The organism is Archaeoglobaceae archaeon (assembly GCA_038734275.1).
Taxonomy (GTDB): Archaea; Halobacteriota; Archaeoglobi; order Archaeoglobales; family Archaeoglobaceae; genus WYZ-LMO2.
This window is the reverse complement of the sequence record JAVYOO010000001.1, coordinates 1-57108: the sequence shown is the minus strand read 5'-3', so window position 1 is coordinate 57108 and position 57108 is coordinate 1. Positions and strand designations below refer to the sequence as shown.

General features: G+C 41.2%; 62 protein-coding genes and 3 tRNA genes (1 of these 65 only partly in view). 26 read left to right on the top strand and 39 right to left on the bottom strand.

Annotation, left to right across the window (positions count from 1 at the left end; translation table 11 throughout):
* The 9 genes from QXI54_00325 to QXI54_00285 form a co-directional block, all read right to left on the bottom strand.
* Window positions 1-2280, bottom strand: partial view of a pectin acetylesterase-family hydrolase gene (locus QXI54_00325; GenBank protein ID MEM0301600.1) — the 5' portion only. 1464 nt of this gene lie to the left of the window's left edge; only the first 2280 of its 3744 coding nucleotides appear in the window; it begins with the start codon at window positions 2278-2280; its stop codon lies off the left edge, out of view.
* A gap of 10 nt (window positions 2281-2290) precedes the next feature.
* Window positions 2291-3196 carry an alpha/beta hydrolase gene (locus tag QXI54_00320; protein ID MEM0301599.1) on the bottom strand — a complete coding sequence of 302 codons (906 nt, stop codon included), beginning with the start codon at window positions 3194-3196 and terminating at the stop codon, window positions 2291-2293.
* Entirely contained in the window at window positions 3197-5968 is a 2772-nt protein-coding gene (locus QXI54_00315; protein MEM0301598.1) for a pectin acetylesterase-family hydrolase, read from the bottom strand. It lies immediately after the preceding gene.
* A 164-nt stretch (window positions 5969-6132) separates the two neighbouring features.
* Entirely contained in the window at window positions 6133-6651 is a 519-nt protein-coding gene (locus tag QXI54_00310; protein MEM0301597.1) for a CBS domain-containing protein, read from the bottom strand.
* Window positions 6652-6674: 23 nt separating this feature from the next.
* On the bottom strand, window positions 6675-6983 hold the full coding sequence (locus tag QXI54_00305) for a transcription factor S (GenBank protein ID MEM0301596.1): 309 nt from the start codon (window positions 6981-6983) through the stop codon (window positions 6675-6677).
* On the bottom strand, window positions 6961-7374 hold the full coding sequence (locus QXI54_00300) for an NUDIX hydrolase (GenBank protein ID MEM0301595.1): 414 nt from the start codon (window positions 7372-7374) through the stop codon (window positions 6961-6963). The genes QXI54_00305 and QXI54_00300 overlap by 23 nt, the downstream gene beginning before the upstream one ends.
* A complete protein-coding gene (locus tag QXI54_00295) occupies window positions 7371-7997 on the bottom strand; it encodes a PHP domain-containing protein (GenBank protein MEM0301594.1) in 627 nt (208 codons plus the stop codon). Before QXI54_00295 ends, QXI54_00300 begins: the two co-directional genes overlap by 4 nt.
* Window positions 7997-9007, bottom strand: a complete 1011-nt coding sequence (locus QXI54_00290) for an adenylosuccinate synthetase (GenBank protein MEM0301593.1) — start codon at window positions 9005-9007, stop codon at window positions 7997-7999. Before QXI54_00290 ends, QXI54_00295 begins: the two co-directional genes overlap by 1 nt.
* Before the next feature lie 55 nt (window positions 9008-9062).
* Window positions 9063-10715 (bottom strand): FAD-dependent oxidoreductase, encoded by a 1653-nt coding sequence (locus QXI54_00285; GenBank protein ID MEM0301592.1) that lies wholly within the window; start codon window positions 10713-10715, stop codon window positions 9063-9065.
* A gap of 103 nt (window positions 10716-10818) precedes the next feature.
* Here QXI54_00285 and thrC point away from each other — a divergent pair, with 103 nt between their 5' ends.
* Window positions 10819-12000, top strand: coding sequence for a threonine synthase (gene thrC, locus QXI54_00280; protein ID MEM0301591.1), 1182 nt, complete (start codon window positions 10819-10821; stop codon window positions 11998-12000).
* A 171-nt stretch (window positions 12001-12171) separates the two neighbouring features.
* On the opposite strand, the gene QXI54_00275 is transcribed toward thrC, so the two are convergent.
* On the bottom strand, window positions 12172-13464 hold the full coding sequence (locus tag QXI54_00275) for an NADP-dependent malic enzyme (protein MEM0301590.1): 1293 nt from the start codon (window positions 13462-13464) through the stop codon (window positions 12172-12174).
* Window positions 13465-13618: 154 nt separating this feature from the next.
* Between QXI54_00275 and QXI54_00270 the strand changes: the two genes are divergently transcribed.
* Complete coding sequence (locus tag QXI54_00270; GenBank protein ID MEM0301589.1) at window positions 13619-14596, top strand: tyrosine--tRNA ligase; 978 nt, start codon at window positions 13619-13621, stop codon at window positions 14594-14596.
* A 16-nt stretch (window positions 14597-14612) separates the two neighbouring features.
* Here the strand turns inward: QXI54_00270 and QXI54_00265 are convergent, their stop codons facing one another.
* Window positions 14613-15008 carry a universal stress protein gene (locus QXI54_00265; GenBank protein ID MEM0301588.1) on the bottom strand — a complete coding sequence of 132 codons (396 nt, stop codon included), beginning with the start codon at window positions 15006-15008 and terminating at the stop codon, window positions 14613-14615.
* A gap of 131 nt (window positions 15009-15139) precedes the next feature.
* Between QXI54_00265 and QXI54_00260 the strand changes: the two genes are divergently transcribed.
* Together QXI54_00260 and QXI54_00255 are read left to right on the top strand one after the other, a co-directional pair.
* The gene (locus QXI54_00260; protein ID MEM0301587.1) at window positions 15140-16558 is read left to right on the top strand and encodes an acetyl-CoA hydrolase/transferase C-terminal domain-containing protein; all 1419 of its coding nucleotides are present in this window, start codon (window positions 15140-15142) and stop codon (window positions 16556-16558) included.
* Window positions 16559-16697: 139 nt separating this feature from the next.
* Window positions 16698-16771: transfer RNA gene (locus QXI54_00255), tRNA-Lys, on the top strand.
* A 275-nt stretch (window positions 16772-17046) separates the two neighbouring features.
* Here QXI54_00255 and QXI54_00250 read toward each other — a convergent pair.
* Complete coding sequence (locus QXI54_00250; protein ID MEM0301586.1) at window positions 17047-18129, bottom strand: DNA topoisomerase IV subunit A; 1083 nt, start codon at window positions 18127-18129, stop codon at window positions 17047-17049.
* Window positions 18130-18202: 73 nt separating this feature from the next.
* Here QXI54_00250 and surE point away from each other — a divergent pair, with 73 nt between their 5' ends.
* From surE to QXI54_00235, 3 genes are read left to right on the top strand one after another with little or no spacing between them, the layout of a single operon-like run.
* The gene (surE, locus tag QXI54_00245) at window positions 18203-18973 is read left to right on the top strand and encodes a 5'/3'-nucleotidase SurE (protein ID MEM0301585.1); all 771 of its coding nucleotides are present in this window, start codon (window positions 18203-18205) and stop codon (window positions 18971-18973) included.
* Window positions 18957-19625 (top strand): ribose-5-phosphate isomerase RpiA, encoded by a 669-nt coding sequence (gene rpiA / locus QXI54_00240; protein ID MEM0301584.1) that lies wholly within the window; start codon window positions 18957-18959, stop codon window positions 19623-19625. Before surE ends, rpiA begins: the two co-directional genes overlap by 17 nt.
* Window positions 19626-19669: 44 nt before the next feature.
* Entirely contained in the window at window positions 19670-20035 is a 366-nt protein-coding gene (locus QXI54_00235; GenBank protein MEM0301583.1) for a response regulator, read from the top strand.
* Window positions 20036-20423: 388 nt separating this feature from the next.
* Here QXI54_00235 and QXI54_00230 read toward each other — a convergent pair.
* Window positions 20424-20494 (bottom strand) — tRNA-Gly (locus tag QXI54_00230).
* A 107-nt stretch (window positions 20495-20601) separates the two neighbouring features.
* On the opposite strand from QXI54_00230, the gene QXI54_00225 reads away from it, so the two are divergent.
* Complete coding sequence (locus QXI54_00225) at window positions 20602-20790, top strand: DUF2116 family Zn-ribbon domain-containing protein (GenBank protein ID MEM0301582.1); 189 nt, start codon at window positions 20602-20604, stop codon at window positions 20788-20790.
* Here the strand turns inward: QXI54_00225 and purF are convergent.
* The 3 genes from purF to QXI54_00210 are packed head-to-tail and all read right to left on the bottom strand — an operon-like array spanning window position 20779 to window position 22549.
* A complete protein-coding gene (gene purF / locus QXI54_00220; protein ID MEM0301581.1) occupies window positions 20779-22137 on the bottom strand; it encodes an amidophosphoribosyltransferase in 1359 nt (452 codons plus the stop codon). The genes QXI54_00225 and purF overlap by 12 nt on opposite strands.
* Window positions 22137-22316 carry a 50S ribosomal protein L37e gene (locus QXI54_00215; GenBank protein ID MEM0301580.1) on the bottom strand — a complete coding sequence of 60 codons (180 nt, stop codon included), beginning with the start codon at window positions 22314-22316 and terminating at the stop codon, window positions 22137-22139. Before QXI54_00215 ends, purF begins: the two co-directional genes overlap by 1 nt.
* Window positions 22316-22549, bottom strand: a complete 234-nt coding sequence (locus tag QXI54_00210; GenBank protein ID MEM0301579.1) for an LSm family protein — start codon at window positions 22547-22549, stop codon at window positions 22316-22318. Before QXI54_00210 ends, QXI54_00215 begins: the two co-directional genes overlap by 1 nt.
* A gap of 144 nt (window positions 22550-22693) precedes the next feature.
* Here QXI54_00210 and QXI54_00205 point away from each other — a divergent pair, with 144 nt between their 5' ends.
* Genes QXI54_00205 through QXI54_00185 form a run of 5 tightly spaced genes read left to right on the top strand, consistent with a single transcriptional unit; the run spans window position 22694 to window position 28710 of the window.
* Window positions 22694-23725, top strand: a complete 1032-nt coding sequence (locus tag QXI54_00205; protein ID MEM0301578.1) for an mRNA surveillance protein pelota — start codon at window positions 22694-22696, stop codon at window positions 23723-23725.
* Entirely contained in the window at window positions 23688-24923 is a 1236-nt protein-coding gene (locus QXI54_00200) for an MFS transporter (GenBank protein MEM0301577.1), read from the top strand. Before QXI54_00205 ends, QXI54_00200 begins: the two co-directional genes overlap by 38 nt.
* 52 nt (window positions 24924-24975) lie before the next feature.
* Complete coding sequence (locus QXI54_00195; protein MEM0301576.1) at window positions 24976-26478, top strand: type II/IV secretion system ATPase subunit; 1503 nt, start codon at window positions 24976-24978, stop codon at window positions 26476-26478.
* Window positions 26475-28313, top strand: a complete 1839-nt coding sequence (locus QXI54_00190) for a type II secretion system F family protein (GenBank protein ID MEM0301575.1) — start codon at window positions 26475-26477, stop codon at window positions 28311-28313. Before QXI54_00195 ends, QXI54_00190 begins: the two co-directional genes overlap by 4 nt.
* Window positions 28288-28710 carry a hypothetical protein gene (locus QXI54_00185; protein ID MEM0301574.1) on the top strand — a complete coding sequence of 141 codons (423 nt, stop codon included), beginning with the start codon at window positions 28288-28290 and terminating at the stop codon, window positions 28708-28710. The genes QXI54_00190 and QXI54_00185 overlap by 26 nt, the downstream gene beginning before the upstream one ends.
* On the opposite strand, the gene QXI54_00180 is transcribed toward QXI54_00185, so the two are convergent.
* The 14 genes from QXI54_00180 to QXI54_00115 form a co-directional block, all read right to left on the bottom strand.
* On the bottom strand, window positions 28697-29872 hold the full coding sequence (locus QXI54_00180; GenBank protein MEM0301573.1) for a TldD/PmbA family protein: 1176 nt from the start codon (window positions 29870-29872) through the stop codon (window positions 28697-28699). The genes QXI54_00185 and QXI54_00180 overlap by 14 nt on opposite strands.
* A complete protein-coding gene (locus tag QXI54_00175) occupies window positions 29872-31146 on the bottom strand; it encodes a TldD/PmbA family protein (GenBank protein ID MEM0301572.1) in 1275 nt (424 codons plus the stop codon). The genes QXI54_00180 and QXI54_00175 overlap by 1 nt, the downstream gene beginning before the upstream one ends.
* On the bottom strand, window positions 31139-32530 hold the full coding sequence (locus QXI54_00170; GenBank protein ID MEM0301571.1) for an NAD(P)/FAD-dependent oxidoreductase: 1392 nt from the start codon (window positions 32528-32530) through the stop codon (window positions 31139-31141). Before QXI54_00170 ends, QXI54_00175 begins: the two co-directional genes overlap by 8 nt.
* 74 nt (window positions 32531-32604) lie before the next feature.
* Window positions 32605-33282 carry a hypothetical protein gene (locus QXI54_00165; GenBank protein MEM0301570.1) on the bottom strand — a complete coding sequence of 226 codons (678 nt, stop codon included), beginning with the start codon at window positions 33280-33282 and terminating at the stop codon, window positions 32605-32607.
* A 148-nt stretch (window positions 33283-33430) separates the two neighbouring features.
* Window positions 33431-34426 carry an S-methyl-5-thioribose-1-phosphate isomerase gene (locus QXI54_00160; GenBank protein ID MEM0301569.1) on the bottom strand — a complete coding sequence of 332 codons (996 nt, stop codon included), beginning with the start codon at window positions 34424-34426 and terminating at the stop codon, window positions 33431-33433.
* Between the two features lie 35 nt (window positions 34427-34461).
* Complete coding sequence (locus QXI54_00155; protein MEM0301568.1) at window positions 34462-35310, bottom strand: cation diffusion facilitator family transporter; 849 nt, start codon at window positions 35308-35310, stop codon at window positions 34462-34464.
* Window positions 35307-36461 carry a phosphoserine phosphatase SerB gene (serB, locus tag QXI54_00150; protein MEM0301567.1) on the bottom strand — a complete coding sequence of 385 codons (1155 nt, stop codon included), beginning with the start codon at window positions 36459-36461 and terminating at the stop codon, window positions 35307-35309. The genes QXI54_00155 and serB overlap by 4 nt, the downstream gene beginning before the upstream one ends.
* A 7-nt stretch (window positions 36462-36468) precedes the next feature.
* Window positions 36469-37035, bottom strand: a complete 567-nt coding sequence (locus tag QXI54_00145; protein ID MEM0301566.1) for a hypothetical protein — start codon at window positions 37033-37035, stop codon at window positions 36469-36471.
* Window positions 36990-37109, bottom strand: a complete 120-nt coding sequence (locus QXI54_00140) for a 4Fe-4S binding protein (protein ID MEM0301565.1) — start codon at window positions 37107-37109, stop codon at window positions 36990-36992. Before QXI54_00140 ends, QXI54_00145 begins: the two co-directional genes overlap by 46 nt.
* A 31-nt stretch (window positions 37110-37140) precedes the next feature.
* The gene (locus tag QXI54_00135; protein ID MEM0301564.1) at window positions 37141-37509 is read right to left on the bottom strand and encodes a helix-turn-helix domain-containing protein; all 369 of its coding nucleotides are present in this window, start codon (window positions 37507-37509) and stop codon (window positions 37141-37143) included.
* Complete coding sequence (gene trxA / locus QXI54_00130) at window positions 37506-37826, bottom strand: thioredoxin (protein MEM0301563.1); 321 nt, start codon at window positions 37824-37826, stop codon at window positions 37506-37508. Before trxA ends, QXI54_00135 begins: the two co-directional genes overlap by 4 nt.
* 62 nt (window positions 37827-37888) lie before the next feature.
* Window positions 37889-38947 carry a GTP-binding protein gene (locus QXI54_00125; protein ID MEM0301562.1) on the bottom strand — a complete coding sequence of 353 codons (1059 nt, stop codon included), beginning with the start codon at window positions 38945-38947 and terminating at the stop codon, window positions 37889-37891.
* 37 nt (window positions 38948-38984) lie between these two features.
* Complete coding sequence (locus tag QXI54_00120) at window positions 38985-39347, bottom strand: hypothetical protein (protein ID MEM0301561.1); 363 nt, start codon at window positions 39345-39347, stop codon at window positions 38985-38987.
* A 50-nt stretch (window positions 39348-39397) separates the two neighbouring features.
* Window positions 39398-39559: a hypothetical protein gene (locus QXI54_00115; protein MEM0301560.1), complete on the bottom strand. Its 162-nt coding sequence runs from the start codon at window positions 39557-39559 to the stop codon at window positions 39398-39400.
* A 215-nt stretch (window positions 39560-39774) separates the two neighbouring features.
* Between QXI54_00115 and QXI54_00110 the strand changes: the two genes are divergently transcribed.
* The 6 genes from QXI54_00110 (at window position 39775) to QXI54_00085 (ending at window position 44473) form a co-directional block, all read left to right on the top strand.
* Entirely contained in the window at window positions 39775-41217 is a 1443-nt protein-coding gene (locus QXI54_00110; GenBank protein ID MEM0301559.1) for an RtcB family protein, read from the top strand.
* 87 nt (window positions 41218-41304) lie between these two features.
* Complete coding sequence (locus QXI54_00105; protein MEM0301558.1) at window positions 41305-42912, top strand: fatty acid--CoA ligase; 1608 nt, start codon at window positions 41305-41307, stop codon at window positions 42910-42912.
* A 216-nt stretch (window positions 42913-43128) separates the two neighbouring features.
* On the top strand, window positions 43129-43473 hold the full coding sequence (locus QXI54_00100; protein ID MEM0301557.1) for a hypothetical protein: 345 nt from the start codon (window positions 43129-43131) through the stop codon (window positions 43471-43473).
* Entirely contained in the window at window positions 43470-43775 is a 306-nt protein-coding gene (locus QXI54_00095) for a hypothetical protein (protein ID MEM0301556.1), read from the top strand. The genes QXI54_00100 and QXI54_00095 overlap by 4 nt, the downstream gene beginning before the upstream one ends.
* Before the next feature lie 74 nt (window positions 43776-43849).
* Complete coding sequence (locus QXI54_00090) at window positions 43850-44080, top strand: hypothetical protein (GenBank protein MEM0301555.1); 231 nt, start codon at window positions 43850-43852, stop codon at window positions 44078-44080.
* Window positions 44081-44296: 216 nt separating this feature from the next.
* A complete protein-coding gene (locus tag QXI54_00085) occupies window positions 44297-44473 on the top strand; it encodes a hypothetical protein (protein MEM0301554.1) in 177 nt (58 codons plus the stop codon).
* Window positions 44474-44550: 77 nt separating this feature from the next.
* Here the strand turns inward: QXI54_00085 and QXI54_00080 are convergent, their stop codons facing one another.
* The 4 genes from QXI54_00080 to QXI54_00065 form a co-directional block, all read right to left on the bottom strand.
* Window positions 44551-45000 carry a hypothetical protein gene (locus QXI54_00080; protein MEM0301553.1) on the bottom strand — a complete coding sequence of 150 codons (450 nt, stop codon included), beginning with the start codon at window positions 44998-45000 and terminating at the stop codon, window positions 44551-44553.
* A 7-nt stretch (window positions 45001-45007) separates the two neighbouring features.
* A complete protein-coding gene (locus QXI54_00075) occupies window positions 45008-45766 on the bottom strand; it encodes an N-glycosylase/DNA lyase (protein MEM0301552.1) in 759 nt (252 codons plus the stop codon).
* An 83-nt stretch (window positions 45767-45849) separates the two neighbouring features.
* Window positions 45850-46314 carry a TspO/MBR family protein gene (locus QXI54_00070; protein ID MEM0301551.1) on the bottom strand — a complete coding sequence of 155 codons (465 nt, stop codon included), beginning with the start codon at window positions 46312-46314 and terminating at the stop codon, window positions 45850-45852.
* Window positions 46315-46361: 47 nt separating this feature from the next.
* Complete coding sequence (locus QXI54_00065; GenBank protein ID MEM0301550.1) at window positions 46362-47432, bottom strand: glycosyltransferase family 4 protein; 1071 nt, start codon at window positions 47430-47432, stop codon at window positions 46362-46364.
* Between the two features lie 139 nt (window positions 47433-47571).
* On the opposite strand from QXI54_00065, the gene QXI54_00060 reads away from it, so the two are divergent.
* Window positions 47572-48570 (top strand): zinc metalloprotease HtpX, encoded by a 999-nt coding sequence (locus tag QXI54_00060; protein MEM0301549.1) that lies wholly within the window; start codon window positions 47572-47574, stop codon window positions 48568-48570.
* Here the strand turns inward: QXI54_00060 and QXI54_00055 are convergent.
* Window positions 48548-49066, bottom strand: coding sequence for a hypothetical protein (locus tag QXI54_00055; protein MEM0301548.1), 519 nt, complete (start codon window positions 49064-49066; stop codon window positions 48548-48550). The genes QXI54_00060 and QXI54_00055 overlap by 23 nt on opposite strands.
* 107 nt (window positions 49067-49173) lie before the next feature.
* Between QXI54_00055 and QXI54_00050 the strand changes: the two genes are divergently transcribed.
* Window positions 49174-51222 (top strand): acetate--CoA ligase family protein, encoded by a 2049-nt coding sequence (locus QXI54_00050; GenBank protein ID MEM0301547.1) that lies wholly within the window; start codon window positions 49174-49176, stop codon window positions 51220-51222.
* Complete coding sequence (locus tag QXI54_00045; protein ID MEM0301546.1) at window positions 51219-52256, top strand: DRTGG domain-containing protein; 1038 nt, start codon at window positions 51219-51221, stop codon at window positions 52254-52256. The genes QXI54_00050 and QXI54_00045 overlap by 4 nt, the downstream gene beginning before the upstream one ends.
* A gap of 2 nt (window positions 52257-52258) precedes the next feature.
* On the opposite strand, the gene QXI54_00040 is transcribed toward QXI54_00045, so the two are convergent.
* The 3 genes from QXI54_00040 to QXI54_00030 are packed head-to-tail and all read right to left on the bottom strand — an operon-like array spanning window position 52259 to window position 53327.
* Window positions 52259-52750: a GNAT family N-acetyltransferase gene (locus QXI54_00040; GenBank protein MEM0301545.1), complete on the bottom strand. Its 492-nt coding sequence runs from the start codon at window positions 52748-52750 to the stop codon at window positions 52259-52261.
* A gap of 3 nt (window positions 52751-52753) precedes the next feature.
* A complete protein-coding gene (locus QXI54_00035; GenBank protein ID MEM0301544.1) occupies window positions 52754-52957 on the bottom strand; it encodes a hypothetical protein in 204 nt (67 codons plus the stop codon).
* Window positions 52958-52961: 4 nt separating this feature from the next.
* On the bottom strand, window positions 52962-53327 hold the full coding sequence (locus QXI54_00030; GenBank protein ID MEM0301543.1) for a CBS domain-containing protein: 366 nt from the start codon (window positions 53325-53327) through the stop codon (window positions 52962-52964).
* A gap of 90 nt (window positions 53328-53417) precedes the next feature.
* On the opposite strand from QXI54_00030, the gene hjc reads away from it, so the two are divergent.
* A complete protein-coding gene (hjc, locus tag QXI54_00025) occupies window positions 53418-53816 on the top strand; it encodes a Holliday junction resolvase Hjc (GenBank protein ID MEM0301542.1) in 399 nt (132 codons plus the stop codon).
* Here hjc and QXI54_00020 read toward each other — a convergent pair.
* Window positions 53808-54347, bottom strand: a complete 540-nt coding sequence (locus QXI54_00020; GenBank protein MEM0301541.1) for a stage II sporulation protein M — start codon at window positions 54345-54347, stop codon at window positions 53808-53810. The two genes, hjc and QXI54_00020, sit on opposite strands and share 9 nt — an antisense overlap.
* A gap of 57 nt (window positions 54348-54404) precedes the next feature.
* Here QXI54_00020 and ccsA point away from each other — a divergent pair, with 57 nt between their 5' ends.
* The 3 genes from ccsA to QXI54_00005 all read left to right on the top strand — a co-directional run bounded on the left by ccsA (window position 54405) and on the right by QXI54_00005 (window position 56799).
* Window positions 54405-55022 carry a cytochrome c biogenesis protein CcsA gene (gene ccsA / locus QXI54_00015; GenBank protein ID MEM0301540.1) on the top strand — a complete coding sequence of 206 codons (618 nt, stop codon included), beginning with the start codon at window positions 54405-54407 and terminating at the stop codon, window positions 55020-55022.
* Window positions 55023-55049: 27 nt separating this feature from the next.
* Window positions 55050-55124 (top strand) — tRNA-Arg (locus tag QXI54_00010).
* Between the two features lie 187 nt (window positions 55125-55311).
* Window positions 55312-56799 (top strand): ABC transporter substrate-binding protein, encoded by a 1488-nt coding sequence (locus tag QXI54_00005; protein ID MEM0301539.1) that lies wholly within the window; start codon window positions 55312-55314, stop codon window positions 56797-56799.
* The last annotated feature ends 309 nt before the right edge of the window (window positions 56800-57108 follow it).

Below are 57108 nucleotides of genomic sequence, written 5' to 3'. Positions count from 1 at the left end.
AAAGCTGAGCGTTACTTTCTCATATCTTCCTGGCTGATTGAAGAGTGTCTTGTCGGTTATGTTCAGCGGTCTTCCGTCTGGATATATTCCAGCATTTGGCCAGTAGATTGGCAATAAAGGTGTTGCTACAGTGACATTGGTTCTTACAATTGCTTCACCAGTGCAAACAGCTGGAATTACTACTTTACCTGTCGCTATATATGAAGGAGTAAATGCTGAAGCTGTTGGAGTGTAGTTAAATTGCGGGAACTCCGGATCGGTTATATTAAGCCACTGCACATTGACCGCTACAACGCTCCCATCTGGAAGGGTGACGTTTGCAGTCTTTGGCAGCATACCGAGCACGACTTCATAGGGCGTTAACCAGTTGTTCACCGTAATGGATGCAGCTTCAACACGACACACGCTTACAGTTATGCTTCTCGTGTTGTTAGCCTCATTGAGCTCAACAACAGAGCCAAGAGGCAGAAGTGTTACCAAAGCTGGGACAAGCAAACCATCCACAGTCACATTAAGTCTCTCCGTTCCAGCTCTAGTTGGAATCCAAGTGAAGTTGAACGTAACGTTTGAATTAGCTGGAAGCGTCATTACTTTGTAGCCAAGCGTTGCGGTTGCATTGGAAAGGATTACGAAGAACGGATCCGGAGTTGCGTTACTACCAACGTTGCTAACCTTCACGGTTATGTTGTATGCATTGCCAACGATTGCACTGCTTGGAGCACTTAAAATTTCGACTTGCAAGTCTCTTAAACCGAGATCTCTCTTGTCTACGCAGTTTCCATTAAGCACGTCGTTAATCCACTGGACAAGCGTGTAGCCGTCGATGTGCAGATTGTAGAATCGATCTCCTGCGGGATAGTTGTAGCCACCTGCGAAAGCGGTGTGATATGTTGAAAGTGGCAAGTAGGAGCAGAAGCGATCGCTGAAGTTAGCCTTTATGCTCGCAATCGCATTCAACAGCCTTGCTTGGAAATCGGGGAAGCTGTAGCCCTGGAAGTATGGACCAATTATAAAGTCCCACTGATCCTCAAATAGCGCATAGATGCAGTTTCCACAGCCACCAGCGGAGCCATTTAATGCCCAGTTGAGGAACCTGATCGTGTCGGTGTCTGCGAAGTATGGCAGTGATTGCGGTGGATAATTCTGCATTGAACCCCATTTCTCTGCAGTGACTGCAGGTGGTAAAGCGCTCGTCACATTCGGCGCAGTTCCCGGGCCGGCGTCGTTTATTGCAATGATTCCATTACCAAATATTTCCGAAGCTCTGTAGAAGTGTAGAATTGTGCCAAAGCCTCCCGCGGAAGTGCCAGTGACTACGATTTGATCAAAGTTCCCGCTTGCATTGATCCAGCGCATCGCTACAATTGCGTTAACATAGCCAACGTGGTAAATTGTTTTGTTCTCAGTAGGATTGCTTGTGTTGTAGTATTTAACAACCCTGTTGCCCATGTGGATATCTCCAGTGCCATAAGGCACAAAGACCATCGTCCAGTTGCGGAATGGGTTCATTGGGTTCTTGACATCGAAAATTCCCCTTACATAAGTGCTCTTCAGCGGTCTTGCTCCCGTGTCGAATTCTGGTTCAAGAGTTGTAACTGTGCTTGCTGGTCCACCACAACTTGCATAGCTTGAACATGCTCCACCGCCTTCAAGGTAGATCAGAACCTTGTTCTCGCTACCTTTTCTAACCATTATGAAAGTGTTGTTCTCAACACCATTCTTGCAGTCCGCAGGCAGATCAACCTTTGTCCAGTTTATTCCATCACTCGGATCATCTACGGGCAAAGAAGCAAAGCTTGTCATTCCCGCAATGCTGATTGCAAAAGGATCTCTCCAAGTTGAGTTTATGACCTCGTAGTCAAGAATAGTGATCGTTACTTTTTCAGGCAAAACTGGAACCGAACTGCCATTCACAGCTGCACTAACGGGAGTTATATTTGTAGTGGTTGCAACCCCAACTGCCTTAAAGCTTAGGGTTGCGATCTTAGTTTTTTCAGAAACACTGCCTCCAACGCCAATGAATGCAACGTAATTTGCACCAGTCTTGAACTGCTCCTCTCCAAACACTCCATACCTCACCCTGTCGATCAAACTAAGTTTTGTTGGCTCATAGGTTAAATTCAACATTACAGAGGCGACGTTCGTGCCATTAACATAGACATCAACCTTCACAACATCTCCCTTTGGCATTACGGTTTTATTAGCCTCGAGTGTGATCTCAGCTGCCGAGACTGCGAAAATGCTCAGAATTAAGAGGGCAAAAATTTTAAGAGCTTTCATTTAAACCACCTCAGCTACCAATCCATTTTACCATAACCTTCGTCATGTTAGCCATGCTCAGGCTTCCTCCATGATAAGCGCTTAGAGCTTGAATTAGCTCGCTATCGTCTATTTTCTTATCGCCGTTGCTGTCATAATTTCTCCAGACATCCCAGCTTCCGTCTTCAATTCCAAGCATCCAGTTAAGCAGTGGCTCATTTACGTCTTTTCTTATGAAGGGCCCATTGTAAACATCGAGATGTCCATAGCCCTGCAAGAGAATGCAAGTGAAGTCATCGCTTCCAGTCGGGTTTACGCATGGCCCTCCGAAGCCCGGAACAAGTAGTCCGAGATTGTAGCCCCACTGGCTTACAAATGAGATCACGGGCACAGTAATCTCGCTGTAATGATCGTCGAAGTCAAATGGCAAATACGGGCAATTCTGCCAGTCCGCATACGCTGATCTGTCTAAATTGAGCCTGTTAGACCAGAATGGATCAAATGTCGCCATGACTGCGAAGTATACGTGCGGGATCAATATCGCCCATGGATAGCTGAATGGATTTGCTGCTCCTGGGAAAACATACCATGTGGAAAGCCCAGAAAGCAGTGTTATGTTCTTTATCGGCGAAGGATTAACTATGGCGTCAACCCATATGTGCCAGTTGTTCGGTCCACCATTTGAAGGCACTTGGTAAGGAATTGCTCCCAATTTCATTGCAGTGAGATTTGCAGTCAGATTGTAGCTGTTCGTTCTTGTTCCTACCCTCGCCATGCCGTCGAGCAGGATTAGACCCTTCAGATCTTCCTGGAATAGAGTTGCGTAGTTCTGTGCTGCGATTCCACCAAAGCTCTCTCCAGCAAGGTAGATCTTTTCTTTGCCCGAAATTTGCTTTATCTTCTCAACCGCAGTCTTAATGTCCCAGATCCAGTTCACTCAGCCCCACTCAAACATGAAAGAGAAGTCTGTCGTGTCATTTGGCACGAAGTGTGTTCTGTAGTCAATTGTGTAAACATCAAAGCCACGATTAGCAAGGAATGGCACAAGAGCGTATTCTTCGTTTACATCGATCCAGCCATTGTCGTTCCATGACAGATTGGCAAGCTGTTCTCCGCTCGACCATGTTCCTGGCAGTATTAGGATCACTGGTTTATCGCCTACAATGCTTTCGTTCACGACTCTCTCAATTGCGATCTTGTCGTAGCTTCCATACGGCGGTCGATCAACAGTCCAGACGTATCTCTTAAGCTCAGTCCCTCTTACAGTTTTCTCCACTGGACCAATCCAGTTCTCTTCTACAATGTCTTTGCCACTGCCAGCGAGCAAAGCATTGACCCACTGGTAGAAGTAGTAACCGCTTATATTCAAATTGTAGAATCTGTCAACAGCATAGCACTGCTGGAAGCCATAACAGCTTGGAAGGACCATGTGCATCGAATCGAGCACGAAGAACCTAAAGAACTTGTCCTTGTGAGCCATTTTTATTTCATTGCTTAGACTCATTAACTGTGCTCTGAAATCTGTTTCGTTTGCCCTAAGAGTTGCAATTATGAAGTCGTATTGATCTTCGTAGAGGCCATAAATACAGCCTTCACACCTTGGCAACGAATAGTCGAGGAAGTGCAGTAAGTCCTTGTCGTTGAAGTAGCTGATCGACTCTGCGGGGAAGTTCTGCAAGGAACCCCATCTTGCGGTTGTTACCGCCCAGTTGAATGGATTTGTTTCACTTACTCTTATTCCCGGTCCAGCGTCGTTTATGACTGTAATTGGCTTCTTGAAGATCTCGTAGGCTTTGTAGTGATGCAGAATTGAGCCAAAACCTCCAGCGCTTGAGCCGGCGATAACGACTTTGTCAAAGGTTGTCTGGTTGATCCAGCGCATTGCTACGATTGCATTAACATAGCCAACATGGTAGATCGTCTTGTTCTCAGTAGGATTGCTTGGATTTGTTATGTTGTAGTATTTAACGACTCTGTTGCCATGATGGAAGTCTCCAGTTGAGAATGGGACGAAAACTACAGTCCAATCACGGAAGGGGTTCAATGGGTTGCTGAAGTCGAATATGCCCATGTTATAGGCTGCAATAAGCTCTGTGAAGTTCAGATCGAGCTTAACCACAGTGCCTTCAGGCAAGGGTCTGCAGGTTAAGAAATCAACACAGGCTCCACCGCCTTCAAGGTAGAAGAGGAGTTTGCTTGCATTCGCACCACTGCCCTTCTTGACCATTATGAAACTCTGGTTCCCATTTCCAGTCTTGCAAGGCTCCGGCAAGTCGACTTTGATCCAATCAGTTCCGCTTAGCTCTTCAAATTTCGGCATTGAGCTTATATCGACTGCAAACGGATCCGCATAGTATGGCACAAGGATCTCAGCATCTGAGTCCAGCAGATAAGTCTGCACGTAGTCGTTAAACTGCAATATTACGCGGTGCTCGGAGGATTTCCAGTTAGGAACCTTCAGCGTTTGCACTCCCCCACCACGGGCAAATATTGTAACGTTTATGCTCTGATCCGGAGCACCAGCGGGAATGTAGTAATCAATTCCAGTCTGGAAGGGTTGGGCATGATAGGTGGCGTTCGGAGGATACAGAACGCTTTGTTGATCAGAATTGTTGTCGAAGATCCATATTCCTGTTGGACCGTTCAAAGCTTTGCTTACATTACAAATTCTCGGATCACATACTGAGACACCGTTGATCTTCAGATCATCAGCTGCTTTAACATAAAGCGGATCAACCTCAGTTAAGATCTCTTTGTATCTCATTATGAGCAAATTGGTGTGCTGGTCACTTCTGCTTGCATACTCCGCAATACCGCCAGGCGGTGAAACAAGGAAGCGGATCCAGTAATCGCTCCTCAGGAATGGTTCTCTGTAGAAGTGCATCGTGAGGTTGTTATCCCTTACGAATTCGAACTCATATCTAACTCCCGGCTTTGCGTTAAAAGGTCCCCAAGTGCCGTCGGTGATCGTGTAAGTTGCAACAGGCGTGTTGCTAAGTCTGAAGCCGTCCTCTCTTAGCTCGTATATGTTTAGAGTTCCAGTTTCAAGCCCGATGTTGGAGGGGAAGTAAACAAGTTTTCCCTTAAGCTCTATTTCTTTCTCAGGCAGTATGTATTTCGTGACTGGCTCCTTGCCAGTAATGAATTTGAACATCTCGACAAAGCTCTCTGGAGAGGTCATGACTTCAACGTGTGTCTGATTTTGAATGTAAACGTTCGTAGCTTCAGTAACATTCGCTCCGGGTGGTCTTAAAGCGGTTGGTCTGCCAAAGATTGCGAGCGTAGGAACATTCGGAGCGGGAACATTTGCAATGCCGTCAACGAGTATGATCTTTGCAACCTTGTCTACGTAATCTGAGTAGATTAGAGTGTAGTTGTAAACAACTCTCGTGCCCAGGGAATGGCCGATAAGCACGGGCTTACCAATACTTTCGAAAGTTTCGTTTACTTTCTGAGAAAGCAAAGCAAGTGTTTGTGCCTGATAAGTTGGATTTACAGAGTAAGCAGAGCTGTTATATTCGAAAACCATTAAGCACTCTGCTGGATAGCCATTGCTCGTGAAACGCATTGCTTGGCTTTCAAACTGCGCTCCTGAGCCAGCGCCACCGTGGACGAAGATTATTGGTGGTGTTTGCTCTGAACATTGAGCTGATGCTATCTGGGTTATTGAAAGCACCAATACCAAAGCCAAAAACATTTTTCGTTTCATTTTCCTCACCCTCTTAAACTACCTGCTAACTCAGCTCGTAGAGTTTGGACAAGAGTAGTATCTATGCGAAGTATTTAAGATTATCGTGGTCAATAATGAAATAATTTTCGAAATTATAAATCTACTTAAAAATAATTAAAATCATCATTTCGTGCTAACTCTCATTATGTCGTGTTTGGTGATGATCCCAGAATGTTTCTGCCTTCTACTACCAAAACCGCCGGGTGCTCAAGCAATAGCTTTGAAATTTCGAAAATGCTCTCACTCGGTTTCACAACAGGGAGCGGCTCTTCAATGATGTCGCGGACCAAAATATCACTTTTTCCTTCAAAAAATGCCTTAAATATGCCTCTCTCAGTGACACTACCAATGATCTTTTCCCCTTGTACGACTGGAAGCTGAGAAATCCCCTTCTCGATCATAATCTTTGCGATCTTCTTAACACTATCAGATGACTCCGCAATGATCACCGGGGAGTTCATAATGTTTCTTGCCCAGTAGTTCTTGCTTTCAAGCTCGTTAAGAGTATTGATTATTCTCTTTATCAACGAAAGCTTAGGATCCAGAACTCCAGATTCGAGTTTTGCAATAAGCGACTGGCTAACACCAACAAGCTCTGCAAGTTCCTTCTGAGTGATCCCAAGTCTTTTTCTTCTTGCTTTAATATCGCTGATTTCGATCATCAATAAAAGTTATTTTCAAATATTTAATTGTATTCTCTCCAAGTCTTACCGCACTTCGTGCATCTGAAAAATCTCACTTCGCTTTCGTCAGCAGCTCTCAGCTGTCTCATCCACCAAAAAGCCTCAGTATTTCCGCAAGCTGGACAGATCGCTCTTGTTGTTGGCAAAGTCTTCACGTTTTCCCCTTCGATCACTGGAATGTCTTCTTTGTTCTTTTCAGATTTAATAACGACTTTCTGATCTCCAACCTCCTTTTCGTAGCCACACTTCCTACAGACCGCCTTGTTGCTAACGTAGATCATCAGTTTCTTACACTTCGGACAGAATTCCATGTAGCTTCGCCTCCGCATCTTTTATCATCTTCTCATGGTCAAAAGCGAGCTTTGGAAGCTTCTTGAGGCTGAAAAGGGCTACTTCCTTAGCATCGCTCCCGCTCCTTAATTCTCCTCCCTTTGGAAGGACTATAAAGCATACTGAGACAAAATGCCCTCTCGGATCCCTCTTTGGATCAGAATAAACTCCAACAAGGCTATGAATCTCACCTTCAAGCCCTGTCTCTTCTTTAACTTCCCTAAGCACCGCATTTTCAACTGTTTCACCATACTCAACAATCCCGCCCGGGAGTGCGTAGTAATTTTTATATGGCTCGTTCTTTCTTTTTATAAGCACGATTTTTCCAGCATAGGGAATTATGGCATCAACCGTGAGCGTTATGCGGTTCATGGGTTGAATAGCTTCGCAGTGCTCAAATACTTTTTTCTCTTTTGCTCGCTCCACTCAACTTTGCCAACACTCTCAAGCCTGTGGGCATCGCTCCCAATTGAAACTTTAATTTTTCTTTCAGAGCATTTTATAAGAAAGTCGTCAGGAGGGCATTTGTGCGTCGAGTTAATCTCTAAGGCAACGCCATAAGCTTCAAGGGCTTCGATTAATTTTTCTTCAAGCTTTGGGTCTCTTGAAAATTCGAACATGTCGGAGAACAAATGCCCTAAAACGTGGACACTGTTGTTTTCTATGCATTTTATGATTCTCTCGCAGTAATTCATCGCATTCTCGTGCACAGAAGCGACTATGAAATCGAAATCGTGCATTGGCAAGAAAATGTCTCCGCTATGGTTTATCCCGCATTCGATAGCACTATAGATCTTAATTCCATAAATAGCCTTGGCATCCTCAATTTCCATTTCCCTTCGCTTGGCTTTTATTTCATCAAGCCCAAAACCGAGCTCTATAGAGTGGTCTACTATTGCTATCGCTTTAAGCCCGATCTCCTTTGCCTTCTTTGCGATCTCAGCAACGCTTGCTTTGCCGTCTGAGAAATTCGAGTGGATGTGCAGGTCGATCATCAAAGCTTTTCTTTCCGCAAGTCGATGATCTGGCTAAGCTCCGGACCAGTAGAGATCAGCGTTACGGGAACCTTTACTTCACTCTCTACCCTTTCGACGAATTCCTTTGCCTTTGCAGTAAGCTTTCCCCACTCATTCACACCATAGCATTCCTTGTCAAGTTTGTCGATACCAGTGAGCGCGATCTGAGTTGCCCCATTGATCATTGCAGAATACCTTGCAAGCTCCCCATCCCAGTAGCCAACCCTTCTCCGCCTTCCAGTTACCGTGCCATATTCAACGATTCCAAGCCTTTCAGCTTCTTCAACTGGCATCTCAGTCGGGAATGGACCTGCTCCAACCCTTGTGGGGAAGCACTTGAAAACTACGATGACATCATCAACCCTCGTGGGTCCCAAGCCAACGTCGCTTGCGATTGCTGAAGCAGTAGTATCCTTGGAAGTCACATAAGGATAAGTGCCGTAGTAAAGGCTTAAAGCAAAGCCCTGGCTACCCTCGACCAGAACAAAATCACCTTTTTCGAGGGCTGTGTTGATCTCGAGAGGCACGTCTGTTAAGAAATTCTTGAGTTCAGGAATGTCTTTAGCCTGCTTGGCAATTCTGTTAACCCTGTCCACATTCGCAGGTCCACAGCCACTCCCGGTTGTGCCAATCTTTCGTAAGTGATCTGCACTTCTGTCGAACTCGCAGTGCTTTGGCTCGATGATAGCACATCTGTAATCAACCTTTGCACGATCCGCAACCTTCAAAAGTTCAACTTCTTTCAGAAAAACCTCGGGATTAACGAGAACTCCCGCCCCTATGAGTAAGCGGGCGGGTTTGTAGACAAAGCCAGAGGGGATCATGCGAACTCCAAATTTTTGTCCCTGGATTTCAACAGTGTGCCCAGCGTTAGGGCCAACTCCACCGCGAGCAATTATGCTCGGCTTGTCTGTATTTGCGACATGAGCCACTATTTTCCCCTTTCCTTCGTCTCCCCAAAAGCCTCCAACGATGATCGTAGCTGGCATGTGATTAAGGAATTCGGAATTGTTTATTGATTTTTCCTTTCGCGTGCTTAAAAAATTAAAGAGTTAGAAGGTAGGGGAATCCGCCTTCAAGCACTCTAACTTTTTCAAAGCCCTTTCCAAGCAGAATTCTGCTTGCTTCATAAGCCCTTAGCCCGAGAGGACATGCAACAACGATCAGCTTGTCTTTTGGTAACTCTCCAAGCCTTTTTCTCAGTTCGGGAAGCGGTATATTGACTACCTTCGGCAGACTTATTTTGAAATTCTTTGCCTCAGCTTCATTCCTGACATCAAGGATCAGCAGATCTTCGCCTCTTTCAAGCATTTGCTTGACTTCTTCAGCTCTGATCGCTTTAAATAGGCTGTCAAGCTTGTTCTTGGCAACGTGTGCAGAAGTGATCACCGGATCCAATGCGGGGGAGTATGGTGGAGCGTAGGCAAGATCAAGGTTTTCCAAGTCATTTAAAGTCATTTTGCCAAGTATTGCAGTTGCTAATACATCTATTCGCTTATCCACATCTCCATTGCCTACAATTTGAGCACCAATAAGCCTTTGACTACGCTCGACAAAAACAAGCTTTATCCTCAAGATTCCCGCTCCGGGATAGTAGTGAGTTCTGTCAAGTCCAGACACAAGAACACTCGAAACTCTAAAGAATTTCTTCGCATTCTCCTCGTTAAGCCCTGTTACACCGACTGTAAAGTCGAAAACCTTTAAAATTGCTGTGCCAAGGACTCCGGGGAAAGTTGAGTTTCCGCCAGTTATGTTGTCCGCAATTACTCTGCCGTGTTTGTTTGCAACGTCTCCAAAAGGTGCATAAACTCTCTCTCCCGTGAGCAGATTTACGGTTTCAACACAGTCTCCGCCAGCATAAATGCAACTGTCGTCGGTCTGAAGCTTTTTGTTCACAACAATTCCACCGAATTTTCCAACGCTTAGCCCAGCGTTGCCAGCAAGCTCTGAGTTTGGTCTAACCCCCGTTGCAACGACCGCAAAGTCCGCTTCAAGCTCCTTGCCCGCGTAGATCTTAAGCCCTCCGTTTTCAACAATTTTTTCCACTTTCGTTGAAGTCAGAACCTTTACACCTTTTTCCTTCAAATGGGCTGACACGAGCCTGCTGATCTCTGGATCAAGCATCGTCGGAGCCACTCTGTCCAACGCTTCGATCAGCGTGACTTCAAGTCCGAGTGTTCTTAAAGCTTCGCAGGCTTCAAGCCCTATAAATCCAGCACCAATGACAACCGCCTTTTTGGCACCATCTTTAACGAATTTAAGTATCTTCTGAGCATCTTCTGGAGTATGTAAACCCAATACTTTCTCAGAATCAATTCCGGGGATTTTTGGCTTAACAGGTTTTGCTCCAGTGGCTAATACAAGGTAGTCGTAGTTCAATTCGTCCTCGCTACCATTTCTTGAGATTTTCAGCACTTTTCTTTGCCTGTCTATGCCTAAAGCCTTCGTTTCAGTGAGCACTTCTATATTCTTCAGTCCTCTGAAAAATTCTGGATCCCTGATTGCTCCGTAGGGCGTTTTTCGAAGATCATCGATACCGCCAACTTTTCCCTCGACAAAGTAAGGCAAACCGCATCTGCTCATCGAAACCCATTTGCCCGCTTCCACAACGGTAATTTTCGCCTCAGGATCCTTCCTTCTTATTCTGGAAGCGGTTTTCATTCCAACCGCTCCCGCACCAACGATCACTATTTCCATGCTCCTTAGCTGCTTATGAAACCTTAAAACTTTCCCAGATTTTATTTTTTAGAAACTACCGACTTTGCCAACAATTTATAAATTGGGAGAGAATAGCTTTGCCATGTATTCTGTGAAGTGTATAGAGTGCGGGAAAGAGAACAGCGAAGAGAGCTACAATTGCGAATGCGGTGGGCTATTAGAGGTGAGGATCAACTTGGATCAGGTTGAAATTGACTTCAAGCTTAACGGAAAAGATCTCTCGGTATGGAAATACAGAAGCCTTTTGCCAGTTAAAATCGAGCCTATAAGCCTAAAGGAGGGGGGAACACCACTTTATAGACTTGAAAGGCTCGAAAAGGAGCTTGGAATAAGAAGAATTTACGTTAAACATGAAGGTCTGAATCCTTCTGGTTCATTTAAGGATCGTGGGATGACTGTGGGGGTAACAAAGGCAATTGAGTTTAACAGAAAAGCTGTAGCCTGTGCTTCCACGGGCAACACTTCAGCATCGATGGCAATGTATGCGGCGAGAGCGGGGTTAAAGGCTTACGTTCTTCTGCCAGCAGGCAAAGTAGCCCTTGGAAAGGTTGCTCAGGCTTTGATGCACGGAGCGGAGGTCATAGGGATCAAGGGAAACTTTGACGACGCTCTGAGGATCATAAGGGAAGTCTGCGACAGACTAAGGGTCTATCTGCTAAACTCAGTCAATCCATTCAGACTTGAGGGGCAAAAGACGATCGCTTACGAGATCGTAGACGAAATTGGCGTTCCTGATAGAGTTGTTCTTCCAGTAGGCAACGCTGGAAACATCTCCGCAATCTACAAGGGATTCAAGGAATTTCTTGAGCTTCAGCTGATCGACTGGCTACCGAAAATGACGGGAATTCAGGCTGAGAGATCTGCCCCTGTCTACAAAGCTTTCATTGAAAAAAAGGATAACATAGAGCCTGTCAGCAACCCAGAAACGATTGCAACTGCCATAAGAATTGGAAATCCCGTGAATGCCAAGAAGGCTTTGAAGGCAATTTATGAGTCAAAAGGACTTGCAGAGATCGTTAGCGATGACGAGATCATCTCAGCTCAGAAGCTTCTTGCGAAGAATGGAATAGGTGTTGAGCCAGCCTCAGCTGCAAGTGTTGCTGGCCTGATAAAGCTCGCAAAAGCTGGAATGATTGAAAACGACGAGACCGTTGTTTGCATCACTACTGGAAACCTTTTGAAAGATCCCGAGACTGCAATAAAGGTTTGCGGAGAGCCAAAGATCGTTGAAGCAAGTGTTGAGAAGGTTATGAGTCTTATGTAAATTTTTGCTCAGCACTCTAAACCAAAGCTTTTTCTTTGCGGAGAAAACATTTAAAAGTTATTGTGTCATTAGCGGGTGGCTGTGTCGATTTTTATAATTCCATAATCTTGTTAGCAAAGCATGCGATTGCTATAGTAGATTTAATAAATATTTTATTAAAACATAAAATTCCTAATAAATTTCAGACCCAATATAACCAAGTTCCATAAGTTTTCTTAGTTTTTCGTGAGATCCGAAAATAAGCTTGCATGAATGCTCATAAAGCTCAGCTGGAGTAAAAAGTCGCTTCGCAAGACCAAGATCGATTGCTTTCATACCCACTGCTGTGGCAACTTCTGGAAACACGTGTATCTCAGTCATTTTCGGGATGATGTAATCTTCATTCAACCTACTTTCCGCAAGTCTTGCCAAGGTATGTGCGGCAGTTAGACATATTTCTTCTGTTATCCTTTTAGCACGGACACTCAAAACACCTCTAAATACTCCAGGGAACACCAAAGAATTGTTTATTTGATTTGGAAAGTCACTTCTTCCCGTGCCAACTATTCTTGCCCCTGCTTCTTTTGCCTCATGAGGATATATTTCCGGGATAGGATTTGCAAGGGCAAATACTATTGCATCGTCCGCCATTTTACTAATGAATTCCTTTTTTATAATCCCACCCGTGCTTGCAGCGATGACAACATCAACGCCCCTCATAGCATCTTCAATTCCTCCGGTTCTTTGCTCGGCATTAGTTTGCATGCAGATCCAGAATTTTTCTGGATTTGTGACCCTCAATTTTTCAAGGTCTTCTCTGTGTGAATTCAGAATTCCCCTGCTATCGACAACAAAGAACTTTTTTAAGTCCGCTCCAGCCTTAGCAAGTAATTTTATCGTTGCCACGTTCGCAGCTCCTGCACCAATAATTGCAACTTCAATTTCATCTATGCTCTTTCCAACGAGTTTCAGGGCATTTATCAATCCAGCAAGTGTAGCAGTTGCGGTTCCAAGCTGATCATCATGCCATACAGGAATTTCAAGTTCATTCTGGAGTCTTTCCAAGATGTAAAAGCACTTTGGTGTTGCAATGTCTTCTAAATTTATGCCGCCAAATGCCGGTGTAATTTTTTTTACAATTTCGATGAACCTTTCCGGGTCTTTTTCGCTGATAGGGATTGGGAATGCGTCCACACCACCGAGTAGCTTGAAGATCATGGCTTTGCCCTCCATTACAGGAAGAGAGGCAAGAGCACCCACATCGCCAAGTCCAAGAACTCTTGAGCCATCAGTAACAATTGCAACTGTATTCCATTTGTTTGTGTATTCAAATACTTTTTCCGGATTTTCTGCTATCTCTTTGGTTGGTTCTGCCACTCCGGGGGTATACCAGTAACTAAAATCGCTAAGAGATCGGACCGGACATTTGGGTAGGACTTCGATCTTTCCACCATATTTCCTGTGGAGACTACAAACTTTATTCATATAAACCACCTCCAAATTAGATATTATACGTATTCAAATTCTAAATTTAAACTTTTTGCTTGAAAATACGTATCCAACAAAAATTTGCTTATATGTAAGCTCCATTTTTAACATAACTTGGAAGAAGTTTAAAAATCGAATGCGAACTGCAGCTATGGATATTGAAAAGAAGATTGCCATAGCAACGAGAAATACTGAGGAAGTTGTGCTATTGGAAGAACTCAGAAATCTACTCGAAGAAAAAGAGAGACCAAGAGCCTATGTTGGTTATGAACCAAGTGGAGAGATACATCTTGGACATCTTATCACCGTAAACAAGCTTAAAGACTTACAGAGCATCGGGTTCGAGATAGTAGTTTTGCTCGCAGACATCCATGCCTACCTGAATGAAAAGGGGACTTTTGAAGAAATAAAAAAAATGGCTGAAAGAAACATGAAAACCTTCATTGCTTTTGGATTGGAAGAGAAGATGACAAAATTTGTTCTTGGTAGCGATTATCAGCTTAACAGAGACTACGTTCTCGACGTTCTTAAATTAGCCAGAATTACAACACTTAACAGAGCAAAAAGAAGCATGGATGAAGTTAGCAGAAGAAAAGAAGACCCTATGGTTTCACAGATGATTTACCCGCTAATGCAGGCACTGGATATAGCCTACCTTAAAATAGACGTGGCAGTTGGAGGCATAGACCAGAGAAAGATTCATATGCTTGCAAGAGAGAACTTGCCAGCATTAGGATATAAAGCGCCAATCTGCATCCACACACCAATCATTTCTGGTCTTGATGGAGAAAAGATGAGCAAATCGAAGGGAAATTATATCTCGATAAGCGACTCTGCTGAAGAGGTCGAAAGAAAGATAATGAAAGCATACTGCCCTCCAAAGGTTCTGGATGGAAATCCCATAATCGATCTTGCACGACATTATGTCTTTCCAGCTTTTGGAAAAATAAGGATAGAAAGAGATCTAAAATTTGGCGGAGATGTGGAATATGAGAGTTTTGAAGCAATGACAGAGGATTTCAAGAATGGATCACTGCACCCAATGGATCTTAAAAAGGCCGTAGCGAAGTATCTAAATTCAATGATAGATGATGCAAGAACGAGGTTAAGGAAGCTTATGGAATCTTGATAAAAATAAAATTTTATTATTTTATACAAATTACTGGCTGATTCGAGTGAAGGATCACATCTTGGGCTACACTCCCGAAAAGAACTTTCCCTGCAGGTCTTCTTTTTCTTACACCTATCACGATAATACTTGCCTTAACTTCATCTGCAAATTCTATAATGTCCTCAGCAGGTTCCTTGCCCCTAACAAGAAGTTTCGTTTCGCAATTCACCCCAGCACTTTTGGCAATCTCTTCCGCCCATTTAAGCAACGCTTCGCCGTTGTCAATTTCTTCTTGCGTTGTTCTCTCTCCCCCGTAAAGTGAATGGACAAATATAAGCTTTTCATTTCGCAGTTTAGCTTCTTCTATCGAGAAACTAAGAACTCTTTCACTTCTCTTTGACTTTTTATCGAGAGCTACAACAATCGCCATAACTGTAAAAAAATTATTTATTTAATAAACCTTTCGTTCAGCATTCATTTTAATCATTTGAAATTATTTTAAAGATTAATCTGCAAAATATTATTTAGCGTAAATTTTAAATATCTTCTTCGTCGCAAGACGTGAGAGTGGTGGATATGGGATTGAGAAGCGAATACGAAAAGAAGCTGATAACTGCAGAAGAAGCAGCGAAGCTTGTTCAAAGCAACTCAGTAATTGCTCTCGGAGGATCAATGAGCTTTGCACATATCATTGACACACATCTGGCCAAGAGAAAAAATGAACTTCAAAACGTGGTCGTTTCGACTTTTATCGATGTATTGCCATATGAATTTCTCCAGGCAGATCCTGAGTGCGAAGTTTTCCTATGGATGAGTGGATTTGTTCATCTTGGCTGTAGACCTTTTGCAAGAGAATTAGGAACCGCAATATACCTTCCAAATCTCTACTTTGACGTTCCAAGGATAACAAGGGAAATTCACAAGGATAAGGTAGACATTTCATTCCTAGTGACAACCCAAATGGATGAACATGGATACTTTAACTTCGGAGTTACGAATTCCCATATGAAGGCACTGGCAGAATCTTCAAAGAAAGTCGTCTTAGTGGTTAAAAAAGACATGCCATGGGTAAATGGTGGCTATGATGAAACCATTCACATTTCCGAAGTGGATTATATTGTTGAAGATGACAACCTCACACCATGCCTTCCCTTTGTGCCACCGTCCACCGAACAAGACGAGATGATCGCAGAAAATATAATCGAAGCCAATTTAATAGAGGACGGATCAACCCTTCAGGTTGGAATAGGCTCCCTTCCGGACTCGGTAATAAAACTGCTGAAGGAGTATGACTTCAAAGAGCTCGGAGTTCACACGGAGATGATCGGAGATGGCACCATGGAATTGATAGAGGAGGGTATAATTACAAATTCCCAGAAGAAATTCGACAAAGGAAGATCAGCATTTACGTTCACAATAGGGACTAGAAAACTCTACGACTTCATAGATAGAAATCCAGCACTTGCAAGCTATCCCGTGGATTACACGAATAACCCTTTCTTAATTGCACAGCAACCAAAAATGTTCTCCCTCAATCAAGCAGCCCAGATAGACTTAATGGGGCAAGTTAACTCCGAACAGATGGGGCTGTTGACACCTTCATGTAAGCTTTTCCAGATAAGTGGAACAGGTGGACAGCTTGACTTCGTTATGGGCTGTCTGTTCAGCAATGACAGAAAAGGTAAATCGGTTCTTGCTCTCTACTCGACTTATAATGGATCTTCCAGAATTCTTCCAACTCTGCCCGAGGGTTCTGCAGTGACTGTTCCAAGAACCATGGTCCAATACGTCGCTACAGAGTGGGGTATAGCATATCTGAGGGGTTATCCAATAAGAGAGAGAGCGACCGCATTGATAAACATAGCTCATCCAGATCACAGGGATTGGCTTATAAAAGAGGCACAGCGAGTTGGGATATATCCGCCGAAATACAAACCTCCCGCCGGAAAACCAGAAAACGTCTTAGTTAAGAGGGATTAACCTATTTTATTTTAAAATTATTTTATTTTAAGATTTCGACTTAGTTAAAAACATCCGAAAACTGAATTCAACACAAAGTTTTTATGTTCAAAACGAAACAAACAGAAAATTTTAAAGCCCAAAGGATGATGGGTATAAAGGGCCGGTAGCTTAGCCAGGAAGAGCGCGGGACTCTTAATCCCGCAGTCGTGGGTTCAAATCCCTCCCGGCCCGCTTTATTTTCAAGTTGTAAAATAGTCGAATTGCCTTCCTTGAATTCTCGATTTTTTGAATGGCTTGATTCTCGTTTTGAAGGCTGTGGAGTTTTATTTTCGCTGGATATCTCATATGAGTTGCCAACCGAGTTGCCAACTATGTATATGAAAAACCACTCTCTATCACGGTAGATCTCCGCTTCGCAACCAATAAGCTCGGAAAAATCACAAAAAGTCATACTTTCCGAAGTAGAGCATTATGTGATACCATCTGGAATTGATTCATTATTATTTTTAGATTATTCCCATTTCAGTGAGCTTCTCCGGGAGATACACGTCTGTAACGTAATCTAACCCGTATTTTGCCAAGGCCTGCTGCTCTGACTTTTTGTTTAGCTCCAATTGCAGTTTTACCTCTTTTCGCCAGAAATCTGTATCAAACCTTGGATCTGTGAGTATTGCATTGAGAGCTTTTATGTCTTCGTCTGTTAATTTATCCGATGGCAAATCGTATCTTACAATATCTGAAGGTGTGACACCCAGAAACTTCGCATCGGGGGTTGCGAGATATTCTGACAAATGAGCGGACTTTATACTCCCGTAAGCAACACTTGCATAGATTCTGTAACTCCAAGGATCACCATCCGTAAAAACTACAACAGGGATGTTTAGCTCTGTGTTTAACCTTCGCAAAAGTCTTCTTGTACTTCTTGCTGGCTGCCCTTTGAGATGAACGATTATTGCATTAAACTTCTCATCAAAACCGTTTTCTACAAGCCTATCCCGCATACCTCCAGTTTCTATGGCAATTGCAAATTTTGCATCGTGATCAACGAATTGCAGTTTGTCCACATTCACAGGTATCTGATATCCACCTTCGCCAACATCGTCTTGACAGTGTATTTCTTTTATTCCTCTTCTTGTTTCCTCTCTGATCCGGATTGGTCCAACAATTGTTGCTCCATCTTCTTCTGGTCGAATGTGAAATTGTTCTCTCTGATAACCCGAAAGGATTTCGAGATCTTCGATTAGCCTGTCACTTTCGTCCTGTTCATCAAATTTTGCATACCCCCAGCTCTCTGTTATGTAGTAAAGCTCTCTGAGTGTTGAGGATTTATTTACAGCAAGCTGTTCTTTAAGAAAACCAATTACATATGCCATCTTCAGGATTTTTAATGCGCCCTTAATAGTTTTTGCAGAAGTAATGGATTTCTTATCCCCATAAACCCAAACCCCAGAATCTTCATCGAATTCTATGTTGAACTTCGTTCTTGTGGAAATACTCAATTCCGGGATGTGACCAGATTTCATCTGCTCGTAGAAATTTTCAAGAATTCCAAGAAGGGATGAAAGACATTTTCTTTCTACTTCGTTCATGTAAGCAATTTATACCAGAAATTAAAAAACTTTTTCTGAAAAGATTTATAGTCTGAAGGCTGTAATTAAGGAGATGATTCTGCTTACCAACGATGACGGTGTCTACTCAAAAGGACTTCGAGCAGCTTACACTGCGCTGAGCGAAATCGACGAAGTAGTCGTGGTTGCACCGATAACGCAGATGAGCGGAGTCGGTAGGAGCATCTCAATTATGCGCCCAGTCAGATTCTTCGAAATGGAGATAGATGGTATGAATTTGTACGCAATCGATGGAACACCAACTGATGCTGTGATCATCGGAATTTATGAGATAATGAAAAAATTGCCGGATTTAACGGTTTGTGGTATAAATCTCGGCGAAAATCTGTCTACAGAAGCTGTAACTACTTCTGGAACAGTTTGTGCTGCTCTCGAAGCTGCAACCCATGGAAGTAATGCGATAGCAATCTCGGTAGAGATGCACGAGCTTTTAAAGTTCGAGTTAAGTTGTAATTATGACTTTGAGAACGCAAAAAAGGTTTTAAAATGGATCGCAAGAAAAGTTTTAGAAAAAGGACTTCCAGATAGTGTAGATGTTTTGAATATCAATATTCCGAGAAATTTCACAGGAAAATTAGCGATAACAAGGCTTGCTAGAAAAATGTATGAAACGAAGGTAGAAAAGAGACTTGATCCGAGAGGCAGGGAATATTACTGGATTCATGGAATTGAAATCGAAAATGCAGAACCCGGAACGGATATACATGCACTTAGAAACGGGTTTGTTTCTATAACACCGATATCCTTAAATGCAACCTCAGATTGCGAAGCTTTAAGGGGCTGGATGGATGAATGGAAAATATAATGCTGCAAAAATTGCTCTTAGTCTAATAAAAGATGAAATGACGATTGGAATTGGAAGTGGAAGCACTGTAGAGGTTTTTTTGAACCTTCTCGGGGAAAGAATAAGGAAGGAGGGGATAAGAATTTATGGGATCCCAAGTTCTTACCAAGCAATGATTGCAGGAGCGAGAAACGGTATAATTATAACGGATTTGATTGAAAAAGAACCCGAAATCTGCATAGATGGGGCGGATCAGGTTGATGCCAAGCTGAACTGTATCAAGGGCGGGGGTGGAGCACTAACTCGAGAAAAAATACTGGCAAACGCCAGCAGAAAGGTAATAATAATTGTGGATGAGTCTAAACTTGTAGAGAAGCTTTCAATGCCAGTTCCAGTTGAAGTTATGCCCTTTGCATATGGTTACGTGCTTAGAAAACTATCTTCTGTCTGCAAACCAAAGCTCAGAGAGGCGAAAGGAAAGGTTGGACCTGTAATAACGGATAACGGAAATTTTATCTTGGACTGCGACTTTGGGATTATTGAGAACCCCGAAGAGCTCGAAAAAGAGCTAAAACTCGTGAGCGGGGTTATTGAAAATGGTGTGTTTCCAGCGAAAATGATTACTTCTGTCATAGTTGGTAACGATTTTTCTGCTAAGATTATAAAGAGATAAAAGGTTGCGAGAAATTTATATAGTGTTTGCGTTAAAGAAATTTCATGCCTGGAATAAAAAGGGTCATACTCATCGTAGATGACGACATTGCACTACTTGAAGCCTTGGAACTAATGCTTAAGGACAAATATGAAGTCGTGAAAGCAACAAATGGAAAAGAAGCTGTAAAGATCTACCAGAACATTAAACCAGACCTTGTTTTGACTGATATAGTCATGCCCGAGATGGATGGTATCGAAACTACCGAGAACATTCTACGTATTGATCCAAACGCAAAGATAGTGGGCATAACTGCTTATTATATGAGTAAAGAAAAAGATTTGTTAAAAGCCGGGGCTAAGGAAGTAATTGAGAAGCCTTTCACTCGCAAAAAGCTCATAGAAGTGATTGAGAAGCATCTAAAGGATTAATAACCCTGTTTGGAAAAATAATCCTAAAATTTGATTCAAATAACACTCTTAGCCCTTGCGACGGTTTTTGCAACTTTTACATTGCTTCTCGCCACTTTGAAGAAAGATTGCTACTCATCAAAGGATCTTAAAAAGATTTGTAGGAATTGGACCGCTTTTCACTACGGGGGGCTTTTACTCTCTATTACTCTCTATGATATTTCTGGCATTGTCCGCTATAATTTTCGAACCAGAAAAAATTGCTATTATTCCGTGGTTATTTGGGACTCAGTGTGAAAAAAGTTTATCTAAACCAAATTTAAGATTTGATTTTTCACTCGATTTTTCGGAGAGTTTCAGTTTCTTACAAGCGTAAAAGGATTAAAAAGTGGTTAATTGATTAAAAGCATGCGGTCGCCGGGATTTGAACCCGGGCAACGGGCTCGGGAAGCCCGTGTCCTGCCACTAGACTACGACCGCTTCGTTAGATCTTTTATTTAATACTGCTTATAAAGTTTGCCACAACACCAGCTCGAATGTTGTATTTTCTTTTGAAAAATTTTTTATATTGCGAATCAACGAACTCTATGCCCATTGTTCCACACCGCCATTGCATAGTGTGCGGAAAAGCGATAGAATTGGATAAATACTACTGTAGCGAAGAATGCGAAGAAAAGATGGAGAAAGAGAGAAAAAGGCAGAGAAATTTTACTTTGTTTATGTTTCTAATGCTACTGATTCTTCTGATAATATTCTGGCTACCCCTACTCCGATAACTCACCCGGAACTGGAACTGGATACCTGCCAGTAAGGCAGGCTATGCAAAACTCTTCCCCACCTAATTTCCTTAGAGCCTTTAGCAACCCTTCAAGACTGAGATAGTGCAAACTGTCCGCACCAACGATCTCTCTAATTTCTTCGACGGTGTGACTTGAAGCGATGAGTTCTTCTCTTGTCTTCATATCGATGCCAAAATAGCATGGAGCAATTATTGGTGGACTGCCGATTCTTAAATGAATTTCTTTTGCTCCCGCTTTTTTTATCATCTCCACTATTCTTTTTGAAGTTGTCGCTCTCACTATGCTGTCGTCCACAAGCACGATTCTTTTGCCAATCACGTTTTCCTTAATCACGTTCACTTTAAACTTTACCAGCAATTCTCTAAGCTCCTGTTTGGGCATGATAAAGGTTCTGCCTATGTATCGGTTCTTAATCAGACTTTCCATATATGGCAGTCCAGATCTTGTTGAATACCCTATGGCAGCAGTTATACCACTATCAGGAACCGCAGAAACAAAATCCGCGTTCGCTGGAGCTTCTTCAGCAAGTATTCTTCCCATTTCGGTCCTTGCCTTGTAAACATTAATCCCATCGATGATTGAATCTGGCCGGGCAAAGTATATGTATTCGAATACACAAACAGCCCTCTTTTTGCTTTTTGCAAATCTGAAAAATTCAAGTTCCCCATTTTCTATTATCACAGCTTCTCCTGGAGCGATATCCTTTATGAATTTCCCGCCGAGAGCATCGATGGCACAGCTTTCACTGCACACTATGTATCCATCATCAAGTTCTCCGACGCAAAGCGGTCTGAAGCCCAGTGGATCGCGATACGCAACGATTTTGTCGTTTATAAGTAAAACGCATGAGTGGCTTCCAACAAGCTTTGAGTTGAGTTCTTGAAGGTAGTCCTTGAAGTCGCCATCTTTGAGCAGTATTTTCGATAAAAGTTGTGCTATGATCTCAGAATCCGAATCAGATGTAAACACACCGCCGTCATTTTCGAGTTCTTTTCTCAGCTGCAAATGGTTGACGAGATTTCCATTATGTGCAACAGCTATACTTCCAATTTTTGACTTCACAACAAAAGGCTGGGCATTTTCCAACCTTGAAAGCCCTGTAGTTGAATACCTGACATGTCCTATAGCATATTTTGCCGGAATCAGATCTTCCTTAGTAAAAACTTCCGATACTAAGCCCATTTGTTTTTTATAGCGAAGGGTATCGCTAAAGAATGCTATTCCTGCAGATTCCTGCCCTCTATGTTGTAAGGAGAAAAGAGCATAATAAACATTTTCTCCCGCTAAGGACTTCTCACTATACACTCCCGCTATACCACACATTACACACTGTCCTTTGTTTTATTAACCCAGTTGTAACTTCTGAGCCTTTTACTTCTCCCAAAGCCACATGCCGCACAGTATCTTTTCCTCCAATGGAAAGAATTTCTACCACACCTCCTGCATCTAACGTGAACCATTTTTCTATTTCTTCTACCCATTGAAGCTGTTCCGTCTGACATCACTCACCACCCGAGTATGGAGACACAAAGACGACAGTATCCCCCCTAATTATTACGCTTCCAACCTTGCGTACGATCTCTCCGCCCTGAATCTCTTCAGCATTTAGAAGGACGAGATTCATGTGTATATCGTACCCATCAAGTGTTCCTCTGAATTCTCTTCCCCCTTTCAGTCTCACGATGACCGGAGACTTTAACGATTTGTTCAGGATATCCAACGGACGAACTGGCATTTCAAGACCCCCGTATTTCTTGAGCATCCTTCTTCCTCAGCTATTTAAAAGTATCGCTCTTGTATAGGCTGAGTTTTTAAAAGTTCAGTTTGGGGCATAAGAAAATCTTCAAGAATGTTTTAAAAATCGGGGGACATTTGAATTGTGCAGGTTTTGGAGGAAAATCTAAAAAATAATGAAGGGGAAATAAAGCTCATTCCCGAAAACTTGGATGATCTCTGGCACCTTAAATTTATTATCGAAAAAGGAGACATTGTTTTTTCGCTTACGAAAAGAGCTACTCACAGTGATGACAAGCTAAGGGGAGATAAAGAGCTTGTGACAGTCAGAATTGGGGTTGAAGTTGAAAAAGTGGAATTTCACAGATTTGCAAACAGACTCAGGGTTATGGGCAGAATTGTTGCTGGCGTGGAAGAAGCGGGCTTTCATACTTTAAACATAGTAGTTGGCAGAGAAGTGAGTATTTCAAAGAAGTGGAAAGAGGAGCAATTAAGAAGACTGAAAAAAGCTGTTGAAAGCTCAAAGAGGCCCGAAGTGGTTATATTGACTATAGAAGAGGGTGAAGCTATTGCGGGAGCTTTGCGAGAATGGGGGGTGGAGGAGATTTTTGAAAAAAGGTTTAGCTATGCTAAGGACTACGGTGGAATGAGAAGTGAATTCTTTGAAGAACTTTATGAGACCCTTAAAACAATAAACTTTAGATTTCTCGTGATCGCTGGGCCAGGATTTATAAAAAAAGACTTCTTGGAGTTTCTCAGACAAAGAGATTCGGAAATTGCAAAAAAGGCCGTATTGGTAGACACTTCTGCAATCGGCAGAAGAGGTTTTATAGAGGTTCTGAAAAGGGGGACCATAAATAAGTTAATTGGGGAGATAAGACTTGCAGAAGAGGCAGAGGTTGTGGAAAGACTGCTTGAAGGTATCGCGAAGGGCCAAAAAGTAAGTTATGGAATTGAAGACGTTAAAAAAGCCAAAGAGTATGGGGCTATAGAGATTCTTCTTGTTTCAGACGATTTCCTGCTGAGAGAGAGGGAAAAATGGGATATCGATACATTTATGGAAGAAGTTGAGAGAACCGGTGGTAAAGTTTTAATAATGAGCTCGGAATTCGAGCCGGGAGAGGTTGTATCAAAGCTTGGTGGTATATGTGCGATTCTCAGATTTGAAATCAAATAAGTGGGCAATCTTTTCAGTATTGGCATTCATTTACTTTTTCGTATATTTCCACAGAACTTCGCCCGCAGTAATGGCAGATGAATTTATGAGAGAATTCGCAGTTTCCGCACTTGCCGTTGGAATACTGTCTTCTGCCTATTTTTATCCTTATGCGGTTTTGCAAATACCCGTAGGTGTCCTTTCAGACACAAAGGGTGCAAAATGGACCGTTATGGTCTTCACATCAATAGCCTTTTTTGGTGTTTTAACGCTTGTTCTTGCTTTTAGCTACGAAATGGCGGTTTTTTCGAGATTGCTCATAGGAATAGGCGTAGCAGGAGTTTACGTGCCAACTGTAAAAATAATATCTGTTTGGTTCAAACACAACGAATTTGCAACCGCCATGGGTATTCTTTTTGCGATAGGAAATCTTGGAGCAATCCTTTCAGCTTATCCTCTGGCCTTGGCTATAGAGGTCCTTAGTTGGAGAATTCCTTTTGTTTTTATTGCTTTAATAAGCTTGATTCTGCTATTTTTGTGTTGGAAAATAGTAGAAGATGCTCCTACCGGGTTTAAAGAGGAAAAGATTAGAAAAGAAGACCTCAAGTTAATACTTGGCAACTTCTCTCTATGGCTAATCGCGATATCCGCGATGCTTAGATATGGTATAGTTATGGGTTATCAGGGGCTTTGGGGAGGCCCTTATTTGATTGACGTTTACGGAATGACAAAAGGGGCTGCAGGAACGATTCTAACGCTAGTTGGAGTAGGAACGATTATTGGATCAATTCTTTTTGGCAAAATTTCGGATTCAATTGGGCTAAAAAAGATGATTTTAATTCTTGGAGGTCTGGGATTCACAATAGCCTGGCTACCTCTTGTTTTATTCACTTCAACTCTCGATATTTCTTTAGTTTGTCTTATATCCTTCTTAGTCGGTTTCTTTTCCAGCACAGGTCCAGTTGCATATGCAATCGTAAAGGAGCTCTTTCCACTCAGAATGACCGGGCTTTCGATGAGTGTTGTTAACGTGTTTCCTTTTTTTGGTGCAGCAATATTTCAGACTGTGATGGGTTACTTAATGGACTCTGTCGGAAAAGTAGACTCGATTTATCCTGCAGAAGCTTACCAACTTTCGTTTGAATTCTGCCTCATTGCATCAATTATTTCTGTGCTTTGTGTAGTCTTTGTAAAGGAAAAACAGAATAGAGAGAGCTGATTACAAATTTTGCAGAAAAAAATATATATCCCAGAAAGCAAAAATTATCGAAATGCTGGAAAGATATCGCATACTCAGGGAATTCATAAAATCGGAAATAATTGAGGACGTAAAGTTTGACAATGTTGTTACTGAATACTGGGTTGCAGAACCGTTTATAAAAATAGTAATCTTTGAAGATGTTGAATTAAACAAATTGAGGTATCATGCGATTGAGCCGTCGTTGAATGTTGAGGAGCTCAAACTTCTTTCCTCAGTGCTTGTAGATTTAAGACGCGTTCTAACTCTCTACGATGTTACACTTGAGCTCGAGGAAAGGGCAAAAGTGCTTGTAAAGAGTTTTGAAAAAATAGTGAAGGAATACGGAATCGTGGTGGACAGTGATCTCTATTCGAGAATGCTTTACTATCTCTTCAGAGAATTTTTCGGATTCAGCATCATTGAGCCCCTTATGGTTGATCCAAATGTTGAAGATATTTCCTGTGATGGTTATGAGATCCCGATTTTCGTCTACCAGAAAAACTATGGATACCTTGAAACAAACATTAAGATTCCAAAATCCGCTCTGGATAGGCTTGTAATGCTTCTAACGCAAAAAAGTGGAAAACACATCTCTCTGGCAAACCCAATTGTCGACTCAACGCTCCCGGATGGAAGTAGGCTTCAGGCTACTTTTGGAACAGAGGTAACCCCAAGGGGTTCAAGCTTTACGATTAGAAAATTTACAGCTCAGCCACTGACACCACTCGATCTCGTGAGATCAGGAACGATTCCACTTGGAATCATGGCGTATCTCTGGCTTGCGATAGAGCATAAGCTTTCGATAATCGTAGTTGGAGAGACCGCAAGCGGGAAAACTACGACACTTAATGCAATCCTCATGTTCGTCCCACCAGATGCAAAGGTTGTGTCAATTGAGGACACGAGAGAGATAAAGCTCTATCATGAAAACTGGCTTGCTCAGGTAACAAGAACAGGTATAGGAGAGCAGGAAATAGACATGTATGCCCTTCTAAAAGCTGCTTTAAGGCAGAGACCAGATTATATTGTGGTAGGTGAAGTTAGAGGAAAAGAAGCCCAGACCTTATTTCAAGCCATGTCTACAGGGCATGCGAGCTATTCAACATTCCACGCTGGAGATATAAACCAGATGGTCTACAGATTCGAGAGTGATCCTCTAAATGTCCCGAGGAGTATGCTACAGTTTCTGGACATAGTGCTTGTTCAAAACATGTATCTAATTGGTGGAAGAAGAATAAGGAGAACCAAAGAGGTGAATGAAATACTGGGAATAGACCCAGTGGACAAAAATCTTCTCGTTAACCAGTTTGCAAAATGGGATGCGAAGAAAGATGCACATATCGAAGTTAGTTTGCCGAAAAAGCTTGAAAAAATAGCTATGTCAAGAGTGGACGACGTGTATGTTGAGCTCGAAAGGAGGAAAAAGTATCTCGAGTGGATGATAAAGAAAGGGATCAGGGATTATGCTGAGTTTACGAAATTAATTCATAACTATTATAGAAATCCAGAAATTGCATTTTCGAAAGTCCTATGAATGCACCACATTTCATGAAAAAATACTTTAGAAATAAGATCGAAGAGAATCCAAGCAAATACTCAGACTTAGACAAAACTATTGAGAAGGCAAGACTCCGGATTACAACCCCAGAATTGCTTGCATCAGCTTTATTTTACCCTCTAATTGCAATGTTAATAGGAGTGTTTACTGGGGTTATAATATCAATTATTATAAAAAATTCTTTTGGAATTGAGTTCGTTTTCATCGGTGGCGGAATGGTGGAGTTCTGGAAGATTCAAATCGCCATCTCACTCCTTTTTGCGCTCATATTTTTTGGATTAACCCGTTACATTATCCTTTCCTATCCATATTATGTAGCGAGCTCCAGAGCTGGAAAAATCGACGCAGCACTTCCACATGCAGTTAACATGCTTCTCGGAATGGCAAAGGGAAATGTTCCAATAATCTCTGCTATAAGGTTCATCGCTGAGAACAAACATCTTTTCAGCGAACTCAGTGTCGAATTTGAGAAAATAGTAGTTCTTGTTGAAATGGGTTGGGATTTAGGGAGTGCGATGAAATTTGTTGCAGAGACGACCCCATCCGAAAAGCTAAGAGTTTTTATTGAGAATTTCGTAGACGTATACAGAGGTGGAGGAAATATTCTAGATTATCTGAAATCAAAATCTGACCAGTTTTTTTCAGAAAAAGAGAGGCTATACACACTTTATTCCGAGTCTATGCAGATCATTGCAGAAATCTACTTAGCACTTTTCATCGTTGCCCCACTCTTTCTCCTTATAGTTCTGATCGTTTTCAACATGATGGGTAGCTCGACTATCGGGATTTACAGACTTTTTCTTTATTCCGTTTTACCCGCCGGTTCAATCTTTGTTTTATGGTTAGCATATTCATCTACTGCACGAGAGAGCAGGGCAGTTGCAAAAGTGGAGAGCGAGGTTGAAGAGGTCATGGCAAGAACATCGCAACGACCTTCTGGTTTTCGCTTTGCAAAGCTAAGAAGAACTATTAACGCTATCAGGAGCTTTCTCCTTTATCCGATCCTCGAAATGCCTTACGTTATTAGCTTCAAATACCTCCTATTCTACCTATTATTACCTCCAGTAGTCTTTTCTCTCATCTTTTATGGTAGAATGGAGTTTGATTACCTGATTTTTACAACTTTGTTTGCATTTGGATTGCCATCGATCTTCTTCATCGAATATCGTGAAAGACTGCTTAGAAGGGCAGAAAGAGAGCTTCCAGAATTCTTAAAACAGCTCGCTTCGCTAAACGAAGCAGGATTAAATGTTGTCGAAGCCTTAAAGAATATCAGCGATACTGAAGCGGGAGTTTTGAATAGGGAGATAAAAGCTATCAAGAGAAGGGTTGAATGGGGCGAACTCATCACTTCTGCTTTCGCCAGACTTGAGCACAGAATTAAAAGCAGCATTTTCCAGAAGGCTATATCAATGCTTGTAAAGGCTATAGAAGCATCTCCATCAATAAAAGAAGCCCTGATTGTTGCCTCAAACTTCTCGCTGTTGGAGATTGAGATGAGAAACAGACTCAGAGATATGATGAGCTCTTATATAATAATAATCTACCTTGCATTTGGTGTATTTCTATACACTGCATACGTGCTAATAAAGAACATGCTTTCTATATTTACATCCATCGAAAAAAGTCAGCTTACAACAGCAATAAACTTATCGGAACTTGAAGGGGTATTTATGGAGACTTCAATACTCGTTGCAGTCTTTTCTGGACTCGCTGCTGGTGTGATGGGCGAAGGCAGAGTTGAGGCCGGATTGAAGCACATATTTTTGCTCGGGGCAATCTCCTATGTCTTCTTCAAATTCATTGTATAAGACAAGAATCTCTGCACACTTCGTAGATGCATTTGTTTCAGAAGGAGAAATTGTCTCTGTTGAAGGCTGGCTCACGTTCTATGATGATAAAGAGAAGGAGTGGAAACCGCTCGATGGCAGGATAAAGTTCTATCTTGACGGAAAAGAGATGGGTGAATGTGAAGCAAGAATGGGTTCTTTTCTTTTCTCCTTCCCGTCTCCATCTATTGGAAAACACAGGATAGACCTAAAATTCAAGGCTCCAGGATATGAGCCAAGCTATAAATCGCTCGATTTTGAAGTCGTTGAAAGAGAGAAGAAAACCAGTCTTATTAGACTGGCAAGAATGGCATTTCTTCTTATAATGCTACTTGTAGTCGTTCTATTTCTTTCAATTTTTATTGCTAAACGATTTTAACGTTTCTAAATCTTATGGAAGGACTAATTGTATTCTCAACTTGCTTTAAATCGCCGCTAAAACCTTCTATGTTTTTCAGCATATTAAAGATGTTTCCGTAAATCATAGCCCCTTTTATCGCTTTTCCATCAAATTCTGCGTTCATACACTCTACACTAAAATCGCCACTAAGCGGATTTGCAGTGTGAGTGCCTATAAAGCTGTGAATAAGCAGAGCTCCCTCGATGTCTGCTTTATCTTTTATTTCTATCAGCAAGTTGCTCGGCGCAGGTGCTGGATAGGATTCTATGGACTCTCTTAAACCGTTTCCTGTAATTCCAAAACTTTTAGAGTTTTTCCAGTCGGAATAAAAGCAAAGCACTTCTCGGTCTGCAAGAGTTTTTCTTCTGGCACTTACTCCTTCGTCGTCAAAAGGATAACTCTCCAGTCCTCCCTCTATCGTTGGATCGTCTATAATTTTTAATTCGCCTAAGTAGTAGCCCTTTTTAAGCAAACTTCTCCCCTTTGATACATTTTCAGCTGATAGAGCCGGATAGAGAGTATTTGAAAGGAGCTGATGAACAGCATAAGGTGTTAAAACAATGTCGTAATTTCCGCTATCAATTTTTACAGCTTTTGAAGACTCAATTGCAAGCTTTTCCGCATAACTTGCTGTTTCAGCAATTTTTAACTTTCTTGTCCTACTTTCATCCTGTGCAAACCCACTCCCATTTTCATATATGCATTCTATCGAAAATAAAGAATATGTTTCCTTTCTGCTGAGCTCCGAACCGCCAGAATTTGTGATTTTGGCTTCCAAAACAAAGTGCCCTATGAATGCACTCGCTATTTTTGCCTTTTCAACTGAACTTATTAGAAGTTCATATTCTTCCTTCAAAAAATCAGTTGTTGTGTTTTCAATACTTTTGTCGTAAATTCCACATACATTTGCAGGCTTTTCATTCGGAAAACCATTCAAAGTTTCTTCTGAAATCTTTGCAATCTTTTTTGCATTTTCCATGGCTTTTTCAACATTGTTGCCCGCAGAGAATCCAACCTTTCCATCAATGATAACTCGAACTGCATATGAGGAGTTCGCCGATGATCGAATTTGCTTGAGCTTCCCTCCCGAAATTTCTGCAATAATTCCTTGTGTTCTTTCTTCGTAGATCTCCCATTCCATTAGGCACCACCAACTTTAGTTCTGCACAAAACTGGGGGAGCACCATCCGCCACTGGAACAGTTTGAAAAGCTTTTCCGCAGAATCCGGGATCAAATTCTATCTCTTTTCCGAGTTCAACGTTTTTCAAAATCTCGATTGTCCCCATTAATGAGACGTCTCTGATCATCTCCGATATCTCTCCATTCTTTACAATATAGCCATACTGTGCACTAAACTGGAAATAACCAGTAGCCGGGTTTGTCTCACCCCCTCTTGAGCCTACAAGATAAACGCCATTTTTGCAAAGTTCAAGCAATTCTTCGAATTCCAAATCACCAGCCTTAAGATACGTATTGCTCATTCTGACAATTGGGAAAGCTACACCCTCACTTCTTGCATTCCCCGGATCCCCTCCAAGCTTTTTAGCAGTTTCTTTATTATGTAGATAGCTCTTTAGAATTCCATTCTCTACCAATACCTTCTTTCTCGCCCTGACACCCTCATCATCGAATGGATAGAAGCCAAATTCCTCTATTGTAGGATCGTCTACGATGGTTACGTTTTCACCGGCAATTTTCTCCCCAATCCTCCCACTAAGAACACTTGCTCCCTCAAGAACGTGATCAGCTTCGACTGCATGCCCAAATGCTTCATGAATAAATACCCCTGCAAGTTCTGGATTCATTAAAACATTCATTTCCCCGGAAGGCGGGGTTTTGGCTTTTAAAAGCTTTGGTAGAACTTCATTGATTTCTTCTGTAAGTTCAAAAACTCTTTCAAGCTTTTCCCATCCACCAGGTTTCATCAAACGTTTTGAAATGAATTGCAGGCTTTCATCTTTGCCAATTGCTACGATTGAAACACCAATTCTTGGCACTGTATACCGAACCTCATTTCCACATGAGTCCCGATATTCGAATCTTTTAAAGCTCTCGATATAGCCTATCCTTTTTGTTTCCGTCAAAATGCTCTTGTTCAGCTCTTTAAGTAGATTCAACTTCTCTTCAATGCTTATATCTCTGGGGTCAATTTTCATTTTAAACTCGTATTCTCCCTTTGACTCCACATCGAGAATCTCCACATCGCCCTTTATTATTGCGTTCTTCTCAGCCATTCTGATTCCTTCAGAATCGCTAATCAAACCCTCAAAGACGCCCCAAAAGCCATTTTTTAGAACTCTAAAGCTCTTTGAATGAAATTGTGTAATTTTTGGTCTCTCAATCACACCGTTCTCCATTAAAAGGGTTAGACTTTCAACTTCAACTTCACGGATATCGAAAAACATTCTAACCATCCTTAAGAATGCTCTCTGCAGCGATTAAGCCTGTGACTGCTGCACCAACAATACCCCTGCTTATTCCCGCCCCATCTCCAATCGCATAAACGTGAGGTATGCTCGTTCGCATACCTTCGTCCACTTTGAGTTTTAACGAGTAAAATTTCACTTCCGGAGCGTAAAGAAGGGTGGAGTCATCTGCTACTCCGTTAATAACCTTATCCAGCCTTTCCAGTGCATCCACAATGTCGTCTATGACTCTACTTGGATATGCCAAGCATATATCTCCGGGAATTGCAGTCTTTAGAGTTGGTTGAACGAGCCTATTATTCCTTATTCTGCTTTCAGTGCTCCTTCTCCCAAGTCTTAAATCTTTGAGTCTCTGAACGATTGGATTCCCACCTCCGAGCTTTGTTGTAACTCTTGCAAGGTCTCTTCCCCATTCATTTGGCTCGTCAAATGGTTCGGTAAATTCGTAATGACCCAGCAATGCGAAATTCGTATTGTTTGATTTTTCCTTCGCCTTGCTATGTCCATTTACTAAACAAAAATCCCCATAATCTTCTCTTATCACCCATCCTCTTGGACAAGTGCAGAAAGTTCGCATGTAGTCGTCATGTCTTTTTGTAATAACTCTAAGCTTAGGGTCGTAGATTGTAGAAGTAATATCATCCATGATGGATGCCGGCACTTCAACTCTAACACCAACATCGATCGCCTTCGAGTTTTCAGCAATATCTATTTTATACTTTTTAACCCATTTTTCAAGCCAGTCAGATCCACTTCTTCCAACCGCAATTATAAGCTTCTCATAGCCAAATTTCTCGCCTTTATTAGTTTTTACGATTTTATTTTTTGGATCTATATCCAAAACTGTCCTTTCCGTGTAAATCTCGACACCCTTCTTTTTAAGTGATTCTTCGAGACTTTTGATGACTCTTGGCAATTCATCACTCCCCACGTGTCTTTGCCTTAATGGAACGAATTCAATTCCTGCAGCATTTGCCTGCTTAAGAAATCTATCGAGTTTAGCCTCATCATCCCCGTAGAGCTCACCAGATACTCCATGTGCTGAAAAGATTTCGTCAACTTCTTTCATTTTTTCAATTAAATATCTTGGACTCAAAAATTCAAAATCACCACCTACGGTAAAACTTGACGGATAATTCGGATTAACATAGTTCAGCTTCCCATCTGAAAGTCCTCCGGCACCACCAACACCAGAAGTGATGTTGCAGGGGTTGCATTTTTTGCAGTAACTTTGCGAAAGATCGCTTGGACATTTACGCTTCGATATATCTCTTCCCATTTCAAAAATCGCAACTTTTTTACTTTCTGCAAGTTTATATGCTGCAAACATTCCTCCCGGCCCAGCACCGACAATTACAACGTCGAATTTCATACATTTTTACCCTCTTGGTTCTATGTCATTTAAATTTTGCTGTTCCAATCAAACTAACATGTAAAATCTGGAAGTTATAGCTCATACAGCATACTTAGATATCTTTTTCTACTCTCATCGTCGAAGTTCACAAGCCAAGTCATCCAACAAAGCTCTATGGGACGATAATTGCAAATTTTAGCAATTTTTTCAACCGTCTTTATGAACTCGAAGTCCTCTTCGACTGTTTCGAATCCAGCAGAACTGAGAATTTCGTTTATCACCCTTTTAACGATTTTGTCAGGCATTACCGTATCTACACCGCCCATCATTCTAAGATACTGATACGTGACCAGTCCAACGCCTTTAATTTTTCCTATTGGGTCTTCTTTCCAATTTTCTAAACTTGAATTTTGCGCCCAAGTTCTCAAAGACGCTCTATCATCTTTATTTAGATTCGAAAGAAATTTGGCCACATCTAAAGCAACATTCCACGATCTTAAATTCTTCCAAACTTTTCTCAGCTCCTGAACATCTGAATTTGCCAGATCTTTCAAAGTTTTAATTTTGTTGAAGGTTCTCTTGAACTCCAAAACTTTTGGAACGACTACTTTGAAGTAATTGACTCCGATGGAAACGAATGCTGAGTCGATGATCATTAAAACTACGTTGCCACCGTATCTCTCTGTTTTCAAGCATCTTTCGCAGTGAAATCTTATCTCTGGAACAGAGTTCATGTAGCGATCTACGAGATCTTTAAGTCTGCTGTGCATCTGATAAAGAGGTTACTGCAAATTAATTAAATTTACTTGAGAAAATTGGACCTCAGACTCTCTTTTTCATCACAACTCAGATCGCCCATCAGTCATCATCGGCAAAGATATATTCTTTTTTTGGGGATAAATACCTTTCCATCGAATTTCAAAAATTATAAGGAGGATAAAAAATTTTCTCTTCAGTGATTATGGCGCTAATGAGACTCAGTGGTGTGAAGTCGAATGCTGGATTGTATACTTTCACATCTTTTGGAGCAAGCAGTCTGTTACCACAATATATCAGCTCATCTCTACTTCTTTCCTCGATTAAGACTTCTTTTGAAGTTTTGGCAAGATCAAACGTGCTTTTTGGTGCTGCAACGTAAAATGGGACTTTATGATAATTTGCAACAATGGCAAGAGTAAATGTGCCGATCTTGTTAAAAACACCATCCTTCACAATTCTGTCTGCTCCGACGATAACCTTGTCTATAAGTCCCTTACTCATAACAATTCCTACTGCAGAATCCGTGATCAAAGTTACGTCGATTCCATCTTTCATAAGCTCATAGCATGTAAGCCTCGAACCTTGGTTGAGTGGTCTCGTCTCACAGGCGAAGACTTTTATTCTTTTGCCTTCCTGTATTGCAGATCGAACAACCCCCAAAGCAGTTCCCCAGTCCACTGTAGCAAGTCTGCCGGTGTTGCAGAAAGTGAGAACTACATCACCATCATCAAGCAACTTGGCTCCGTTTTTGCCTATTTTTTTGTTTCTCTCAATGTCTTCCTCAGCAACTCTTTCTGCCTCTTTTAACGCAATTTCTCTTACTTCCTCAACGCTAATACCATTGAGTGCCTTTTCAAGAACTCTATACACACCTACTGACAGATTTACGGCAGTTGGTCTTGCAGAAGCGATTAGCCTGGCTTTTTCAATTAAATAATGTTTCATTTCCTCCAAACTTGAAAAATCTCTCTCAAAAGATGCAAGAGCAATACCATAAGCCCCGGCTGCTTCAAGTGCTGGAGCACCTCGAATAGCAAGTTTTTTTATCGCATCTATTAGCTGCTCGACGTTTTTACAGGATATTAATTCTTCTTTTTCAGGTAGCTTTGTCTGATCTATGAGCCACACAGAGTCTTTCCAGAAGATTGTTCGCATAGTGAATACTAATCTTCTCCAGTATTTAGCTTTAATCAGTAAAATTTTCTCCTCTCACCCGTATGTGTGCAGAGGTGTATAGAAACATGTTTTATGTTTGGAAATCTCCTTTTCAGATTTTCTGTGAAACTTTCAATCAGCTCGTCCGCCTTCTCAACGCTCATTTGTTTATCCACAGTAACATGCATGTCCAGATGAATCGCCCCTTCATCAATGTATAAAGCAACCATGTCATGCACACCTTTGAGCCCCATCTCATTGCAAAACTTTTCGACCTCGCTGTAGAACTCTTCGGGCGGTGAAAGCCCTATGAGGAATTTTGCGTTATCAATTAAAAGTCTAAAAGAGTTAATTGCTATGAGTGTCGCGATCAAAATAGTTGCAATGCCATCAAAGTATAAATGGCCAATTGAAATTGCAAAAATACCTAAAATCGCTGCAATTGTGGAAAGAGAGTCGTTTAAGCTCTCAAACATCACGGTTCTGTTTATTACACCACTTTTTCTCATATACAAAACTGTTCCCAACAGCAGAAGCCCCAAAACCGTGAATTCTGCAATTATAGCTATTTCAAGATTATTATAACTTTCAGCGGGATTGAAGATTTTATTTACACCCTCCCGGAATAGTTCGAGGGCTAAAACGGTGATGAAGGTAACTGAAACTACGAGCGATGAGACATTCTTTATGAGCCCGTGTCCCATTGGATGCAAAACATCAGCTTTTCGCTCTGAAGCCCTTGAAGCGGTTGCCAACAAAATCAGAAGCACTATGTCCACAATCGAATGCAATGCATCTGCGAGAATCGCAGTAACATTAGAAAAATAATATGCAATTAATTTTATACAAAAAGTTACTACATATATAATCAGAATTTGTTTCATAATCGTTTTTTAAATTCAGAGGGTAGTTTAAGGATGCCCGCAATGCCTATTATGTTATCTTTTGATATATTCCCGTCTGCAATCTCTTTTAGAACATTTTTAGCGTTAAAAGCAATTCCAAGTCCCGCTCTTTCAATCATGATCCTGTCATTTGCTCCATCTCCGACTGCGACAACGTTCTCGATCTTAATCCCCTCTTTTCTTGCAATTTCCTCAACTATTCTTGCTTTTTCCTCTGCATCTATTATTCTACCTACCACATTCCCAGTAAGCTTTCCATCAACTATTTCAAGTTCATTTCCGAATGCGTAGTCTATCCCAAGTTCTTCTTTTATTCTGTTTGTAAAATACGTAAAACTCCCACTTACAACCGCAATTTTATATCCTGCCCTTTTTAAAGCTGAAATCAATTCTTTAGCACCTTCAGTAAACTCCACTCGAGAATAAATCTTTTCCAGAACTTCGACAGGTAATCCCTTGAGAAGCCTTACTCTCTCCCTTAAAGCCTCTTTGAAACTCATTTCACCATTCATCGCTTTTTGTGTGAGCTCCTTCACTTCCTTTTCCACGCCTGCTTCTCTTGCAAGTTCATCGATGATCTCAACTTCAATTAGTGTTGAATCAAGATCAAAAACGATCAATCTTTTTTCCTTGGTCGCGGACTCGTAATCCTGAACAACAATATCAAGGCCAAGCTTTTCACCTTCCTTTAAAAGCTCCCTTTTAAGATTAGAAAGATTTGCATCGCCCATATCCACAAGAAATTCGATTGAGATCAGTTTATCTCTTGCAGTTAAACTCGTTCTTTCTATATTTATGCCAAACTTCAGTAAAACTTCAGTAATATCGCGCACGAGTCCGATTCGATCTTTGCCGAGGACATTTATAACATATAAATTCTTTTCTTTCAACTTTTTCCTCTCAAAGGGGCTCAGAGTTATCTTTACCCCGAGCTGATCACAGAGTTCGCGAACCTTTTTCTCAACACAATCCAAGTTCTCTGCTTCTGCCACTATGAACATTGCAAAGATTCCCTGAAGAACTGTTTGCTCAATGTCTACAATGTTTGCATTACAGCCTGCCAAAGCTTTTGCGACCGCATGAACGAGTCCCGGTTTATCTTCTCCATGAACCGAAAGGGCGATTAGCACACTTAAATTAATCTTCGATTTTTAAGAGTATTGCGAAAAATCTGTTTATCTCATAAAGCGGTGCCTTTACATTTCCAAGGCCACCACATCCCATACTCGGACTTATCAATCCAGATCCCTTTAGTTCAGAAATTAATGCCCCAGGTTCTTTTTTATGCCTCATGGCAATATCTACAATGTCTTCTGCGCATATGATCAAATTTTTAGCTCTATTAACGATCTCCCGAAAAATCTCAATAAATTCACCAGGATTTCTCTCCCCTATTACCTTAAAATATTCTTCTATGGCCTTTCTCCAGTTTTTTCCGTTCAAAAAGTAAAATCTTACCACATAGGGTATTTCCATTTCAGAACCAAATTCTCTCGCTGTCCAAGCCAGAGATTTTTCGCTCCCTTTTACTGGAATTGCCAATTTTAGAAATTCCAGTCTGATTGCGATCTCTTCATTCAGTTCTTCATCGGGAATAATCCCTTTTGAGCTGTATTTTTCGACAAGAGTAAGCAAATCATCATTCAAAAACTCCATTCCTAATCCATTGCCATTAAAGCTCTGTATGGACACGTTTTCACGCACATCAAACACCCATTGCATTTCTCCGGGTTAATTCGGACAACTTTTCCTCCTTCTCGGATTATAGCCTCTGGCACTGGGCATACTCTATCACAACTTCCACACCCCTTACAGCTGAGAACTGCGATCTGCAAGGAAATCCCTCAGAAAAATTCGGACCTGTTCGCAAAATGAATTCATCAGGGACTCTATCTCCCGAGCTACGAATTCCTTAGGCATAGCTTTATATACAAAGTAGTATCCGCCTCCCGGTAACATCTTTTTTTCTCGGTAAGCCAATCCCGCAATCATTAATTTTTGCAGTGACCTGTATACTGAAATCTCCTTTTTTCTAAGCGCAGAGCTAAGATCCTCAACCTTCTCAAGACCATCAAGAAGGGCAAAATACACCCTTACATCCTGTGAATTAAGTCCAAAAAAGCATTCGAATATGCTGTTGCAGTCCATTGACTTTGAAATCTGTTTTAAAAAGATCATAGTGCCATTGCTTTCTCAATTTCCTCCCTGACCATACTCTCTGGCATAGCCCCCACAAAACCACCGACTATTTGTCCTTTCTTGAAGAATAGCACAGTTGGTATGCTCGAAATTCCGTATTCAAATGCAAGTTCCTGGTTTTCGTCAACGTTAAGCTTGTAAAACTCCACATCCTTGTATTCTTTCGAAAGTTTTTCAAGTATTGGGCTCAGATACCTGCACGGCATGCACCAGTCCGCATAGAAGTCCACTACTACCAGCCTATCGCTTCTTATCAAATTTACGAACTCCTTTTCGTCAATCTTTCTCATTTGCATCACCAAATTAAGAAAGTCTACTCAGATTATAAGTTTTTACCGGTTTTTACAAAAACGTGAAATCAGTCTGCATAAATCGAAACGATGTCACCATCGCATAGCACGTGGTCTAATCCAACTCTTTGCCCCTCAAATTTGACCGATTTTCCCCAAACTCTTGCATATCTGAACTTATCAACAAAATCCTTGTGTAGCTTTCTGCAGACATCTTCAACTTTTGCCCCCTTTCTTAATACCATCGGTTTATCCGCCACCTTTTCCCCGGGTGGCTTGAGGTATATGTTGACAAACTCAAGTTTTCTATAGATCTCCTCTTTTAACTTTTCCAGATTTATGCCCTTTTCTGCGGAAATCTTTATTCCATCACATTCCACATCCATTAGATCGATCTTATTTATGACCACAAGCGAGGGGATATAGACTCTGTTTCCAACCAAAGCGTCTATAAGCCTATCAACTGTCACGTCTTCTCTGAATACAACCTCTGCATTGTGAATTCGGTATTCCTTCATAATCTCCGATATCGTTTTTTCATCAAGACTTAATGGAACAGTAGAAGTAATTTTTATGCCTCCCCGCTCTCTCTTTTTGATAACTATATCAGGACGTTTTTGATCCAACCGGATTCCTCCTTCATATAGTTCCTTTTTGACTATGTCTATTGTTTCAAGCCTGAAAACATCTGCGACGATCACTATGAGATCTGCAATTCTCACAGCAGAGATTACTTCTTTTCCCCTCCCTCTTCCACTTGCTGCGCCCTCCAGTATTCCAGGCATATCGATTATCTGAATTGTTGCATGTTTATACTCCAATACTCCAGGAACTGGCTTTTTAGTCGTAAAATCGTAATCTGCCACCTCACTTTTTGCTCCAGTAAGGGCGTTTAAAAGTGTAGATTTACCTACAGAAGGATAACCGACAAGTACTACTGTCCCATCACCTTCCTTTTTAATCGAAATTGCCTGCTGTCTTGCACTCTTTAGTTTTTCTTTTTCAAGCTCTTCTCTAAGTCTCGCAAGCTTTGCCTTTAATCTACCCACATGGTGTTCTGTAGCCTTATTGTAGGGTGTCCTTTTTATTTCTTCTTCAAGTTCTCTTATTTGCTGAAGCAAATCCATTAAGAAATATGCGAATCTTGTGAATTATAAAAGTTCCTCAACGTTCTAAATTGTCGCTTACGACTGTAACGCCTCCCTTCATCGAAAACGTGAGTTTGGCTACATAATTATGATATGCGATAAATGAGTCTTCGCTTTTAATAATTTCGATAAATACGTCGTGGAAAGTCAAAAGCTCTTCTGGAGCTTTTCCAACAACTGCAGTGATTAAAATTCCCCTATCAATCTCGATTAACGCTTCAATGGCCTTTGAAATGTCGTGGCTGTAGATTGGAAGGAAATTTACACCAAAAGAAATGACTAGTCTATTTTCTGGAATGAAATTTTTTATTTCCTTTACCTCGCTTAAGTCCAATTTATATATGCTTTGAAGGTAAACACAGTCTTTTTCGGTAGCCACGAGCAAAGCTTCACCGGATTTAGGGAATCCATATTTTTTGGCAAAGTGATTTATACGCTCAACCGACGCATCCGTCCACAAAATCCAGAAGATTTCTCCAAATCTTTCCGATAACCATGAAGATACTGTATAGAAACTGTAAATATCCGAAATGAAATCAGAATCTTGTCTCCTTCGTCCGAAGTTTCAAGAACGCTCTGTATAATTTTCATGTGTAGGATTTGGTTAAATGATAAATAAAATTTTCCTATATTGTTAAAATTTCTTTTTTGCAATTACTCTTTTCAGCTAAAGTTGCGCACGAGATTGTAAAATGTTGGTAGCAAAATAATTACTTATTAAAATTATTTCTATACCAAAAAAGATTGCTTTTCTCTTGGCTGCTAAAATGCGGAAAGTAATATAAGTCGTCTTGAGCATTCTCTTCATGGAGGATGTTCTCAAAAAGATTACAGATTATAAATGGGAGCTGAGCAAGGACTACAAGAAAGGAATGCGAGTTCCTGCTTACTTCTACATAAGCAGAAAATTGATGAAGGATCTGGAAAAAGATGCAGTTGAGCAGGCAGCGAACGTTGCTACAATGCCGGGGATAAGGCTCGCCTCGCTTGTGATGCCGGATGTGCATGTTGGTTATGGATTCCCGATAGGGGGTGTAGCAGGTTTCGATGTTGAAGAAGGAGTTATATCTCCTGGCGGAGTTGGATTTGACATAAACTGTGGCGTTCGTTTGCTAAGGAGCAATTTGAAAGTCGAAGAAGTTAAACCAAAAATAAAAGAGCTCATTGATACCCTTTTCATCGCAGTTCCATCCGGGGTTGGTAGTGAGGGTAAGATAACGCTAAAAGATAAAGAACTTGACGAGATCTTCGTTTCGGGGGCAAAATGGGCTCTCGAAAATGGCTATGGGACCGAGGAAGACTTGGAAAGATGCGAAGAAAACGGAGCAATGCCCGGAGCAAGAGCGGAAGTTGTGAGCAGAAGGGCAAGGGATCGTGGAAGAACACAGCTCGGCACTCTTGGCAGTGGAAATCACTTTCTCGAGGTTCAATACGTGGAGAAAGTGTATAATCCAGAAGTCGCTAAGGTATTTGGACTTGAAGAAGGAACTGTTACCGTGATGATTCATTGTGGAAGCCGTGGACTGGGACATCAGGTTTGCACGGACTTTTTAGAAGTCCTAGACAGAGCTGTGAAGAAATACAACATCTCGCTACCAGACAGACAACTCGCCTGTGCACCGATAAAGAGCAAAGAAGGAGAAGATTACTTTGCAGGAATGGCTGCAAGTGCGAATTTTGCGTGGTGTAACAGACAGATTATCGCCCACTGGGTAAGGGAAAGCTTTAGAAAAGTATTCAAGATGAGCGAAGAAGATCTGGGGCTTGACGTTGTTTACGATGTTGCTCACAACATTGCAAAGTTTGAGGAACACGTGCTGGATGGTAAAAAAGTGAGGGTTTGTGTTCACAGAAAAGGTGCAACAAGAGCCTTCTCTGCAGGAAGAAGCGAAGTCCCAGCAATTTATCGCGATGTAGGTCAGCCAGTTTTGATTCCTGGAAGCATGGGGACGCCAAGCTACGTGCTCGTTGGAACTGAAAAGGCTATGCAGGAAACCTTCGGTAGTACCTGTCATGGCAGTGGAAGAGTCTGGAGCAGGGCAGAAGCAAAAAGAAGAATGAGAGATAATGTCGTTAGGCAAAATCTTGAAAAGAAGGGAATATATGTCAGATCCGCTGAAAAAGGATTGCTTTCTGAAGAAGCACCGGAAGCTTATAAGATAAGTGATGATGTTGTAGATGTTGTACATCGAGCGGGAATTTCAACACTTGTAGCGAAACTTATTCCGCTTGGAGTCACAAAAGGTTAATCGAATATTTTTTATTCTAAAACTTCCCCTAAATATTTCATTGTTAAATTTCGAAATGTTTAAAATGTGTAGATGGTAATGATACTCATGGAAGCATATGACTACCAGCTTTTGATGAAGCATGTTTTGGAAACTGGAGTGAATTATGCGCCAAAACAGGAAATAGTTTACAGAGACATACATCGTTACACTTATAGAGACCTTTACAAAAGAGTGCACAAATTTGCGAGTGCATTGGAGGAACTTGGAGTTAAAAAGGGAACTAAAGTAGCAGTTCTGGATTGGGATTCGCACAGATACCTTGAATGCTACTTCTCAATACCCGGAATGGGTGCTGTGTTGCATACGGTGAATGTAAGACTCAGCCCCGAAGACATGCTTTATACGATGCAACATGCGGAAGATGAGGTGGTTCTGGTTTACAAGGACTTTATTCCACTAATGGAGAGATTGGCTGACAAGCTTGAGACTGTAAAGCACTATATCGTGATGACCGATGACACGATGCCTGAAACGAAGCTTACAGATCTGGAATACGAAGAGCTAATAAAGAAAGCCAGCAAAGACTACGAGTTCCCAGATTTCAGTGAAAACACGATGGCAACGCTCAGCTACACTACTGGAACCACAGGACGTCCGAAAGGGGTTTGGTTTACCCACAGAAAACTCGTTTTACACGCACTTGCCGGTTGCATTGCAATGACTGGCTATCGCTCCCCTCTGCGTTTATTGGGCGATAAAGAAGTCTACATGCCTCTGACACCGCTATTCCATGTCCATGGCTGGGAAATACCCATAATGATGTGGCTACTTGGTTATAAGCACGTCTATCCAGGCAGATATGAGCCACAGATGATAGTAAAGCTTGTTCTTACTGAAGGTGTGACTTATTCCCACTGCGTTCCAACAATTCTGCAAATGATCGTTGACAACTTGCCTGAGGGCTTCAAATTCAATGGCTGGAAGGTGCTCATCGGCGGATCTAAGCTTCCAGAAGGTTTGGCTAAAAGAGCAAGAGAGAAGGGAATATACACAATGGCTGCTTATGGGATGTCCGAAACCTGCCCCGCACTCACTGGAGCATTCATAAAACCGCATTTGCTTGATCTTGGTGAAGAAGAACTTGTTAAGCTTTCTGTCAAAACTGGAATACCATTCCCGCTTGTCTACGCAAGAGTGGTCAGAGAAGACATGACCGACGTTAAGCCAGACGGAAAGGAAATGGGAGAGATCGTTGTGAGGGCACCATGGCTTACAGAGAGCTATTTGAAGGATGAAGCTAAGACAAAGGAGCTCTGGGCGGGTGGCTGGCTTCACACTGGCGATATTGCGGTGATTGATGAAGAGGGCTATATAACAATCGTTGATAGACTCAAAGATGTTATAAAAAGCGGTGGTGAGTGGATTTCTTCATTAACGCTTGAAAATCTTTTAAGTCTGCATCCGAAAGTCAGAGAAGTCGCAGTCGTAGGAGTCCCAGACGAGAAATGGGGTGAGAGACCATTGGCAATAGTTGTTCCTATGCCGGGTGTTCAGCTTACCGAAGCAGAACTCAGAGAGCATCTTATGAGATTTGCAGAGCAGGGTGCAATTACAAAATGGGCCATCCCAGATAAATACTTATTTGTGGATCAATTGCCAAAGACAAGTGTTGGAAAAATAGATAAGAAAGTCTTAAGGCAGAAGTTCAGGTAATCTCAAAAAAGAGACTTAAAGACTCCAATCAAGTCGAAGTCCGCTTTAATTAAAGCTTTATGTTTCAAGAAATTTAGAGGTAATTTTTCAATTTTATCTTAAAAAGTGTTACTAAGCTACAGAATTTTATCTCAAATCTAAAACTTCTATTTTCATATATGTCATCAAGTAGCAAAACTTATATATTAGTAGCATGCAACATAGCTTAGTGAGAGCATGACAGCTAAGAAAACAATTAGTCTGTTTCTGGTTTTAGTCATGCTTTGCAATTTAGCGACTCCAGTGACTGCTAATGGAATTTCAAGTGCAGAATTAGAAGAATTTGAAGATCTGAGGCTAATAAAAATAGACCCAATCTTCGATTCAACACCCTACGGTTTCTTCATAGCTGTTGGGATAACTGAAGAAGGTAGAAAGGCCACTCTATTCTACGTAGAGCGGAGAAGTCTAAGAGATGAAGAGAAGAAGAGCTTAATGCAATCTATGAAGGAATTATGGAATAAATACGGAGTAAAAGCTGAAATTGAGGAGAAAGTTGCTAGATCAGTGGTGCTGGCATGAAAACCTCAAGCGAGAACTTATTGATTCTAATTTTTTCCATAGTAGCAACCTTTTTCATCGTTTCGAGAGTGTTAAGAGCAGATATAATCACTCAGACCGCACTTTATCTGATTGCTTTGGGGTTGATACCTTCTTTGCTCTTAAAATATCGGGAGCACATTGTAAAGCTTCCAAATATTGCAATATTTCTCGTTTGTATCTTTGGAGAGCTTATTTTTATTAAATGGGGAGTAATAGTGTTGTTCCATGACTTTATTATACTGATAATTACCGCCCAGTCTTTCATTGCAACACAACCTTGATTTTAATCAGACTTAACGCAATAGCTCGGCACATCTACGGAGCATTTTACTGGCTAATCCTGTCGAGGTCATTTATGTTCTTTTTAGTCAGCGCGATGGCCTTCTTCTTCCTTCTTCATTCTGGAAATCAAGAAGTAGCTTCCCGCTCAGAGCTTTACAGCACAATCGTTGGATTTTTGGGCAATGCTATGGAGTATGGGATTTTGTTTCTCTTCTGCCTTCTCTACAACCGCTTCAAAACGCTCCTCGTTTTCTTACCAACTCCCCTCATCGTAGCACTTGGTTTTCTCTTTGGATGGATTTAGTTTTATAGAGGTTGTGGTTGTGATGATATTGGATAAGTTTTATTATAATATTATTATTTTGGATGTAGGAGGTGAGGTGTTATAAAAGGCGAGAATTACTTTGTAACTGCAATAAATGTAGCTCCTAAGGACGAAAAGAAGTTCGCTCCATTCGCTGATGTCATCGAGATTAAAAGCAAAGCCAAGCTCTCCAAGCACTACAGAATTCTTGCTGAGGTGCTCAACGAGATAAGAAAGCAAGATGAGACTTCTTGGATTTGGAATAAGGCTAAGCTTGAGCTGAGCTATTTGAGCAGAGTAGTTGAGAGAAATTTGGCTGAGTTTAATGCCTTCTCGTCCAAATGTTCTCCTTTGAACTTCTTGGGGTTTAGAAGGATCATGCTCAAAAACTGACTGGTGAATTTATAAAGGTAGCGAAGAGCCTAAATTGATTATTGGTATTCTGTGGAAATTTTTATCTTGTGCCCAATTTAAAGTTCTTTGCCCTCTTTTATGGCTTTATTCATAGCGGAAATCATCAAACCCATACTCTTGAGGCCTTTCAGCGGAGTTCTGATAACTTTGTTTTGGAATACCTTTTTCACAATTTCAACGTAGTCTTTCCCCGCAATCACTACGATTTCATCGTATTTCAGCAAATCTTTTTCTATAGCCTGTCTTTTTAATTCTCCGACACTCATGGGCTTTGTATTTGGATCTTTGAACGTTACGTTATAGTTCTCAGGGATCAACTCGTCTGGAAAAAGAAATCCGTATTTTGCTGAAAGAATAACGTAGCTGTTTGGATAAAATTTTTCTGCATATTCGATGCAGGTTTTTGCAAAACTACCAATGTATGCATTTTTTGCCTTCGTAGCACCCGCATCCGGATTTCTATCCCAAATCTTTTTGCTCCCACAGGGGGCTATACAGAGTCTCATTTAGAATTCACCTCAGCAGAAGTTTAGCCAATTCAATACCTAAATTCTTTATACCCAACTTTGTAAAATATTCTAAGATTTCATGCTTTTCAAGAGTTCCGATTTGCCAAGCCAATGAGTCGAGATGGATCATGTTTATTTCGACACCATTATTTCTTATCTCGATGAGAATTCTACTCCAGAAACTCCTAATGTCCTCATCATTTTCAATTTTTACCCCAAGTCTCTTTGTTAGTTCTCTAATCCTGTAATCAACTGGAATTGGAGCTACAAAAGTGAAATTGGAATTCGAGCTCATCAGCAAGGCAATTCCAAGACATTTCATTGCGAATACTATGGTTTTGGCGGTTTTATCCTGCCCCATAGTTTCTGCAAGTTCTTGCCAAATTGCAGTGAAATTTTTTGCAACTTCTTCTGCATTGGAATTCCAAAGCTTTTCTGCAAGTTTGCTTGTCAAAAAGCGTTCTAATCTTCTCAGCTTTTGTTTCGCTAACCTTTCATGCATGTAGAATTCGCCAAGAACAGTCTTTAGATCTGATATCGAATTGAAGGTTTTGAAGTTCAGATTTTTTGCTATCTCTGGCCAATAAACCTTCTCAGCCCTACCTTTTAACTGAAAATCGTTCAAACCTGCTGAAACCATTAATACCGCAAATTTACCAAAACCCAAACGAAGAAATTCCTCCATAAACAACCATTCTGGCTCTCTTCGAACTATTTCGTTCCATAATTCAATGGGGATTTTTGAGAGAACTTCGGCAATCATATAAAAACATTTCAAAGCGAAATATTTATCTTTATCTCTATGCAATTCCAGATCCCTTATATTTTATGAGCCCTATTCCTACATTAGGTATTCAAAATTACAACCGCCAAGTTCAAGGCGGTTGCAAAGAGAATCCAGCAAAGATACGGGAGCATGAGGGCTGTAGCAAGCTTTGAATGCCTTAGCATTAGAGATATTGTCGCAATCACTGCGATGTCAAGGGTTAAGATGTCAATTAAGCCAAGCAGTGGATTCTGAAAACCAAAGAAGAGCGGAGACCACAGAAAGTTTAGTGCAAGCTGTAAGAAGAAGAAAAACCTAAGCCTTGAGTTTTTCCAGAATCCATTTTGCCAGCAGACATACAAAGCCAAACCTATTAGAATGTAAAGCGTAGTCCATGCGGGAGCAAAAAGCCAGTCTGGTGGTGTGAAGAATGGCTTTTGAAGTGTAGGATACCAAGTTTTAACAGACTGCGAAGTGAAATATGAGCCAGCAATTCCTATAATGAGGACTATTGCGAGCGAGAGAATTAGGCGAACCGCATTCATGAAATGACTTAGTTAATTTAATAATTATATAAACTTTTCCAAGCCACTCAACCCAGAAGCTCGAAGTAGATTTTCTCAATCTCGTTAACCACAGTATTCCAGTTGAACTTCTTCTCCACTGCCTTTCTGCCCATTTTTCCAAGCTTTGTTGCAAGCTTATCATTGCTGAGTAGCTCATTTATGATTTCAACAAGCTCAGAGTTGTTTTTAAACGTGAAACCACCATATGAAGCCACTTCCGCAACCCCGGGAGTATCTGCTCCAAGCACCGGCGTTGAGCATGCCATCGCTTCAAGCAAAACAATTCCAAATGCCTCTAATCTTGAAAAAGATGGTAGCACAAGAACTCTCGCTTTCTGCATCCAATAAACAACATCTTTCTTCGGAACTCTCCCTGTAAAGACCGCCTTTACATTTAGCTTTTCAGCAAGTTTTTCAAATCCTTTTTTGTCCTCTCCATCGCCCACGATTACGAGTTTAGCATCAACTTCTTTCTGAACCTCTGCCATCGCCTTTATAAGCGTTGAAACACCTTTATAGGCAACCAACCTGCCAACGTAAAGCACCACTGGCTCTCTTTGCCCCGCATCGATCCCGGGCTTGAATTCATTTGGATCGACCGCATTCGGGACAACCTTTACTTTATCGATGAATTTTGAAAGAATTGGAGAGGTTTCCGCATAGCTCCTTGTTGTCGCTATTATCAAATCCACTCTATCAAGCAATCGGTTAACTATGGAATCATTGATTTTCTCAACAGCTCTTCCGAGGAATCTTGGGATGCCATACCCGTTCACCTTGCTTGGCACAATAACGTCGTTGTGGTAGGTGATAACATGCGGTTTTCGTTCCTTTTTTGCGACTTTGTCCAATTTACTGGCAAAGAACGGTGAGGGAACATGCGAATGATACAAGTCTGCCTTAATATGTGGAAAAGTTATTGGAATCGGCGAGTAGGGTATTTTTATGCATGGAACAGTTATATCTGAGCCGATAGATGAAATAACATTGATTTTATAACCACGTTCCTTTAGTTTCTCCATAAGGTTTTTTACGTGCTCTTCTACCCCTCCGATATGTGGGGGAAAGTAAGGCGTTGAAATAGCTATTTTAAGCACAATCCAAAAGATCAACAACGCTTTAAAAACTTTCAGAAGAGTTGAAATTTTAACTTCTGTTATTAATTTCTCTAAAATTCTCTTCAAAGTCCATTTTGAGCATCGAAATGTTTTTTAACAGCAGAATTCAAACTTCAATATGTTCCTGATATTCGATCCACTATACTGGGTCTTGGCAATCCTCGGATACCTTGTAATGTTTGCCTTGGCAAGCACTGTTGCACCAAAGGTAGCTGGAAGAGTTGCGGGTAAATTTTCGCTATACACTTCTATGTTTTTGCTACTCGTGCTTATACTCGGCATGTCCGCAGGCATAATCTACCTAATCTTGGCAGTTACTGAGCTATACATTGACTTCTACGCACTCATTGCCTTCATTGTAGCTATTAATCTGCTGATTTACCTGCTATCTCCATATTTGATCAATCTGAGCTATGGTGCAAAGAAAAGCGAAGAACTGCAGAGATTGGTTAACGAAGCATCCGTCATGCTTGGAGTGAAACCTCCAAAGGCTATGGTTGTCCACAGCCCGCCAAATGCCTTTGCATATGGAAACTTCTTGACTGGGAAATTTGTTGCAGTATCCGATGCTTTGGTAAATATGCTCTCAAGAGATGAACTCATGGCGGTCATTGGACACGAAGTAGGGCATCACAAACACAAAGATAATCTCTTCATGCTCCTGCTGGGCTTGCTCCCATCGATAATTTTCTATTTGGGCTACATGCTAATTCGCTCTTCTGGGGGCGATAGAAGAGGTGGACAGCTTGCAATTGTGGGCATTTTAGCGGTGGTTGTTTCCTTCGTCATTCAGGTTCTCGTTTTGGCGTTCAGCAGACTCAGGGAATACTTTGCAGATACTGAAGGTGTCTTTGTTGCCGGAAAAGATGCAATGCAGAGAAGCTTGGCAAAGATACACTACTTCTACTATAGATACCCATCAGTGAAAGCTGAAATTGCTGAAAGCAGATTCAGAACGCTATTTATATACGCTCTCGTTAACGCGGTTGCAGAACCCATTACGAGGATGGATATCGAAAGATTAAAGAAAGAAAAGGTTTCTCCAATTCAGGAATTCCTTTCCACGCATCCGCCCATTCCGAAGAGACTTGCTTTTATAGATAGCTTAAAGTTTTAGATTCCTCAATCTTTTTTGGTAGCTTTCTAACCGCTCCTATTCGGACGAGTTCTATTGCATTGGCTATTTCAACGAGTTCGCTAAAATTATTACTCCTGATTTCGACATCTTTGCCAAAATCCATTGAGAGAATCAATACATTCGACTTTGTAAGCTTCCACCAGTATATAAGGAGAAGCCCTACTGCAAGCATCAGCGTGGGAAGAACAAAGAATAGTATTGCGGAGATAAATGAGTCAATACCAAATGCAAACGAATATAGCAGAGCAGAGGTTAGAACAAAGATCACTCCAGCGATTAAGAAACCCAGTTTGCTCTCTTTTCTTATCTTGATTGTTTTAATGGCAGAAATGTACGCAATCTTTATATCTTCTTTGCTCTCGAACAGGACTCGATCTTCAGTTATTCTAACTCTGCCGGTCTTTGCTTTGAAATCGTTTTCGATTGTGTAAACGTTTGTCTCATATAAGATTCTGTCAGGAATTGCGAGTTCCATGCACTTTTTGCTGAGCTTGGAACAAAAAACTTTTCTTATAAAAATGTAATATCAAAACTTTAATTACCCAGAAAAATTTTTAAAAACGTTTCGCATTTTTTAATTTGATGCAATCTTTTTTCTACCCAAAAAGCATTGCAGTAATCGGAGCTTCAGCGGAAAAAGGAAAAGTTGGAAACGTAATCCTGAAAAATTTAAAGAGTTTTAGCGGTAGATTATATGCAGTAAACCCTAAATATGCCGAAATCGAAGGAATTAGGTGTTATCCATCGATATCTTCGATTCCTGAAATCGTGGATCTTGTAGTCGTTGCTGTTCCCGCAAGCTTGGTAGCAAGGGCTGTAGATGAGTGCGGTGTTCGGGGAATCAGAAACGTAATCGTGATCTCTGGAGGTTTTAGAGAAGTCGGGGTTGAGGGTGCAAAGCTTGAAATGGAATTGATTCAGATTGCAAAAAAGCACCATATAAACCTGCTCGGTCCGAATTGCTTGGGGATGATAAATGCTGAAATCGGACTGAATGCAACCTTCAGCGAAATTATGCCAAAAGCGGGCAACGTTGCATTCCTAAGTCAATCAGGAGCATTTATCTTGGCGGTTATTTTGTGGGCGCTTAAGACAAAATTCGGCTTTAGCAAGATTGTCAGCTTGGGAAACAAGGCTGTATTGAGCGAGGCAGATTTTTTGAATTATTTAGCAACAGATCCCGCAACTGACGTGATAATGCTCTACGTTGAGGGAATCCAGGATGGGCGGAGGTTTATGGAAACTGCAAAAAAAGTTGCAAAACAAAAACCGATCGTGGTAATGAAAGCTGGAAAGACAGAAAGTGGTGCAAAGGCTGCATCAAGCCATACAGGAAGTCTTGCGGGTAGCTATGAGGTTTACAAGACCGCTTTTGAGCAATGCGGAATTATCGTTGCTGAAACTGTTGAGGAGCTTTTCGACTACGCTTTTGCATTATCAAAGAACAGAAGAGCGGGAAGTATAGCGATCATCACAAACTCAGGCGGTCCCGGAGTTATGGCTTCGGATGCAGTAGAGATTTATGGTTTAAGGCTTGCTGAGCTTAGCAAAGAAACAATAGATGCTCTTAAGAATTTTTTACCACCGTCTGCCAACTTCTACAATCCTGTAGACATCTTGGGTGATGCGGACACTGGGCGATTCTCCAAGGCTCTCGAAGTAGTAGCTAAAGACAGAAACGTAGGCACACTTCTTGCAATTCTTGCTCCAACCGCTCAGATTGACTTTCAAAGGGCAGTTGAGAGTGTTATCTCGGTTAAAAAGCCAGTTTTTTGCTGTTTCATGGGGATCGATGAAAAAAATGAGGAAATTTTGATAAATCATCGTATTCCAAATTTCTTTGATCCAACAAGGGCTGTGAAAACAATTTCAGCTGTGGAGAAATACTCGAAATTTGATTTCAGCGAAAAAGAATTCGAGAGTTTTAAAGTCGATAGAGAGGAAGCTGATAGAATCTTCTCTGAATTCATTAGTTCCGGAGCAAGATTTGTCGGAGTTGAGGGTATGAAACTTCTTGAATGCTATGGCATACCGACCGCTCCATGGGGAATTGCAAGGAATGCTGACGATGCGGAGAGGATCGCTGAAAAGATCGGTTACCCTGTCGCTATGAAAATAGTCTCTCCAGATGTGATTCATAAAAGCGACATTGGAGCACTTAAGCTCGATGTTAGTAGAGGGGAAGTCAGGAGCAGTTTTTACGAAATAGTCTCAAGAGTTGAGAGTTACATGCCTGAAGCAAGAATTGAGGGTGTTCTCGTGCAGAAGATGGTAAAGGGAGGCAGAGAAGTAATAATAGGAATGAAAAAGGATCCACAATTTGGCAACGTGATCATGTTCGGACTCGGTGGGATCTACGTGGAGGTCTTCAAAGATGTTGCTTTTAGAATTTCTCCAATTGGCATTAAGGATGCTCATGAAATGATAAAAAGCGTTAAATCCTTTGCCCTACTTAAAGGTATAAGGGGAGAAAAGATGCTTGATATAAATTCTCTGGCTGAAACAATCGTCAGATTCTCTCAACTGAGTATGGATTATCCAATTTCTGAAATGGAAATCAATCCTTTAAAAGTCTTTGAAAAGGGATGCGTTGCGGTTGATTTTCGAATGCTTTTGGAGGTGAAGAAATGAAAAAGCTAATGATTTCTTCGACAGAAAGCTTTTCGGGTAAAAGTGGGATTACGCTGTCTCTTGCTTTAACTCTCAAAGATAGAGGGTATAATGTGGGCTACTTTAAAGCATTTGGAATAAATGCTATAAGAATTGGCGACCGCATTTGTGATGAAGATGCAAATCTTGCTGAGAACGTCTTAGGGATCAAAAATGCATGCGCAATAGTCCTTGACCGCCCATATACAGATTTCGTAGCTTCCGAAAATCCTGAGGAGCTTAGGAGGAAAATTCTGGATAGATTTGGAGAACAGTCGGATAAGGATGTAGTTTTGATTGAAGGCTCCCATAACTACCTTGTCGGTGCATCTATGGGAATATGCGATGTTCAATTAGCAAAATTGCTTGATTCAAAAGTCCTAATGGTATCGAAATTCGAGGATTTTGCGGTTGATAAACTGATATTTGCCAAAAGAGTTTTTGAGGAAAGGTTGCAGAAAGTCATACTAAATCAGGTTTTCGGATACAAGAGAGCGTACATCGACTTTATTGCGAATGAGATCCTTAAAAGGCATAATCTTGAACTTATTGGTGCAATTCCAAAGGACTCAAGCTTAATCGGGATGAGTGTTAGCGATCTTGCAGAGGTTATCAGAGGTCAATATCTTGTTCATCCAGAAAAAGATGAACACGTAGAGCAGGTTCTCGTTGGAGCAATGAAGACCGAAACTGCACTGTCGTATCTGAGATCTGCGAGAAATTACGCCCTGATCACGGGTGGAGATCGTGGCGATTTGATAACTCTCGCAATTGAGAGCGGTGCGAAATGCATTATTGCCACTGGCAATCTTGAGCCTTCGAGCCATGTTTTAAGCCTTGCGGAACAGCACGGCGTTGCGGTTTTGCTCGCAAAAGAGGATACCGCTACAACGTTATCAAGAATTCAGGAGAAATTTGGTAAGATGAGGATGAGCAAAGAAAAGCTTGTTATGATGAGGAAGCTCGTAGAGGAGAATGTCTGCATAGAGGAGTTAATTGAATATCTTGGACTTTGATATCATGTCAGCGGGAGTTCCATGTAAAGTTCGTAGCTCGCAAGAACAGTCTGAAAGCCACATTTTCTGTAAACCCTTATGGCTCTCCAGTTCAGTCTATCTGTGACAAGTGTGATCTTCTTATAGCCTCTATTTTTCGCATATTCGATTATTGCCTGCACCATCTGAGTCCCAATCCCCTGATTCTGATATTCTCTTGCAAGGTAGATTGCCAAATCAACAACCCCGGGATTTTTTTCGTCTTCCACTATAGCTAAATGACCAATGATTTTTCCATCATGCTCTGCGACGATTGAAAAACCATTTTTTTCAATGTGGCTGATCCAGTTTTCAATTGCCTTTCTGCCAACAGGGGGCAATCCTAAGGATCTGTCCTCTGGATGGTAGTTCACATACATATTCACAAGAGCTTCACGATCCTTTTTGCTTTCATAAGCTCTTATAATTATTTCTCGTCCTTTCTTGTCTTTAAAATTGATGGTTTTGAATTCCACGTTTTACCCCCATTTCTTTGGTTTACAATTCTTGCAAACTGGCACAACTTCAATAAATTCGCTGTATAGGCCCTTTTTCCAGACTCCAACGTAACGAACGTCATCAAAGCAAACCGGCTTTTTGCAAAAGAAACACTCACGCCACTCCTTGTTTTGATCTTTAGTTTTAAGTTCTCTGTAACATACAACACAATTTAATTTATCCATGTCTTCACCTTCCGAGAATTCTAACCAAATCAGAAGATGTGAAAATCCCCTTTATCTCGCCATCCTCCATTACAAGCAGTCTTCTGATCTTCATATCTGCCATTATTTTTGCCGCTTCTTTGACATCGTAATCAGGGGATACTACGATGAGGGGCGAAGAAGAGTATTTGCCAACTTCCTCCTCAAGACTTCCAGAGAGCAAAACCTTAGATAGTAAGTCTCTTTCAGTAAATATCCCGAATGGCTTTCCTTCTTTTGTAACAACAACACTTCCAATCTTCTTTTCACCCATAATTCTGCAGACATCCTTCACTCTGGTTGCATAATCAACCATAACAACGTTTTTTGTCATGACGTCTCCTATTCTCATATAGTAACAAGGGTTTTTGGAACTATATCTTACTTTCTCTTGCCATCTTAATCGTAAAGTAAAATAACTTATTAAGTGTTTAGAAGATTAATGAAAAGTAAGGGTTCTCGATTCGAAAGGGATCTGATTGAAGAGCTATGGAAAAATGGTTTTGCAGCAGTAAGGGTTGCTGGAAGTGGTGTTTCGCATTTTCCTTGCCCTGATATTGTTGCGGGAAATGGAAAGAAGTTTTTGGCTATAGAAGTGAAAATGAGAGCTTCTTTGCCTCTCTATATGTCCGAAGAAGAAATTGAAAAGCTAAAAAAGTTCTCAGAAGCGTTTGGAGCTGAAGAAATAGTGGCTTTAAAACTGCCGAGAAAGAAATGGAGGTTTTTCAGAATAAAAGACCTAGAAGAGACAAATAAAGGCTACAGAGTCGACGAAGAAGTTTATGCTAAGGGTTTAGATTTCTATGATCTCAAGGGGGTTGAACAAAGTAGATTAGGTTGAAGTTACGATTAAATAGGTTTCGATCATCGCAGCAATTATTAGCATTGGTAGAACGATTTTTACAAATTTGTTCGCAGCGAATCTCAGATGCTTATCAATATTTTTTCTGTCTCTAAGGAACTCACTTCCAAGCCATACGCCATAACTCGAAGCCAAAATCACTGCAGGAATTTCAAGAATTCCATGAGGCAGTATTTTGAGAACAAAAGACGTTGTTCCAATTTCATCCCCGAAAATTTTGGCAAAGATACCGATTATTGTCCCATTTATCATTACAAACAGAATTGGGGCCACGCCAAGCAGAATTCCCAAAACCATCGCAACAAAGGACTTTATACTATTATTCAGGACTATTATGGTAAAAATGACTAATGGATGGATATCCTGAGAAGAAAAATTTTTTAGAAATTCCTTCATGATCTCGATTTCTCGTCTTGCGTATTCGGGGTATATCTCGGCCAAGAGGTATCCAAAGTAGCAAGATAACAAAAAGAGAGCCGAAAGTGCTACGAAGATCTTCTTAACTTCCATAAATAACAATTTGCTGCGACTTAAAAAAGTTTTTTAAGCCCTATGATAACTTTGCCCATGCCAAAATTTGCAAAATTGCTCGCGTTAATAGGCCTTCTCCTGCTAATCTATGGATTATACAATGCATACACAATACCAGCAAAAATAGAGAGCCATAGGATAGTCTTTTTACATGTTCCAGCTGCAATAACTGCCTATGCCGCCTTTACAGTTTCATTTGCATCCGCAGTAATCTATCTAAGAAGTGGAGAATCAAAGAGAGATCTTTTAGCTTACGTTTCTGCTAAATATGGATTTTCAATGGCTCTCGCAGCTTTTCTAAGCGGGGCAATTTGGGCTAAAGTAACCTGGGGTGCTTACTTCAATTGGTTCGAAATAAGAGAAATAATCGTCCTACTGCTTCTTTTCGTATACGCGATTTACTTCTCGCTTAGAAACGCCGTAGAAACAGATAAGGCTCGCGTAGCATCAATTTATCTAATAATTGCTTTCGTAACAGTTCCATTCAGTTATGTTGCGGGCTTCTTCTCTCCACTTCATCCAAAACCGTTTGAGGCTGAATTTTCAGCAGATTGGCTTACAAACCTTGGAATCATGATTTTAGCCTTTTTGATACTATATGTTGCCTATGCTCTCTGGGAATACAAGCTGAGTTTAGAACCAAAAGACTCATAAAACTAAGTAAATCCTTAGTTCTTAAGGGGGCTCGTAGCCTAGCACGGATATGGCGGCAGCCTCCTAAGCTGCAGGTCGCGGGTTCAAATCCCGCCGGGCCCGCTCTTTTAAGTTCATCTACCTTTCAAAAAGATTTAATTTGGGGCCAAAATAGGGAAAAAGTTCCTAAAAATCTCCTTTCGTTGATATTGTAGATTGGTCTGTAAGGCATAGTTTATGAAATTCCATAAGAATTAGATAAAACATGTGAAACCAAAAATCTTAAATATACGGTAAAATGAACAACATTATGGATTCGAGAAAGTTTGTATTGGGTATAGGGTTAGTATTGGTCATAGCTTTCCTTGGATGTGCTGAACAGGCTCCAACACCTACGCCCACTCCAACACCGCCGCCAGTAACTACTCCGATTGTAACAACACCTGTTGTTACCACTCCTCCAGAAACTACCCCGCCAGCTGTGACGACGCCTGTAACAACTCCAACACCGCCGCCGGTATCAGCTGAACCCATAGCAATTTGTGCTCTATTTGATCCAAGAGTCCCAGCATTCAAGGCAGATGTAGAAGCAATTCGATTCGCAGTAGACCAGATAAATGCTCAGGGAGGTATAATGGGTAGAAAACTTGTCTTCTATCATGAAGATACTCAGAGAAAAGTCGATCTCGCAATTACAGCTTATAGAAGTGCGGTAATAGAAAAGAAGTGCAAGGTTGTCTTTGTTGAAGGTGTTTCTGAAGAAGTATACGCAATAATCGATGAAGGTGCGAAAATGTATCCATCTCATCCACACATAGTCTTCGCATCCCAAGCAGGAATGGACACCACACTTAAAGTTATGAAAGACTATGACAAGTATAAGTTCTACTTCAGAAATCTACCGCCTGATCCCGACTTGAACTATAACGTTGCTAAATGGTTCTTCGATATAGCAAAGAATGTTATAGGGGCAAAGAGAGTTGCATTGATTCTTGAAGATGCTGCTTGGACAAAATGTGCAAGAGAGGGCTGTAAGTTTGATACGCCCTACGGAGTAATCGAAAGCAAGCCAATGCGACAATGGGTGCAGGATGAATTTGGGTTGCAAGTAGTCTACGTCGCACATGCTGCAGTAATGGAGAAGAATTTCCTGCCGGTGCTTGAACAGATTGCAGCCAACAAGGCAGAGTTTATATTCGTGCTTTCAAGCTGGTATACAGACACAGTTACGCTAACAAAACAGTGGGCTTCTTCGAGTGCAAGAAATATTCCAATTGCATTCTTCGGTGGAACCGCTCAGTGGATGGCCCAGTGGAACCTCACTGGTGGAGCAAGCCTTGGAACAATTGCAATGAACTACGACTATGAAGGAATGCCCGCGATTAGTCCAACAACGCTTCCAGTGGTTAAGGCACTGCATGCCAAGGGCATATCTTTAGACACATCCGCTCATTACTACTACTCAGAGATGTTCAGAGTTAAGGAAGCAATGGAAAAGGTCGGCAATCCAGATGATATCGATGCGGTTATCAAAGCTATAGAAGAACTCGAATTCACAAATCATACTTCCATTCCAGTGAAGTGGAATCACCTTGGCTACAAGAATCCGAACTTCCACTCCTACACTGGAGGTCCAACGCTGAATGCTCAGATACAGTGCGGTGGTATTCCAGTCTACATAATGAGACCTGAAGTGATGCAAGAACATGAGTGGCCAGAAGAAGTTGTTAAGGCAATGAATCCAAAGGCGTATAAACCACCAGCTGAATTGAGAAAGATTTGCGGAGTCGGAAGCTAAATTATTAAACTACTTTGTATTTTATTTTTATATTTTTATTTTGAAAAAGTAGTTTAATTTTACGGTTAGCCTAATGGCTGTTCACAAGTATCATAATAAAAAATCGAAATCTTTAAATACAAAAAATATTTTAAAATATTATGGATTCGAGAAAGTTTGTATTGGGTATAGGGTTAGTATTGGTCATAGCTTTATCCTGAAAGTCGTAATGATTCAAATCCACATCTCCTCGAAGAGAATGTCCCATTAAAAGTTTTTTAATCGTTGTTGGCATCCCCAAGCGATCGCTTTGCTGAGAGAAGAACTTTC

Coding starts and splice junctions, on each gene's coding strand:
- QXI54_00135 (MEM0301564.1), bottom strand. CDS start 37,509: ATGATCTTTTTAAAACAGATTTCAAAGTCAATGGACTGCAACAGCATA.
- QXI54_00235 (MEM0301583.1), top strand. CDS start 19,670: ATGCCTGGAATAAAAAGGGTCATACTCATCGTAGATGACGACATTGCA.
- thrC (MEM0301591.1), top strand. CDS start 10,819: ATGTATTCTGTGAAGTGTATAGAGTGCGGGAAAGAGAACAGCGAAGAG.
- QXI54_00275 (MEM0301590.1), bottom strand. CDS start 13,464: ATGAATAAAGTTTGTAGTCTCCACAGGAAATATGGTGGAAAGATCGAA.
- QXI54_00195 (MEM0301576.1), top strand. CDS start 24,976: ATGCTGGAAAGATATCGCATACTCAGGGAATTCATAAAATCGGAAATA.
- surE (MEM0301585.1), top strand. CDS start 18,203: ATGATTCTGCTTACCAACGATGACGGTGTCTACTCAAAAGGACTTCGA.
- QXI54_00045 (MEM0301546.1), top strand. CDS start 51,219: ATGAAAAAGCTAATGATTTCTTCGACAGAAAGCTTTTCGGGTAAAAGT.
- QXI54_00290 (MEM0301593.1), bottom strand. CDS start 9,007: ATGCCAGCTACGATCATCGTTGGAGGCTTTTGGGGAGACGAAGGAAAG.
- QXI54_00095 (MEM0301556.1), top strand. CDS start 43,470: ATGAAAACCTCAAGCGAGAACTTATTGATTCTAATTTTTTCCATAGTA.
- QXI54_00215 (MEM0301580.1), bottom strand. CDS start 22,316: ATGTCAGACGGAACAGCTTCAATGGGTAGAAGAAATAGAAAAATGGTT.
- QXI54_00295 (MEM0301594.1), bottom strand. CDS start 7,997: ATGATCGACCTGCACATCCACTCGAATTTCTCAGACGGCAAAGCAAGC.
- rpiA (MEM0301584.1), top strand. CDS start 18,957: ATGAATGGAAAATATAATGCTGCAAAAATTGCTCTTAGTCTAATAAAA.
- QXI54_00075 (MEM0301552.1), bottom strand. CDS start 45,766: ATGATTGCCGAAGTTCTCTCAAAAATCCCCATTGAATTATGGAACGAA.
- QXI54_00030 (MEM0301543.1), bottom strand. CDS start 53,327: ATGAGAATAGGAGACGTCATGACAAAAAACGTTGTTATGGTTGATTAT.
- QXI54_00050 (MEM0301547.1), top strand. CDS start 49,174: ATGCAATCTTTTTTCTACCCAAAAAGCATTGCAGTAATCGGAGCTTCA.
- QXI54_00225 (MEM0301582.1), top strand. CDS start 20,602: ATGCCCATTGTTCCACACCGCCATTGCATAGTGTGCGGAAAAGCGATA.
- QXI54_00090 (MEM0301555.1), top strand. CDS start 43,850: ATGTTCTTTTTAGTCAGCGCGATGGCCTTCTTCTTCCTTCTTCATTCT.
- QXI54_00190 (MEM0301575.1), top strand. CDS start 26,475: ATGAATGCACCACATTTCATGAAAAAATACTTTAGAAATAAGATCGAA.
- QXI54_00265 (MEM0301588.1), bottom strand. CDS start 15,008: ATGGCGATTGTTGTAGCTCTCGATAAAAAGTCAAAGAGAAGTGAAAGA.
- QXI54_00210 (MEM0301579.1), bottom strand. CDS start 22,549: ATGCCAGTTCGTCCGTTGGATATCCTGAACAAATCGTTAAAGTCTCCG.
- QXI54_00180 (MEM0301573.1), bottom strand. CDS start 29,872: ATGGAATGGGAGATCTACGAAGAAAGAACACAAGGAATTATTGCAGAA.
- QXI54_00105 (MEM0301558.1), top strand. CDS start 41,305: ATGGAAGCATATGACTACCAGCTTTTGATGAAGCATGTTTTGGAAACT.
- ccsA (MEM0301540.1), top strand. CDS start 54,405: ATGCCAAAATTTGCAAAATTGCTCGCGTTAATAGGCCTTCTCCTGCTA.
- QXI54_00165 (MEM0301570.1), bottom strand. CDS start 33,282: ATGCACAGCAGACTTAAAGATCTCGTAGATCGCTACATGAACTCTGTT.
- trxA (MEM0301563.1), bottom strand. CDS start 37,826: ATGCAAATGAGAAAGATTGACGAAAAGGAGTTCGTAAATTTGATAAGA.
- QXI54_00110 (MEM0301559.1), top strand. CDS start 39,775: ATGGAGGATGTTCTCAAAAAGATTACAGATTATAAATGGGAGCTGAGC.
- QXI54_00285 (MEM0301592.1), bottom strand. CDS start 10,715: ATGGAAATAGTGATCGTTGGTGCGGGAGCGGTTGGAATGAAAACCGCT.
- QXI54_00080 (MEM0301553.1), bottom strand. CDS start 45,000: ATGAGACTCTGTATAGCCCCCTGTGGGAGCAAAAAGATTTGGGATAGA.
- QXI54_00310 (MEM0301597.1), bottom strand. CDS start 6,651: ATGATCGAAATCAGCGATATTAAAGCAAGAAGAAAAAGACTTGGGATC.
- QXI54_00175 (MEM0301572.1), bottom strand. CDS start 31,146: ATGGTTAGAATGTTTTTCGATATCCGTGAAGTTGAAGTTGAAAGTCTA.
- QXI54_00155 (MEM0301568.1), bottom strand. CDS start 35,310: ATGAAACAAATTCTGATTATATATGTAGTAACTTTTTGTATAAAATTA.
- QXI54_00250 (MEM0301586.1), bottom strand. CDS start 18,129: ATGAACGAAGTAGAAAGAAAATGTCTTTCATCCCTTCTTGGAATTCTT.
- QXI54_00100 (MEM0301557.1), top strand. CDS start 43,129: ATGACAGCTAAGAAAACAATTAGTCTGTTTCTGGTTTTAGTCATGCTT.
- QXI54_00315 (MEM0301598.1), bottom strand. CDS start 5,968: ATGAAACGAAAAATGTTTTTGGCTTTGGTATTGGTGCTTTCAATAACC.
- QXI54_00035 (MEM0301544.1), bottom strand. CDS start 52,957: ATGGATAAATTAAATTGTGTTGTATGTTACAGAGAACTTAAAACTAAA.
- QXI54_00300 (MEM0301595.1), bottom strand. CDS start 7,374: ATGAACCGCATAACGCTCACGGTTGATGCCATAATTCCCTATGCTGGA.
- QXI54_00005 (MEM0301539.1), top strand. CDS start 55,312: ATGGATTCGAGAAAGTTTGTATTGGGTATAGGGTTAGTATTGGTCATA.
- QXI54_00060 (MEM0301549.1), top strand. CDS start 47,572: ATGTTCCTGATATTCGATCCACTATACTGGGTCTTGGCAATCCTCGGA.
- QXI54_00160 (MEM0301569.1), bottom strand. CDS start 34,426: ATGCGAACAATCTTCTGGAAAGACTCTGTGTGGCTCATAGATCAGACA.
- QXI54_00270 (MEM0301589.1), top strand. CDS start 13,619: ATGGATATTGAAAAGAAGATTGCCATAGCAACGAGAAATACTGAGGAA.
- purF (MEM0301581.1), bottom strand. CDS start 22,137: ATGTGTGGTATAGCGGGAGTGTATAGTGAGAAGTCCTTAGCGGGAGAA.
- hjc (MEM0301542.1), top strand. CDS start 53,418: ATGAAAAGTAAGGGTTCTCGATTCGAAAGGGATCTGATTGAAGAGCTA.
- QXI54_00305 (MEM0301596.1), bottom strand. CDS start 6,983: ATGGAATTCTGTCCGAAGTGTAAGAAACTGATGATCTACGTTAGCAAC.
- QXI54_00115 (MEM0301560.1), bottom strand. CDS start 39,559: ATGAAAATTATACAGAGCGTTCTTGAAACTTCGGACGAAGGAGACAAG.
- QXI54_00125 (MEM0301562.1), bottom strand. CDS start 38,947: ATGGATTTGCTTCAGCAAATAAGAGAACTTGAAGAAGAAATAAAAAGG.
- QXI54_00170 (MEM0301571.1), bottom strand. CDS start 32,530: ATGAAATTCGACGTTGTAATTGTCGGTGCTGGGCCGGGAGGAATGTTT.
- QXI54_00185 (MEM0301574.1), top strand. CDS start 28,288: ATGTCTTCTTCAAATTCATTGTATAAGACAAGAATCTCTGCACACTTC.
- QXI54_00055 (MEM0301548.1), bottom strand. CDS start 49,066: ATGGAACTCGCAATTCCTGACAGAATCTTATATGAGACAAACGTTTAC.
- QXI54_00020 (MEM0301541.1), bottom strand. CDS start 54,347: ATGGAAGTTAAGAAGATCTTCGTAGCACTTTCGGCTCTCTTTTTGTTA.
- QXI54_00070 (MEM0301551.1), bottom strand. CDS start 46,314: ATGAATGCGGTTCGCCTAATTCTCTCGCTCGCAATAGTCCTCATTATA.